Origin of the sequence: Brevundimonas sp. 374 (genome assembly GCF_900102995.1) — a bacterium.
GTDB lineage: Bacteria > Pseudomonadota > Alphaproteobacteria > Caulobacterales > Caulobacteraceae > Brevundimonas > Brevundimonas vesicularis_C.
Genome location: NZ_FNKT01000004.1, coordinates 1 through 54,621, shown reverse-complemented (window position 1 = coordinate 54,621; position 54,621 = coordinate 1). Strand labels below are relative to the sequence as shown.

Below are 54,621 nucleotides of genomic sequence, written 5' to 3'. Positions count from 1 at the left end.
CGGACGAGGACGAATTCTACCTCGCCGACCTCTTGGGCGTTCAGGTTCGCGATATGGGGGGCGCGGTCATGGGCACGGTGAAATCGGTCCAGAACTTCGGCGCCGACGACATGCTGGAGATCGCGCCCGCCGCCGGCGGCCCGACCTGGTATCTGCCGTTCACCAAGGAAGCGACGCCGGAACTGCACCTGGCCGACGGCTGGCTTCTGGCCGTGCCGCCGACCGAGGTGGGCGAGCGCGAGCCGGACTGAAGTCTCGTCACCGCTCCCGTCGGTGTTGCGGATGGGCCGAACGGCGCCGACATAGGCCTATCGCAATAGCCGAGGCCGCACCCATGACCGACTTGTCCGCCTTCCCGATCACGCAACGCTGGCCGGCCCAGCACCCCGATCGCATCCAGCTGTATTCCCTGCCGACGCCCAATGGGGTGAAGGTCTCGATCATGCTGGAGGAGGTCGGCCTGGCCTATGAGCCGCAACTGATCGACATCACCAAGAACGAGACCTGGGGGCCGGAGTTTCTGTCGCTGAACCCCAACGGCAAGATCCCCGCCATCCTCGATCCCAACGGCCCGAACGGACAGCCGCTGGCCCTGTTCGAATCCGGCGCCATCCTGATTTATCTGGCGGAAAAGACCGGCAAACTGCTCTCGGCCGACCCGGCGACCCGCTACGAGACGATCCAGTGGGTCATGTTCCAGATGGGCGCGATCGGCCCGATGTTCGGCCAGCTGGGTTTCTTCCACCGCTTCGCGGGCAAGGAATACGAGGACAAGCGCCCGCGCGACCGCTACGTCGCCGAAAGCCGCCGCCTGCTGGGCGTGCTGGAGACGCGGCTCGCCAACGACGGGGGAGAGCCCCGCGACTGGCTTGTCGGCGACTATTCCATCGCCGATGTCGCCACCCTGGGCTGGGTCCGCAACCTGATCGGCTTCTACGAAGCGGGCGAGATCGTCGGCTTCGCCGACTTCCCGCGCGTCGCCGCCTGGCTGGAGCGCGGCTTGGCCCGCCCCGCCGTCCAGCGCGGGCTCAACATCCCGGCACGCGACTGATCTGAACTTCGCCCCGTCGGTCGCGTTATCTGCTCACAACCAACAGGAGCGCGACCGATGGGCATCTTCTCTTCGATCTGGAACAAGATCACAGGCCACAAGCCGAAGGCGGCCCCCGTTCCACCGCCCGCCTCGACGGCCGGAATTCCTGCGCCCAACGCTGCGCCGGCCCCGACCGCCGCGCCGGCCTTGCCGCCCGTCGATGTCGAGGCGGTGCTCAGCGATCTGGCGGCCTCCAAGGGCGGCGGCGGCAACTGGCGGACCTCGATCGTCGATCTGCTGAAGCTGCTGGACCTGGATTCCAGCCTGGCGGCCCGCAAGGAACTGGCCGAGGAACTGAACGTCCACGCCGGCGAGCATGGATCGGCCGAACAGAACATCGCCCTGTCCAAGGCCGTCTGGAAGAAGCTGGCCGAAAACGGTGGTCAGGTCCCGGCCTCGCTGCGCGACTAGCCCCCTCAGCTGGATCAGGCCGTCGGTCTGATCCAGCGCATCGCGGCCAGCGCCGCAAACCCTACCACGAGGCCCCAGAAGGCCGATCCGACGCCGAACAGGGTCAGGCCCGAAGCCGTCGCCGCAAATGTCAGCACCGCCGCTTCGCGCGATCCGACCTCCGTTATCATTGTCTGGAGTGCGCCCGTCAGCGGCGCGATCAGCGCCAGCCCTGTTACTGCTGCGAGCACGGCTGGCGGCATGGCGATGAACAGCCCGGCCAGCGGCGCGGCGAACAGAGCCACGACCAGATAAAGACCGCCGTAGATCACGCCCACGATCCAGCGCCTGGCGGGGTCGGGATGGGCGTCCGGCCCCGTGCAGATCGCCGCCGTGATCGCCGCCAGATTGACCCCATGCCCGCCGAACGGCGCGATCAGCAGGCTGGCGACGCCGGTCGACAGGATCAGTCGGTTGGCGGGCGGCGGATAACCGGCGCTCTGCAGGACCACCAGCCCGGGCAGGTTCTGCGCCGCCAGCGTCACCAGAAACAACGGAAAGCCCAGGCTGACCGCCGCCTTCCAATCGAAGACGGGCGCGACCGGCTCCAGATGGCCGAACAGGCCGGTGCCGGCGGGCAGGGCCAACTGCCCCCGTATCGCCAGAACTGCAAAGGCCGCCGCCAGCACGGCGGGCAAGGCCCAGGTCGGCCATAGCCGTCTGAAGATCAGGAACACCGCGATCAGCCCGACGAGCAAGGCCGTCTCGTCCGGCACGACCTTGAACAGTCTCAGCACGAACGGCAGCAGCACCCCCGCCAGCATGGCCGAGGCGACGGCCGCCGGTATCCGCGCCGCCAGCCGCCCAAGCGCCGGGATCAGGCCGGTCAGGATCATCAGCAGGGCGGCGAATATGAAGGCGCCGATCGCCGTCGGCCAGGACAGGCCCAAGGTCGAGGCCGCCAGCAGGGCCGCCCCCGGCGTGGACCAGGCCAGAACGACGGGGATTTTCAGCCGCCAGCTCAGCAAGGCGCCCGGCGCCCCGATGCCCAGGCACAGGACCGTCACCATTGACCCGATCTGGCCCGCGTCCGCACCCACGGCCTGGCCGGCCTGAACGACCAAGGCGACCGTCCCGCCAAACCCGATCACCGTCGCCACGGCGGCGGACGAAAAGGCCGAGGCGGGCAGGGCGCGCATGGAAAAGGCCGGAGCAGTCATGCCCCGGCCTTAAACCGTCGTCTTGGATGGCGGAAGGCTGGGATCCAGCCCTCCTTGATCAACCTTCGATGTCTTCCGGCAGGCCCACGGCGTGGAAGCCGGCATCGACGTGGACGACTTCGCCCGTGGTCGAACGCCCCAGGTCCGAACACAGCCACAGGGCCGCGCCCGCGACGCCCTCCATCGAGGTCTCTTCCTTGATCAGCGAGAACTGCGCCGACTTGGAGTGCAGGCCGCGCCCGCCCGAAATGCCGGCCAGCGACAGGGTGCGCATTGCCCCGGCCGAGATGGCGTTGACGCGGATGTTCTTGGGACCCAGGTCGCGCGCGATATAGCGAGTCGCCGCTTCCAGTGCGGCCTTGGCCACGCCCATGGTGTTGTAGTTCGGAATGACCCGCTCGGACCCCAGATAGGTCAGGGTGATCAGGCTGCCGCCGTTCGGCATCAGCTTGGCGGCGCGCTTGGACACGTCCACGAAGCTGAAGGCCGAGATGTTCATGGCCAGCAGGAAGCTGTCGCGCGTGGTGTTGTCCACGAAGCTGCCCTTCAACTCATCCTTGTTGGCGAAGGCCACCGAATGGACGACGAAGTCGATCGTGCCGAAGGTCTTTTCCAGTTCGGCGAAGGCCGCATCCATCGAGGCGTCGTCAGTGACGTCGGCCGGGATCAGCAGCTTGGCGCCGACGCTTTCCGCCAGCGGACGCACGCGGCGCTCCAGGCTCTCGCCCAGATAGGTGAAGGCCAGCTCGGCGCCCTGGGCGGCCAGCTGCGAGGCGATGCCCCAGGCGATGGAGCTGGAGTTGGCCACGCCCATGATCAGGCCCTTCTTGCCCTTCATGAGGTCGCCGGTCGGCATGTTCCAGCCTTCGGAAGTCGCCATGGTTCGTCTCCTGATGATTTGCGCGGAGGGTTAGCAGGGGCGGGCGTAAACCGGAACCCCCGCCGCCTTCCCTTGCGTTACAGCAGGCCCGCGATCGCTTGGCGGGCCGCATCGCCCAGGTCGGGGCGTTTCAGGGCCAGGGCGACATTGGCGCGCAGCAGGCCGATCTTGTCGCCGCAGTCGTGGGTGACGCCTTCGTATTCGACGGCGGTGAAGCCCTGGTCCGCCATCAGTCGCGCCATGGCGTCGGTCAGCTGGATCTCGCCGCCCGCGCCCTTTTCCTGCGTCGCCAGCAGGTCGAAGATTTCCGGTTGTAGGATGTAACGGCCCGAGATCGACAGGTTGGACGGCGCGGTTCCGGCGGCGGGCTTTTCGACCATGCCCTTCATGACGATGCGCGAACCGTCGCGACTAACCGGATCGACGATGCCGTATTTGTGGGTCTGATCTTCCGGGACGGATTCCACGCCGATGATGTTGCCGCCGGTTTCGGCATAGACCTCGGCCAGCTGCTTCAGGGCGCCGGGCTGAGAATCCACGATGACGTCGGGCAGGATGACGGCGAAGGGCTCGTGGCCGATGATGTCGCGCGCGCACCAGACAGCGTGGCCCAAGCCCTTGGGCTGCATCTGGCGGGTGAAGCTCATCTCCCCGGCCGAGGCCAGTTCGGCGTTCATCATCTCCAGGATGTCGGTCTTGCCCTTGGCCTGAAGCTGGGCTTCCAGTTCGATCTGGTGATCGAAATAGTCCTCGATGGCGCCCTTGGAGCGGCCGGTGACGAAGACGATGTGTTCGATCCCGGCTTCGCGCGCCTCTTCGACGATGTAGGACAGGATCGGCCGGTCGACGACGTTCAGCAGTTCCTTGGGGGTCGTCTTGGTGCCGGGCAGGACCCGGGTGCCGAGGCCCGCGACGGGCAGTACGGCCTTGCGCAGACGCGCGGGCGTGGTGGTCATCAAATCATCCTGACAGCTATCCCGCCCCTTCTACCCGGTGCGGACCGGCGAAAGAAGGGGCGGAACGGCGGTCGGGTTCCGCCCTATTTGGCGGGGCGGGCCATCGGGGTCATGGCGGCGATGGTCGCGCGCTGGGCCAGCAATTGGTCTTCCGGCAGCGGGATCAAGCCACGGTCGGCCAGATAGCCGCCCTTGCCGGCGGCGCCTTCCGACAGGAACTCCTGCACGAACTGCTGCAGGCCCGGAATGACGCCGATATGCGCCTTCTTCACATAGATGTAGAGGCTGCGCGACAGCGGGTATTCACCGCTGGCGATGGTGTCGGCGGTCGGGGCCACGCCGTCGATGGTCTCGGCCTTCACCGTGTCCAGGTTCTGCTCCAGGAACGAATAGCCGAACACGCCCAGCGAACCCGGCGTGCGGGTCAGGGTCTGGACGATGGCGTTGTCGTTCTCGCCGGAATCGATCCAAGCGCCGTCCTCGCGCAGGGTGTGGGCGATGGCTTCGAACCGGTCCTTGTCGCCTTCGATCGCCTTGGCCGCCGGCACCAGCTTGGCGCCCGGCGTCATGCCCAGCTCCAGGAAGGCGTCGCGCGTGCCCGAGGTGGGCGGCGGGCCATAGACCTGGATGCGCTGGTTCGGCAGGCCGGCGTTGACCTGGTTCCAGGTCTTGGCCGGATTGGCGACGAACTGACCGTTGGCGCCCGGCACTTCCTTGGCCAAGCCTTCGTACAGGTCGTTTAGTTCGAAGTTGAAGCCGTTGCCGTTACGGGCCGTGGCGATGACGATGCCGTCGAAGCCGATCTTGATCTCGACGATGTCGGTGACGCCGTTCTTGGCGCACAGGTCGAACTCGGACTGCTTCATCTGACGCGAGGCGTTGGCGATGTCCGGGGTGGTCGGGCCGACGCCTTGGCAGAAGGCCTGAATGCCGCCGCCGGTGCCCAGCGATTCGACGCGCGGCGCCGCGCCGCCCGAACCGCGTGCGAAGGTCTCGGCGACCCGCGTGGCGAAGGGGAAGACGGTCGACGAACCGGCCGCCCAGATGCCGGAGCGCGCGCCGGAGGCGGAGCCGCCCCCGCCGTTGTCGCCACAGGCCGCCAGGGCCAGAAGGGCGGCGGCCGAAGCCGCCAGTTTCAGTGTGCGGATCATCCAAGGCTCTCCCTGAGCATCGATTTCGCGATGCTTAGAGCAGAGGATTATGACAGTCCCGCGAAGGGAACCGCCGCCGCTACAGCAGGCGGCGGCGCATTACCTGCGACAGGGTGTCGATCAGGGTCACGGCGACCACGACGACGATCACGATGGCCGAGACGGCGCGGAAATCGAACGCGTTCATGCTGTCGAACAGCACCTGGCCGATGCCGCCCGCGCCGATCAGACCCAGAACGGTCGCGGACCGGCTGTTGGATTCGAAACGGTATAGGGCGAACGAGGTCCACAGCGGCGCGACCTGAGGCAGGACGCCCCAGACGATCTCGTGCAGCTTGCCGGCGCCGGTGGCGCGCACGCCCTCGACCGGACCCTTGTCGATCGACTCGACCGCTTCCGAGAACAGCTTGGCCAGAACCCCGGCCGTGTTCAAGGTGATGGCCAGAACCCCCGCCAGAGGCCCCAGGCCCACGGCGGTGACGAACAACAGGCCGATCACCAGATCCGGCACCGAACGCAGCAGGTTCATGATCCAGCGCACCGGCGTCACGACCCAGACGGGCGCGATGTTGCGCGCCGCCGCCAGACCCAGCGGAATGCCCAGGATCACGGCCAGGAAGGTGCCCCACAGGGCGATCTGCACCGTCTCCCACATCTTGGCGACGAACATCTTCCAGTCGCTGAAGTCGGGACGCAGCAGGTCGTGGACGAACAGCTGGGTGCTGTCGTTGCCGGCGAACAGGCGCGAGATGTTGCCCAGATCGACGGCGTCGATGCTGTACAGCAGGACGGCGGCCACGCCGCCCCAGACTAGGACGTCGGCGACCCAGGCGAGGGCGGACTTCTTGGGCGCCGCCGGAATCGCGACGGCGGGAGACGCGACTGCGGTCAAGGCCGGACCTCACGCAGGCTGCGCAGGCGTTGAAGCTCGCGCTCGGCGGCGGCGGCGGCGGCCGTGTCGCCCTTGGCGCGGGCCTCGCCCAGTTTCTGGTCGGCGATCATTTCGCGGATCGGGTCCAGATAGCTGTCGTCGGCGGCGGTGAAGCGGGAATATTCCAGGTCCGCCAGAACCTTGCGCTGCCGCTCGGCCTCGGCGCCTTCGCCCTGGCCATAGGTCAGGAAGAAGCTGCGGATCTTTTCCTTCAGCGCAGGATCCAGGTCCTCGCGCACGACGATGCCGCTCTCGGGGATCGGCGGCGAGGTCCAGATTTCCTCGATCTGGCCGGCCAGCTGCGGGTTCTCCTTGCGCATGAAGATGGTGTTCACGCTGTTGGAGGTCGCCACGTCGATCACGCCGGTCGCCACGCCGAAGGCGTTGGCCTGGTGGTTCGCCGAGCGCACGGTCTTGAAGCACTGGCTGGGGACCACGCCGCGCGGATTGAACAGGAAGGTCAGCGGGGCCAGGGTGCCCGACGTCGACTGGGCGTCGCCGATGCCGAAGTTGTACTTCTTGCCGCACGCCATGACCTGATCCAGCGTGATGCCCGATCCCTTCTTGACGATCAGGGTCGACTGATAGCTGTCCAGACCCTCGCGGTTGACGGTGCGGGCGATGACTTCGGCCTTGGCGCGATCGATGGCCTCGACCTCAGGCTTGGCCGAGAACCAGCCCACCTGGGTGTGGTTGCCGCGCATGGCCTCGACCAGGACGGTGTAGTTCGAACCGAAATAGGGCTTCACGGGCACGCCGATGGCCTTGGACATGTCGTCCAGCAACGGCTGCCACAGCGGGCCGGCCGAGGCTTGGCCTTCGGCGGACAGGATCGAGAAAGTGATCTCGCTGGGCGCGCCGCCCGCAGCCTTCTTGTCCTCGCCGCCGCCGCAGGCCGCCAGGCCCAGGATCATGACGGCGGCGCCGGCCGCGGCGATTAGACGGCGGGTGGGGGAAATGCGCGACAGGCTCATGCCTTGGTCTCCCAGAACGCGTCCTCGAACTCGGGACCGTAGATTTCGATCAGGCGCTTTTGGTCCAGCGCCGTGGACGGGCCGTCATAGACGATCTTGCCGCCTTGCAGGGCGATGACGCGGTCGCAGTAGCGGATGGCGTAGTCGACCTGGTGCAGAGTGACGATCACCCCCATGCCGTCGCGTTTGTTCAACTCGACCAGCAATTCCATGACCTTACGGGCGGACACCGGGTCCAGCGAGGCGACGGGCTCGTCGGCCAGAATGGCCTTGGCGCCCTGCACGATGGCGCGGGCGATGGCACCGCGCTGCTGTTGGCCGCCGGACAGGGTGTTGGCGCGCTGGGCGGCGTAGTCGCTGACGCCGACGCGGTGCAGGGCCGCCATGGCCTTGTCCTTGTCCGCCTGGGGCCACAGGCCCAGCAGGCCCTTCCATCCAGGCAGACGCCCCAGCGCGCCCAGCATGACGTTGGAGAACAGGCTCAGTCGCCCGACCAGATTGAACTGCTGGAAGATCATGCCCAGCTTGCCGCGCGCCTTGCGCACGGCGCCGGTGACCCGGCCGTCCTTCTGCACGGTCTCGCCGAACACCTGGATGGTGCCGGCGCCGGCGTCGATCGACTGCAGGCCGGTGATGGAGCGGAGCAGGGTGGACTTGCCCGAACCGGACGGACCGATCAGGGCGACCATTTCGCCGGAGGCCACGGAAATCGAGACGCCGTCCAGCGCCTTTCGCGATCCGAAGGTCTTCGACACGTCACGCGCCAGGACAAGCCCAGGGGCGGCGGCGGCTGCGGATGAACTCATGAACTCGCTAGGAGGCTATGGCGAAGGGGCGCCGCAATAAGCTGAAATCGCTCTCGGGCAAGTCCTAATCGCACGTCGGGCGCAATCTCGTCCAGACCCGAGCCGTTCAGGAGCCTTCTGCCGCACCCTTCACCCGGACGTAGTCCGCCGGAATCGGCAAGGCGGCGCGCGATCGCTCAAGCGCCTGATCGGCCATCGTCCGGACTGGTGCGGCCAGACAAGGGATCGAGGCCAGCGCCCTCAAGCCTTTTTGCAGTCTGATGGCGACCGCAACGTCGCCGGCCCCGTAACGGGCGATCGGGCCGAACAGATCGTCGAGCAGATCGTCTTCGGAGACGCCCGGCATCATCAGGCGATCGCGCAGGGCCCGCTTCTCGTCTTCCCCGCCGTGTCGGGCCCAGATGTCCATCAGCCTCACGCCGGTCGACACCACCTGAATGGCCGTTCCGGGATCGTTGATACCAGGCGACAGAGCCTTGGCGGCGATCTCGCCCAGAACGATCAGGCCGAAACGCGGGTCTTGATCATAGGAGCGCGAGTCTCCGATCGCGAAGGCGGAGCAGAAGGCGTCCTGGGCCTCTTTGTCGCAGGCCGGCAGGCTGATCCGGGCGAGGACCTCCCCGCGTCGCACGAAGGCGCCGGGCGCGGCGACCACCTCGACCTGGCAGTCTCGTTTCTCGGCCATGGCCTGCAGGCGATCGGGATCGACGTTCTGGACATAGCCGGTTTCCGGCGCTGTCACGTCCGCCCCGTTTTCGAGGTGGCCCTCTCGCCCGCCCACAAACGGATTGTCGCGCCGCTGTTCCAGCGCCTCGCGGGCCCGGGCCTCGACCAGATCGATCATGTGACCGACCCGCGCCAGGCTAGACAGGCGGTTGATCCAGGCCAGGAGGCGAAACGCCACCAGACCCACCATGGCCAGGCTGATCAGGAACAGGATCGCCCGACCGTTCTGTCCGTAATAATGGGCGTTGATCGCGGTGACGGCGACGATGGCGTAGAGAAAGGCGCCGACGAAAGTCGCCAGCGATTTCTGGGTTTCGTCATCGCTGGTGACCAGGGCCGCGACGCGCGGACTGGCCGCCGACGACACCGACGTATAGGCCGTGACCATGGCGCCGACCGAAAAGGTCGCCACGCCCAGCAGGCTGGAAGCCAGGATCGTCAGGATTGATTCTACAGACTCTCCGCCCAGACGCTCGGCCATCTCCTGCGGCACCCAGGGGGCCAGGGCGGCGGCCAGCAAGGCTGCGGCGACGCCCGCGACGGCATAGGCCGTGGCGCGCACCCACAACTGACGCCGCATCTTGCGCCAAAAGAACAGCCATCGGTTCATGAAACCCTCCGATCATCGCAACGGCGCAGAACGGTCAAGGTTGCCGCTGGATCGTGTCGTGGAGGGCGCAGAGCGGATTTGTGACAGTCAAACCTAAGCCCCGCCACGAAAAAACCTCTTTACATGACAGTCGCGCGTCCCCATATCGCGCTCTCCGGCGGACCCCGTAGGTCCTGTCTGCGCCGCTAACGCCGGTCTGGGTTTAACAATTAGCAGGGGGTTACGTGAATTGCGCACGTATCAGCTTCCCCTGGACCTGGTCCGTGAGCGGTCCCCTGAACGTCCCGTCGCCCTCGTGCGGCCGCGTTCGGTTTCCGTAGCGGCGCGCTGGTTCCAGGATAATCTAAAGGCCGACGTCTTCTACGCTGTGAAGGCCAACCCTTCGCGCTGGGTCGTCGAAACCCTGATCGAGGCCGGCGTTCGCGGCTTCGACGTAGCGTCCATCGCCGAGATCGAGCTGGTTCGCTCGGTCAGCCATGACGTGCGCCTGGCCTTCATGCACCCGGTCAAGAGCCGCGCTGCGATCACCAAGGCCTATTTCGATCACGGCGTGCGCACCTTCTCGCTCGACTGCATCGACGAGCTGAACAAGATCCTCGACGCCACCGGCGGCGCGGACGACCTGAACCTGATCGTGCGCATGGCCGTCTCGGCCGACGGCGCCGCCTACACGCTGTCTGGCAAGTTCGGCGTCTCGTCGGATCAGGCGCCGGCCCTGCTGATGGCGACGCGCCAGGCGGTCAAGGACGGCCTGATGGGCGTTTCCTTCCACGTCGGCAGCCAGTGCATGCGCCCGACCGCCTATCAGGCCGCCATGGCCCAGGTCGGCCGGTCGATCAGCCGTGCGGGCGTGATCGTCGATATCGTCGATGTCGGCGGCGGCTTCCCGTCCGTCTATCCGGGCATGGTCCCGCCGGACATGAGCGAATACGCCGACGCCATCCATCGCGGCTTCAACGAGATGCCGGTGTCGGAAACGACCGAGCTGTGGTGCGAGCCCGGCCGCGCGCTGGTCGCCGAATCCTCGTCGATCCTGGCCCGTGTCGATCTGCGCAAGGGCGACGCCCTTTATCTGAACGACGGCTCCTACGGCTCGCTGTTCGACGCGACCCACTCGCGCTGGCCCTTCCCGACCAAGCTCGTGAGGGACGGTGAAAGCGCCGGCGAGCTGAAGGCCTTCCAGTTCTACGGCCCGACCTGCGATTCCATCGACCATATGCCGGGACCCTTCTGGCTTCCGGCCGATGTGCGCGAAGGCGACTTCATCGAGATCGGCATGCTGGGGGCCTATGGAGTGGCCATGTCGACGGGCTTCAACGGCTATGGCGAACACGACATCGCCGCAGTCGAGGACGCTCCGATGGCCTCGCTGTACGGTCTGGCCCCGCGTTCCATCCCCACCGTGCGCACCACGGCGGAAGAGAACGCCCGCAAGGTCGTGCGCCTGTCACGCCCCAAGGGTAAGGCCGGTCAGCGCAAGTCGCGCCGAAAGTAGGACGCCCGCACCTGTAACCGTCATCCTCGGGCTCGACCCGAGGATCGGCCGCTCTGCGTCTCCCCTGCGAGGAGCGCGTGGCGGAACGTCCGACCCTCGGATCAAGTCCGAGGGTGACGGCTGAAGGTTGGGCGTCTATCGGTCCTGTCGGTCGCTCCGTCCCGGCACGTCTGCTTGTTCGACGGGCGCTCAAATCACAGGGAAACCGCCGAAATGAACGCTCCCGTTCAATCCAACACCAAGGCCCAGCTGTTGCAGAATGTCGTCGAGCACGTCGACATCACCAGCTTCGACGCGCGCCCGATCATCGACTCGATGCGCAAGATGTCCTTCTCGTCGCGCGACACCGCCCGCGCTGCGGACATCTTCTCGATGACCATCGAGGACAAGGACTGCTCGCCCTGGCTGATCCTGGCCGGTTCGACTTCGGCCGGCGGCTGCATGCACGTCTATCGCGACATGGTGAAGTTCGGCATGGTCGACGCCGTGGTCGCCACCGGCGCCTCGATCGTCGACATGGATTTCTTCGAGGCCCTGGGCTTCAAACACTATCAGGCGGCCGGCGAGGTGGACGACAACGTCCTGCGCGACAACTACATCGACCGGATCTACGACACCTACATCGACGAGGAAGAGCTCCAGGCCTGCGACCACACCATCCTGGAGATCGCCAACCGCTTGGAGCCGCGCGGCTATTCCAGCCGCGAATTCATCTGGGAGATGGGCAAGTGGCTGAGCGAGGGCAATGCGAAAAAGCCCGGCTCGCTGATCCAGACCGCCTATGAAGAAGGCGTGCCGATCTTCTGCCCGGCGTTCGTCGACTCGTCCGCCGGCTTTGGTCTGGTGAAACATCAGAAGGAACGCGCCGCCGCCGGCCAGCCCTATCTGATGCTGGACGCCATCGCCGACTTCCGCGAACTGACCGACATCAAGATCGCCGCCGGCGTGACCGGCCTGTTCATGGTTGGCGGCGGCGTGCCCAAGAACTTCGCGCAGGACACGGTCGTCTGCGCCGAAATCCTCGGCGTTGAGGCCGAGATGCACCGCTATGCGGTCCAGATCACCGTCGCCGACGTCCGCGATGGCGCCTGCTCGTCCTCGACGCTGAAAGAGGCGGCCTCGTGGGGTAAGGTCCAGACCACCCACGAACAGATGGTTTTCGCCGAAGCCACCACCGTCGTCCCCCTGATCGGCTCCGACGCCTACCACCGCGGCGCTTGGAAGGCCCGCGACAAGCGCCGCTGGAACAAGTTGTTCGAGAGGGGCTGAACAAAGAAAAAGGCCGGTGGATTGCTCCGCCGGCCTTTCGTCTGTCAGTCCACCTTTGAGATCAAGCGGCGCAGGCCTCGAAGCCTTGGCGCAGTTCGGCTTCGTCCAGATCGCGGCCGATGAAGACCGCGCGGCTCCAGCGGCGTTCGGCGGCGCCCCATTCGCGTTGCAGATCGCCTTCCAGGATCATGTGCACGGCCTGGAAGACCAGGCGGCGGTTCTCGCCCTTGACGTCGATGATGCCCTTGGCGCGCAGGATGTTCTGACCCTGCTCGCCCAGCAGCCGGTCCAGCCAGGCGGTGAACTTGGCCCCGTCCAGCGGCCGATCCATCGACAGGGAGATGCCCTTGATGTCGTCCTGGTGAGCGTGACCGCGCGCGCCATGGCTGTGGCCGTGATCATGGTGGTCGTGATCGTGGTCATGATGCCCATGGTCATGACCGCAGTGCTCGTCATGCACATGGCCGTCCGCGCCATGCGGCGGGTTCACGAAGTCCGGCTTGACCTCGAGAATGCGCTCCAGGTCGAAGGCGCCCAAGCCCAGCACCTGATCGAGCGGCACGTTCGACCGTTCGGCCCGCACGATGGGCGCCAGCGGATTCAGCGCCCGCAGACGCGCCTCGACCACGTTCAGTTCGTCGGCCGTCGCCAGATCGACCTTGTTCAGGATGATCCGGTCGGCGAAGGCCACCTGCTCGCGCGCCTCCTTGGAGTCATCCAGGCGCGCCATCACATGTTTGGCGTCGACCAGGGTCGTGACGCTGTCCAGCTGGGTCTTGGCCTTGACGTCCTCGTCCACGAAGAAGGTCTGGGCCACCGGGCCTGGGTCGGCCAGACCGGTCGTCTCCACGATGATGGCGTCGAAGGCCGGCTTGCCGGGACGCTGGCGCTTCATCAGGCCGGCGACCACGCGGATCAGGTCGCCCCGCACCGTGCAGCAGACGCACCCGTTGTTCATCTCGAACACGTCCTCGTCGGCGCCGACCACCAGGTCGTTGTCGATGCCGATCTCGCCGAATTCGTTGACGATGACCGCGTAGCGCTTGCCGTGATCCTCGGTGAGGATTCGGTTCAGCAGCGTCGTCTTGCCCGCGCCGAGATAACCGGTCAGGACGGTGACGGGGATCTTGCCATTCGTGGCGGCGGTCGAGGTCGGGGCGGCGAGGGTGTCGGTCATAGGCCGGTAGATGGCGGCTGCATCGCTCGAAGGGAAGAGGGTCAGGCCTTCTTCACGAACTCGGTGCGCAGGACCAGGCCGCGCACCTTCTCCACATTGGCCTCGATCTCGTCCGGATCGCCGGTCAGGCGGATGTTCTTGACCAGCGTCCCGCGCTTCAGCGTGACCCCGCCCGATCCCTTGACCTTCAAATCCTTGATCAGGGTCACGCTGTCGCCGTCGGCCAGGAGGTTGCCGTTGGAATCTTTGGTCACATCGTCGGTCATGGCCAAGCTTCTAGCGACTGGTTCGGCGAATATCCACACTCAACCTATGGGAATTCACGCATCGTCTCCTCCCCGCTTTGCGGGGAGGGGGACCGCGAAGCGGTGGAGGGGCTCTTTGAGGTCCCACTAAGGCTTGCGATGCGGACACAGCCCCTCCGTCACGGCGCAAGAGCGCCGCGCCACCTCCCCATAAAATGGGGAGGAGACGGTTCAGTCCGGCACGTTTGCGTCCAGCTCGTCCAGCCACACCCGCGCGTTCCCATCTGACGGCGCACGCCAGTCGCCGCGCGGCGACAGCGATCCGCCGGTGACCACCTTTGGTCCGTTCGGCAGGGCCGAGCGCTTGAACTGGGCGGTCTGGAAGAAGCGGATCAGGAACTTCCTCAGCCAGCCCTTGATCGTCGCCAGATCGTATTCGACCTTCTCGTCGTCCGGCGTATTCGCTGGCCAATGCCCTGCGCCCGCATCGCCCCAGGCCTGGTGCGCCAGGAAGGCGACCTTGGACGGCGCCATCCCGAACCGGCTGATGTAGAACAGGAAGAAGTCGTTCAGCGCATAGGGACCGACGGTGCCTTCCGTCGACTGGATCACCCCATCCTTGGCCGGCACCAGTTCTGGCGAAATCTCGGTGTCCAGAATGGCGTGCAGCGTGTCGCGCGCGCCCGCGCCGATCAGGTCGCCCGCCGCCACCCAGCGGATCAGGTGACGGATCAACGTCTTCGCCACCCCGCCGTTGACGTTGTAATGGCTCATATGGTCGCCGACGCCATAGGTGGCCCAACCCAGCGCCAGTTCCGACAGGTCCCCGGTCCCCAGCACGAAGGCCCTGTGCTGGTTCGCCAGCCGGAACAGATAGTCGGTCCGGAGGCCCGCCTGCACGTTCTCGAAGGTGATGTCGTGCACCGGCTGACCCTCGGCGTAGGGATGGCCGATGTCCTTGAACATCTGTTCGGCGGCGGGGCGGATGTCGATCTCTGCGCCCGTGACGCCCAACGCGGTCATCAGGGCCCAGGCATTGGACTTGGTCCCGTCCGAGGTGGCGAACCCCGGCATGGTGAAGCCCAGGATATTGGTCCGCGGCAGATCCAGCCGGTCGAAGGCGCGGCACGCGACCAGCAGGGCCTGGGTCGAATCCAGCCCGCCGGACACGCCGACCACCAGCGACTTGGCGCCCGTCGCCGTCATCCGGCGCATCAGCCCCTGGACCTGGATGTTGAACGCCTCATAGCAGTCCTGATCCAGCCGCCCGGCGTCGTCCGGCACGAAGGGGAACCGGTCCAGCGGCCGGATCAGCTCGCTGGCCTCATGATCCTCGCGCGCCATGAAGGGCACGACCGTCGCCGGCTCGCCTTCGTTTCTCGCACACTCGGCGAAGGTGCCGTTACGCAACCGGTCCAGTCCGATCCGGTCCACGTCCACATCGGCGATCGTCAGGTGGCTCTCCAGGGCGAACCGCTCGCCCTCGGCCAGTTTCGACCCCAGTTCATGGATCGTCGCCTGGCCGTCCCAGGCCAGGTCGGTGGTGCTCTCGCCCCAGCCCGAGGCGGCGAAGACATAGGCCGACAGCGTCCGGGCCGAATGGCTGGCGCTCAGCATCGCCCGCTCGTCCGCCTTGCCGATGACGATGTTGGACGCCGACAGGTTCAGCAGGATCCGCGCGCCCGCCAATGCGGCCCTCGTCGAGGGCGGCAGCGGCGCCCAATAGTCCTCACAGATCTCGACCGAAAAGACGAAGCCCGGCCGATTGACCGCTTCGAAGAGCAGACCCGGCGCGAAGTCCACCGTCTCGCCGTTCAGCCGGAGCACGTCTTCCGCGCGCGCCGTCGCCGGCGCAAACCAGCGTTTCTCGTAATATTCCCGGTAGTTGGGCAGATAGGTCTTGGGCAGGACGCCCAGCACCTCGCCCGCACCGATCACCACCGCGCAATTATACAGGGCGTCGCCGTTGCGGATCGGTGCCCCGACCACCGCCACGACATCCGCCTCGGCCGTCGCTGCGGCCACTACGGCGATCTGTCGCTCAACCTCATCCAGCAGCGCCGCCTGCATATGCAGATCGTCGATCGCATAGGCCGACAGCGACAGCTCGGGGAACACCATCAGGTCCACGCCCTGCCCCCCCGCCTGACGGATCAGCGCGACGTGCTCTTGGCCGTTCGCCCTGGGGTCGCCCACATGGCTGACCGGCGTCGCCGCCGCCACGCGCACAAAGCCGTGGGTCTTGGGAGAATGGAACAGAGCATCAGCCATCGGATCGTCCGCATCACCCGGCCCGCGCCGGTCGTCGGCCTTCATATAGGCGCGAATGATGAAGGGACGGAAACTCTCCTTCGCGCGCCTATGCGCCCCGCTTCTCGTCCGGCCTCAGGGTCAAGACCTGCACGCCGTCCTTGGTCACCGCCACCGTATGTTCGAACTGGGCCGACAGTTTTCCGTCGGAGGTGACCACGGTCCAGCCGTCGTCCTCGGTCAGGACCGTGCGCACGCCCTGGTTCAGCATCGGTTCGATGGTGAAGGTCATGCCTTCGCGCAGGGTTACGCCGGTCCCGGCCTTGCCGAAATGCAGCACCTGCGGCGCTTCATGCATCTCGCGCCCGATGCCGTGCCCACAATAGTCGCGCACTACCGAATAGCCGGCCTGTTTGGCGTGTTTCTCGATGGCGAAACCGATGTCGCCCAGTTTCGCGCCCGGCCGCACCGCCTGAATGCCCTTCCACATCGCCTCATAGGTGGTGCGCACCAGCCGTCGGGCCTGCGGTCCCACCGAGCCGATGAGATAGGTCTTGGAGGAATCGGCGATGAAGCCGTCCTTCTCCAGCGTGATGTCCAGATTGACGATGTCGCCGCTCTTCAGGATGTCGTCCGCCGAGGGCACGCCATGGCAGACGACTTGGTTGATCGAGCTGTTCAGCACGAAGCCATAGCCGTACTGACCCTTGCTAGCCGGCCGCGCCTTCAGCTCGTCGACGATGAAGGCCTCGACCCGTCGGTCGATTTCCAGCGTGCTCAACCCCTCCAGCGTCATCGCATTCAGATGGGTGAAGACCGAGGCCAGCAGTCGCCCCGCTTCGGCCATCAGCGCAATCTCGGCCGGCGTCTTGATCACGCGGCGGCGCCCGTCGGCACGGAAGCATCGACGCCCGCCGCCCGCAACTCGCGCGCCACCAGTTCCTGGAACGTCACGCCGGGATGCATCTCACACAACATGCCGATCCTGATCCAGAACGCCGCCTGGGCGTTGATCGACCGATAGGACGCCTTCGCAGCGCGCCGCAGCTGCTCGTGCAGTTCGTCCTCGATATTGACGATGCCCATGATACTCTCGCTCTATATGAAACGTATGCGCAGCGCATATTCTTTGTTGATCGGCTCCACAAGCGCAAGCGCCGCTCGATGATCTTCGCCGCTGCCGTCTGCGCCGCCAGAGGCTTGCACAGGATGACGGAAGAAAATGATCGACAGCCATCCAAACTGGCGGCTCCAACCCTCGCGCTTTCAACGGTTTGCCAATTTCTCACGGCCTTCCGCCATCGTCGATTTTGCGCGGGCCTATAATCCTCGCCTTCGCACTCACGCTAACAGGGAGGTCTCGATTTCAGATCAATTAGACGAATTAGACGGTGTTTTTGTCGCCGACCGTCTGAAACGTCGGGGACGACCTTCGCGAATGCGGATGACGTTGGCCTTCGCCCCCGCTAAAGCCACTGCATGAACGATACGCCGAAAAAGGGCTGGTTCCAGCGCCTGTCCGCTGGGCTCTCGCGCTCCTCCAAACAGATGACCGATCAGGTCGTCGCCACCTTCGTCAAGGAGCCTCTGTCCGAGGCGTCGCTGGAGCAGCTGGAAGAGCATCTTCTGGAGAGCGATCTCGGCCCTGCCGCCTCGGCCCGGATCGTCGAACGCTTTCGCGGCCTAAAGTTCGGCAAGGACGCGCCCGAGCGCGAGGTCAAGGAGGCCCTGGCCGAGGCGGTCGCCGCCGAACTGTCGCCGCGCCAGGCGACCTTCGACCCCCTGTCCGGCCCCAAACCCTATGTCGTCCTGTTCGTGGGGGTGAACGGGTCGGGCAAGACCACGACCCTGGGCAAGATCGCCGCCGACCTGACGGGCAAGGGCGCCAAGGTGATGATCGTCGCCGGCGACACCTTCCGCGCCGCCGCGCGCGAACAGCTGAAGGTCTGGGCCGAGCGCGCCGGCGCCGACTTCGAGAGCCGTCGCGACGGCGCCGATGCCGCGGGCCTGGCCTTCGACGCCTATACCAAGGCGCGGGCCGAAGGCTACGACGTCGTCCTGATCGACACCGCCGGCCGGCTTCAGAACAAGTCCGCCCTGATGGACGAACTGCTCAAGATCGTCCGCGTGCTGAAGAAGGTCGATGCCGAGGCGCCGCACGACACCCTGCTGGTGCTGGACGCCACCGTCGGCCGCAACGCCCTGGCTCAGGAACAGATCTTCGGCCGCACCGCCTTCGTGACCGGCGTGGTCATGACCAAGCTGGACGGCACGGCGCGCGGCGGCGTGCTGGTGCCGGTGGCCCAGGCGTCCGACGCCCCCCTAATGCTGATCGGCGTCGGCGAAGGGGTCGAGGACCTGCAACCGTTCGACGCCCGCGCCTTCTCCCGCTCGCTGGTGGGACTGGAAGACTGACATGACCGAGACGCCGAAAAAGGCTTCCAACATCCGCCAGGCCGTCGATTTCGGCGCGCTCGTGGCCTTCATGGTCGCCTATGCGATCAACCGGTTCGCGCGCGGTCTGGACGGGCAGGAAGCCCTGGTTCAGGCGACGTGGGTCCTGGTCGGCGCCTCGCTGATCGCCCTGATCGTCGGCTATGTGGTCGAGCGTCGTCTGGCGCCCCTGCCGCTGCTGACCGGCGGCTTCGCCTTGATCTTCGGCGTGCTGACCATCGTCTTCCACGATCCGAACCTGTTGAAGATCAAGCTGTCGATCCAGAACGGCCTGCTGGCGGTCGTGCTGCTGGGGTCGCTGCCGCTGAACCGCTATCCGTTCAAATATCTGCTGGGCGAGGCGATCCGCATCACCGACGCAGGCTGGCGCGGGTTGACCCTGCGTTACGGCCTGTATTTCGCGGCCGTCTGCATCGTCAACGAGATCGTCTGGCGCACCCAGTCGGATGATGCGTGGGTCGCCTTCCGCGGCGGCCTGTGGATCGCCTCGGCCGTGTTCGGCGTCTGGCAGGTCTTCTTCATCATGAAGCACCTGATCAAGGACGACGAGCCGACGCCCGTCTCGCCCGACACGGGGCTCTAGGCCGCAAGCGGAACTGTCACGGAACCGACGCGCTTTCCCCGTCAAATCGTAAAGCAGAGCTGATACGTGTTCGGACGAAACTTCAGGGGAGCGGCGCGATGGTGAAGGCGGGAAAAGCGGCAAGGAAGGTCGGGCCCCTGGCCACCTCGCCCAGCCACCTGATGCACCGCGCACTGCAGCTGGCGCTCGACATCTATGCCGAGGAGACCGGCGCCGACGGCCTGACCCAGCGCCAGTTCGCGGTGCTGGAGGCGGTGTCGCTCAAGGCCGGCCTGACCCAGACCGAACTGGTACGCATGACCGGCATCGACCGCTCGACCCTGGCCGATCTGGTCACGCGCATGACCAGCAAGGGCCTTCTGGAGCGGGAACGCTCGACCCTGGACGCGCGCGCCAAGGCGGTGCGTTTGTCGGCTGAGGGCGCCGCCCGTCTGGAAGCCGCGCGGCCGCTGGTCGAGGCCGCCGACAAGCGGATCATGGCCCTGCTGCCCAAGGGGCAGCGCGAGACCTTCCTCAATCAACTGGCCGATCTGGCCGCCGCCGCCGACGCCGCTCCCGACGCCGCCAAGGCCGAGGCCAAGGCCGCCAAGAAGGCGCTGAAGGCGGTCGAGAAGGAAGCGCGCAAGGCCGAAAAAGCCGCCAAGAAGGCTGACCGTCCGGCCAAGCCCGCAAAGATCAAGAAGCCAAAGTTGAAGCTGGTGGAGCCGGCCTAGCGCGTCTTGCGCAGCCGTTTGGCATTGGCGGTCGCCGTCTTGTGGATCGGGGCCAGAGCCTCGGTCTGGGCCTTCAGAAGTTCGCCGTTCAGGGTCATGGCCTGGGCCGCCGCCCGACTCCACCAGCCCATGGCATAGCTGAACTGGGCCTCGGCCGCTTTGGCCGGGGTGCGGGCCTGGGTGACGGCCGCCGCCGCTCGCAGGGCATGGGCGCCCTCGTCCATCGCCACACGCCCAAGCCGCTGACCGATGGCCCCGGCGCTGGCGGCCAAGGCGTCGGCGGAGGCGGACACCGCCTCGGTCTTCTCGGAGCTCATCAGTGACAGCTCCTTGAAGTCCTGCCCCTTGGCGCTGGTCAGGCCCTGCGCCATCAGCCCGGTCCGGGCCGCGATCACCTCGGCCGAGGCGGCCAGGATCTCGGCGCCGACGACGGCTGCGCTGGCGGCTGTGGGGGTTTTGCGGGTCAGTGAGGACCTCCAGGTTGGGTCTCTGCGGCGAAGGCCGCGATGTCGCTCAACAGGGCGGGGATCGCCGCGTCGATGATCTGCTGGCCCTTCTCGGGGCTGGCCTGGGCCGGGTCCGACCCGATCCGGCCGTCGGGGAAACGGGCGCGATAGTCCAGGGCGTCGCGGATCGGCCCGTTCGGCGCGATCTGCGGGCTGTAGTCGGCAGTCTTGATCCGCTCGGGATAAGCGGCCTGCGTCACCGCGATCTCGGACGGGGTGGCGTGCATGCCGTGGCCGGTCGGGAACAGGCGGTTGCACAGGCCATTGACGCCGGGCAGGTCCCACCAGTTCTTCAGCTTCAGGATGAACGGCGGCCTGTCCTCGACGAAGCTCCACTCGGCGTAGATTTCCGAGATCGTCGCCTCGATGGTCGCGACGTTGCCGCCGTGGCCGTTCAGGAGGTAGATCCGCTCGAACCCGTGACGGCTCAGGGACGAGACCCAGTCCGTGATCGCGGCCATGAAGGTCGAAGGGCGCAGGCTGATGGTGCCGGCGAAGGCCAGGTGATGTTGGGCCATGCCGATGTTGAAGGTCGGGGCCACGATCAGGTTGGCGTCGGTCTTTTCGGCCGCCTGGGCGATGATCTCAGGGCACAGCCAGTCGGTGCCCAGAAGCCCTGTCGGTCCGTGCTGCTCGTTGGAGCCTATGGGCACGACCACCGTCCTGGACAGCGGACCGCCGTCGTTCAATCGCGCATCGATTTCGGGCCAGGAGGACAGGTGGATCAGCATGAAGGCGGTCTCAAGCGACAGGATGGAACGACTGTAGCGCGCCAGGCTCAGGAAGTCTTGGCGGCCGTGGCGGGCGGATGGGCGGCCATGAAGATGCGCGCGGCCTCTCTGGCGCGGCCTGCGCGTTTGTCGGCCTCCAGCTGCGGCACGTCCAGCATGGCGCGCAGATGGCCGTGGCCCAGCACAAGGCCGGCGAACATCTCGGCCGCCTCTTCCGGATCGGCGACGCTCATCCGGCCCAGCCGCGTCTGTTCCGCCAGCCAGGCGCCCAGTTCACGCAGGCTGCGACGCGGACCGGCCTCATAGATGGCGTGGGCGATGTCAGGCGCCTCGACCGAGACCAGGGCGACCCCGCGCATCGAGCCGACCTTGTCGCCGCTGCACACCCGGTTCAACAAGGTCAGGGCCAAGTTCTCCAGCACCGTCTGCGGATCACCGGCGCCGCGCAGGGGGGCGACGATGTCCTCGACCCGCTTGGACGCCAGGGCCTGGGCGATCTCCAGCTTGGAGGCGAAGCGGTTGTAGACCGTCTGTTTGGAGACGCCGGCCAGTTTGGCGATCTCGTCCATCTTGGCCTGAAGCCCCTTGTCGGCGAACAGGGTCGCGGCGGCGTCCAGGATCGCCTCGCTCTTTCGTTCATCGACCTGCCCGAGACGGCGCGCCATCAGTGGACGTCCGAAGGCGGGGCGCCGGCCTGGGCCTTCACCGGCTGGGCGGCCAGGGTGACGAAGGCCGCGCCCGCGCACAGGATGGCCAGCAGGGCGAAGGCGTCGCCGAACGCCATCGTCGTCGCCTGTTTCTGCAACATCCCATAGATGGCCTTCATCGCCGAGGCGGCCGGATCGATGGAGCCGGCGAACCGCTGGGTCATGCCGGCCATCATGTTGCGCATCGCCTGGTCGCCCTGACCGATGGCGCTGGTCAGTTCGCTCATGTGCAGGGCGGTGTTGGACGTCAGGCTGGTGTTCAGGATCGCCAGGCCGAAGGCGCCGCCGACGTTGCGCGACAGGTTGACCAGCCCCGAGGCGTTCTTGACCATGTGCGGCGGCAGGGTCGCCATCGTCACCTGCTGGGACGCGATCATGGCCAGCATAACGCCGACGCCGCGGAAGGCCTGGACCGAGGCGAAGTTCCAGAAGCCCCAGTCATCGGTGACGACGCGCGCCTCCCACATCCCCCAGGCGCACAGCATGAAGCCGCCGAACATCAGCACCCGCGCATCCAGCTTGCGCACCAGTCGTCCAGCAAAGGGGCCGGTGGCGAACATGGCCAGGCCGGACACGACCATGGTGGTGCCGACCTCTGACGACGAATAGCCGAGCACGCGGCCCAGGAAGAGCGGCAGCAGGAAGGTGCCGCCGAACAGGGCGAACCCGACGATGAAGGTCATGATGAAACCGACCAGGAAGTTGCGATTGCCGAAGGCGCGCAACTCCACGATCGGCTGGCGATAGGTCAGCGACCGCCAGATGAAGATCGGTCCGGCGACCGCCGCCACGATGGTCAACAGCAGGATGTGGGTGTCGTCGAACCAGTCGTTCTTGGCGCCCTCTTCCAGCACGAACTGCATCGACATCAGAAAGGCCGCCATCAGGCCTAGGCCCCACCAGTCGAAGCCCTTGGCCAGCGACGGATCGCCCTTGTCGAAGTTGCCGTAGCGCCCGACCAGAAACAGCACCAGCAGACCCGGCCCGACGTTGATGAAGAACAGCCATCGCCAGCTCAGCCACTCCGTCAGGTGCCCGCCCAGAGTCGGCCCGACGGTCGGCGCCAGGGTGACGATCAGGCCCATGACCACGCTGGCGGTGACGCGCTTGTCGGGTGGGAAGGCGGTGAAGGCGACGGCGAAGACGGTCGGGATCATGGCCCCGCCCACGAAGCCTTGGATGGCCCTAAACAGGATCATCATGTCGATCGACGACGACAGACCTGTGGCGATGCTCATCAGCACGAAGCCAGCGCACGAGACCAGAAACAGCCGCTGCGTCCCCCACAGCCGCGACAGGAAGCCCGACAGAGGGATCATCACCACCTCGGGGATCAGATAGGCGGTCTGGATCCAGCTGATCTCGTCGGCCGAGGCGCCGACCCCCGCCTGAATCTGGGGCAGGGAGGCCGCGACGATCTGGATGTCCAGAATGGCCATGAACTGGCCCACCACCATACCGGCGAAGCCCAGCAGCAGCATGGTCCAGTTGATCTCGGGATGGCCTGCGACGGGGCCCTTTTGAGCGACGGGGGCCCCGCCATCTGCGGCGGGGTTGGCGGCGGTCACTGGCCTGCGGCTCCGGTCGTCGTGGCGGCTTCGGCGAAGCTCTGGCCGCCCTGGCTCTTCAGGTCGATCTTGACGTCCACCGACAGGCCGGGACGCAGGGCCAGGCTGCGGTCTGCCCCGCTGACGACGATGCGGACGGGCACGCGCTGGGTGATCTTGGTGAAGTTGCCCGTGGCGTTCTCGACCGGGATCAGGGCGAACTCGGACCCGGTGGCGGGGGCGAAGCTGTCCACGCGGCCCTCGATTTTGCGGCCGGGGAAGGCGTCGGCGGAAATCTCGACGGTCTGGCCCAGGCGCACCTTGTCCAGCTGCGTCTCCTTGAAGTTGGCGACGATGTAGGTGTTGGTCAGGGGCACGACCGACAGCAGTTGCGTGCCGGCGTTGACGTATTGGCCGGGCCGCACGCTGCGGGCGCCGACGACGCCGGCGACCGGGGCGCGGATGACGGTGCGCTCCAGCGCGATGCGGGCCTGTTCGACCACGGCGCGGGCCTGTTCGACGGCGGCGACGCTCTGCTGACGGGTCGAGCCCAACACGCCGGCGGTGCGTTGTTCGGCGACCAGGGCAGCCTGGGCCTGCTGGACGCTGGCGGCGGCGGTGGCGGCCGAGGCGCGCTCGGTCTGGATGCGCTGTTGCGAGACCCAGCCCTGTTCGGCCAGTTTGCCGTAACGATCGACCTCGGCGCGGGCCAGGCCGGCCTGGGCGTTGGCCTGGGCGACCGAGGCGGCGCGGGCCGCGATGGTCGCCTGTTCCTGCTCGGCCTGGGCGTCCACATGGCCGACGGCGGCGATGGCGGCGGCCAAATTGGCCTCGGCCTGTGCCAGTTGGGCCTTCTGGTCGGAATCGTCCAGCTTGACCAGGATCTGGCCTGCCGCGACCCGCTGGTTGTCACCCACTAGAACCTCGGTGACCCGGCCGGACAGTTGCGGGCTGACCAGGGTTGTGTCCGCTTGGACGAAGGCGTTGTCGGTGCTCTCCCAACGCTGGCCGTTCACCCACCAGATGACGCCGCCCACGATCAGGGCCAAGCCGACAAGGGCGGCCGCGAACAGCGGCAGGCGTTTCTTGAGTTCAGGCGACATGGAATATCCGGGGGGAGGTGCGGCGTTTTGAAGCGGCGCTAAAATGGACCCCGCCGTCCAAAAATCAATAGGCGATCGGGACGGCGCCGATCACGACCAGTTTTCGTGTATGTCCTGACGCCATGAACGCCCGCATCTCCGCCTCCCAGCCGCTGCCGTCACAGGTCGATGTCGTGGTGATCGGCGCAGGCGCCGCCGGCATCGCCGCCGCGCGTCGTCTGATGCGACCCGGCCTGTCGGTTCTGATGCTGGAGGCCCGCGACCGGATCGGCGGGCGCGCCTGGACGGTTCGGGCCGAGGGCGAAGGGTTGGATATGGGCTGCGGCTGGCTGCATTCGGCCGATGACAATGTGCTGGCCGGACGGGTTGAGGCCGAGGGGCTGACGCTGGACCAGACGCCGCCGCCCTGGCGCACCCAGGCCTTCGATCACGAGATGACCCGCGCGGATCAGGCCGAGTTCGGCGAGGCCTTCGCCGCCTTCGACCAGCGGGTGACCGAGGCGGCGTCGCTCGTCCGCGCGGGTGTGGGGGAGGATCGCCCGGCGTCGGACTTCTTCGATCCCGACTGTCGCTGGAACCCTCGCATGGACGCCATCTCCGGCGCCCTGAACGGCGCGCGGTTCGCCGAGGTGTCCAGCCTGGATTACGACGCCTATGGCGACACGGGCGTGAACTGGCGGGTGCGGGAAGGCTATGGCCGCCTGATCGCCCGGCTGGGCGAGGCTGTGTCGCCCATCACGATCACGGACTGCGCCGTCAACCGCATCGACCGTTCCGGACCAGTGTTGCGGCTGGAGACCAATCGCGGCGAGCTGACCGCGCGGATCGTCATCCTGACCGTGCCCAACAGCCTGATCTCCAGCGAGACGATCCGCATCGATCCGCCGGTTCCGGCCCTGCTCGAGGCGACGACGGGCGTGCCGCTGGGCCTGGCGTCCAAAGTGCATATGACCGTGCGCGGCGCCGGCGATTTCCAGCCCGATACCCAGTTGTGGACCCGCACCGATACGGCCGAGACCGGCGGCTATCACCTGCGGCCCTTCGGGCGGCCGATGATCGAGGCCTATTTCGGCGCCGACCTGGCCTGGGGGCTGGAGGCGCAGGGGCCGGCCGCCCTGTTCGACTTCGCCGTGTCCGAACTGGTCGCGGCTCTGGGATCGGACATGCGCCGGCGGCTGGAGGCGGTCGCGGTCAGCGGCTGGGGCGTCGATCACTGGTCGCGCGGCGCCTATTCCCACGCCTTGCCGGGCCATGCGGCGGATCGAGCCAAGCTGCGCACGTCGGTCGAGGACCGAATCTTCCTGGCGGGAGAAGCCACGGCGCCGGTCTATTACGGCACGGCCCACGGCGCCTGGATGGAGGGCGAGCGCGCCGCCGACGCCGCCCTGACCGCCCAAGCGCTCAAGGGCCTGGGTCTTGACCCGCGCCGCCCCGAGGATGACAGCGAGGCATGAAGCCCGCCAAGGCCAGAAAGCCCGCCGCCAAGCCCGCCAAACGCCCGGCCGTGATGACCGGGGCGGCCATCCCCGTGCTGCGTTGGCCGCCCGATGAGGACCGTGTCGAGGCGATCTTCGAACGCCTGTCCGGCGTCATGCCGGAGCCCAAGACCGAGCTGGATTTCTCCAATCCTTTCACCCTCGTCGTCGCCGTCGCCCTGTCGGCCCAGGCGACGGACATCTCGGTCAACAAGGCGACCGAGCGGCTGTTCAAGGTCGCGGACACGCCGGAGAAGATGCTGGCCTTGGGCGAGGAGGGGCTGATCCCCTACATCGCCTCCATCGGCCTTTATCGCGGCAAGGCGCGGAACGTCATCGCGCTGAGCCGCATCGTGCTGGAGCAGCATGGCGGCGAGGTCCCACTCAACCGCGCCGATCTTCAGGCCCTGCCCGGCGTGGGTCGCAAGACGGCCTCGGTGGTGCTGAACGAGCTGGGGATCGAGGCGGCCATCGCCGTGGACACCCACGTCTTTCGCGTCTCGCACCGGCTGGGCTTGGCCAATGCCGGGACGCCGGACAAGGTCGAGGCCCAGCTGTTCAAGGTCGTGCCGGAGGACTGGCTGCCCAAGGCGCACCACTGGCTGATCCTGCACGGCCGCTACACCTGCACGGCGCGCAAACCCAAATGCCTGTCCTGCATCATCGCCGACCTGTGCCCGTCGCGGGCGGGCCTGATGGCGCTGGGCGAGGCGGCGGGCTAGATCCCCGGAGCGGCGTCGGGGCCGTGGGTCAGCTTCTCGGCTAAGGCCTTCAGGACGCGAAGTGCGGCAGCCATATCCTCGTCCGAAACGCCTTCAAACATTCGTTCGCGCATGGCCGCGGCATGGATCTCGAACGCCTCGATTTCGGCGCGCCCGGCTGGCTCCATCTGGATCAGCCATGACCGGCCATCTCCAATCATCCGACGCCGGCTGACCATGCCGTCTTTCTCGAGTCTTTGCACCAGACGGGTGAGCGACGCGCCGGACAGTTCCATCCTGTTCGCCAACTCGGAAAGCGTCAGGCCCTTGGGCTCGTCCGCCAGGAAATAAAGCACTACGGTCGGCGCGCCCGTGTGTCCGGACTCTCGGAACAGATCGGCGACACGTAACTTCCATCGCTTGGCCGTCACCATCAGCGTCATGGCGACGTCGAGCTGAAGGGCGCTGCGCTGATCTGACGACAGCAGGTGCGGGCGTTGCGACAAATATGACCTCATGGAACCAGCGGGCGGCGTTGCGGCTTTAAGGCGGCTAAAGCTAGACCGCAGAGGAATATTCTCCCCCAGGTTGAGCCTTTAGCGCGCTAACCATGCTGACACCTGATTTAAAGTGTTGATGTGGCATTAACGTTCATCTCAGCACGAAAGATTTTTGCATTGCGCCTTTTTGCCAAAAACAGAGATGACAAGACGCTCAACGAGCTGCGCAACATGATGGCTGCCGTCAGTCGCTCTCAAGCAGTCATCCAGTTCGATCTGGATGGCGTCATTCTGGAGGCCAATCAGAACTTCCTATCAGTGGTGGGATACGAATTGTCCGAAATCGTCGGACGTCACCACAAGATCTTCGTCGATCCGACTGAGGCGCAGACGCCGGCCTATGCGGAGTTGTGGCGAAAGCTGAACGCAGGTGAGTTCGTGGCGGACAAGTTTGTGCGCTACGGCCGAGGCGGCAAGCGCGTGGTGATTGAGGCCAGCTACAATCCGATCCTGGACAGCGACGGGCGCCCCTACAAGGTGGTCAAGTTCGCCACGGACGTAACCGCCGTCGAGGAAGAGCGCGAACGCCGGGCCGAGGCGGACCGTCAGGCCGCGCAAGTTCAGGCCGCTGTCGTCGAAGGCACGGCCAAGGGTCTGTCGGCCATGGCGGCCGGCGACCTGTCCTATCGCATCCAGGACGACTTCCCCGGCGAATACGCCGTGCTGCGCGACAACTTCAATCAGGCCATGGCGGCGCTGGACGAGGCCGTCGGCGTGATCGGCGTCAACGCCGGATCGATGCAGTCGGGCGCGCAGGAGATCAGCAGCGCCGCCGAGGATCTGTCGCGCCGCACCGAACAACAGGCCGCCAGTCTGGAAGAGACGGCCGCCGCCCTGGATCAGATCACCGCCACCGTGCGCAAAACGGCCGAAAACGCCCAGGCCGCCGACACTGTCGTGACCCAAGGCCGGACCCAGGCCGAGACCGGCGGCGTGGTCGTGCAGAAGGCTGTTGCGGCCATGGGCGAGATCGAACGTTCCTCCAACGAGATCAGCCAGATCATCGGCGTGATCGACGAGATCGCCTTCCAGACCAATCTCCTGGCGCTGAACGCCGGCGTTGAGGCCGCCCGTGCGGGCGAAGCCGGCCGTGGCTTCGCCGTCGTCGCCTCTGAAGTGCGCGCCCTGGCTCAACGGTCGGCGGAATCGGCCAAGGAGATCAAGACCCTGATCTCGGCCAGTTCCAGCCAGGTCAAGGACGGGGTGGTTCTGGTGCGTCAGTCGGGCGAGGCCCTGGCGGGCATCGCCGGCCGCATCGAGGAGATCACGACCTTGATGAGCGAAATCCGCGCCTCGACTCAGGAGCAGGCGGTGGGTCTGGCCGAGGTCAACACCGCCGTGAACCAGATGGATCAGGTCACTCAACAGAACGCGGCCATGGTCGAGCAGTCGACCGCCGCGAGCCTGAGCCTGAGCCGCGAGGCCGCCGAACTGGCCGAACTGGTCGGACGCTTCGAGACCAGCCAGGTCGCGGCGGCTCCGTCGCCGATCCACAAGGCTCCCATCCAGCAGATGAAAGCGCGGGTCGAAAGTTTCGCCCGCGCCCACGCCGCCCCTGCGCGCGCCCGCATGGCGGCCGGCGGCGGGCGGGCCGCTGTGGCCACCGTTCAGTCGGACTGGGAAGAGTTCTGAGCTCCAGGCTCGGTTGGGCGCGATTCAGCGCCAGGCGGCCTAGGCCTCCAGCCGCGCCTTGACGGCCTCGGCGAAGCCGGCGCCGTTCGCAGGGTCGTGGTCCAGATAGAAGTCCGGTTCGATCAGTTCGGCCTCCATCAGCACCCATCGGCCGGCGTCGTCGCGGGCCATGTCGATGCGGGCATAGAGTAGTGGTTCGTCGATGGCGGCCAGCACCTGCTCAGCCAAGGCCATCGCCGCCGCATCCGGCGTCACGGCCGTATACAGGCCGCCGAACTGGACCTGGATGCGGAAGTCGCCGGCTGCCGGCCGTTTGTTGACCGCATGGCTGAACCGGCCGCCGAAGAACAGCAGCGAGGTCTCGCCCTCGGTCTCGATCGACTTCAGATAGGGCTGGATCATCGCCGCGCCTTCGGGCGCATCGCTCAACACCTCTCCGGGCGTCAGGCGCAGGGTGCGAAACGCCCCGGCCGACACCGTCGGTTTGACGATCAGCACCGGTGCGCCCGTCTCGGCGAAGGCGGCGTCCACCTGTTCCTGGGTCACGCGGTCGGTCCATCGCGTCGGCGGGATCGGCACGCCCCTGTCCGCCAGACGCGCCAGATAGGCCTTGTCAGAGTTCCAGCGCAGCACCTCGGCCGGATTAGCGATCGCCAGGCCGGCCGCGTTCCACATCACGCACGCCTTCAGCCAGCGCCCATGATCGCGGTGATAGCCCCAGGCGATGACCGGCAGGATCAGGTCATAGGCGGCAAGGCCCGACGCGTCCCCGACATGATCGGTCCAAGGCGTTGCCGTGACCGTCGCGCCCGTGCTCTCCAGCGTCGCCTTCAACCGTTCCAGCACCTCGGGCCAGCGCCCGACATAGGTCTTGTCGGCGGGATCGGGGGTCAGGACGGCGATCTGGGTCATGCAGTCCTCATACCGAAGCGACGCGGAGCATATAAGGGCTTCCTTATATGATTTCGGGTGACGTGTGGGCGTTGACCGGCTAAGGCGCGACCATGACCCAGAACACCGCCCAATATGATGTCTGCGCCGTCGGCAACGCCATCGTCGATGTCCTCAGCCCCTGCGACGCCGCCTTCCTGACGGCCCAGGACCTGGCGCCCAACTCCATGCAGTTGGTCGACGCCGAACGCAGCGCCGCCCTGTACGCCGCCATGGCGCCGGGCGTGGAGGCTTCGGGCGGGTCGGCCGGCAACACCGTGGCGGGCGTCGGTTCGTTCGGCGGTCGCGCGGCCTATATCGGCAAGGTCGCGGACGACACCCTCGGCCAGGTCTTCACCCACGACATCCGCGCCGCCGGCGTTCACTTCGACACGCCTGTCCTGACGGGCGGGGCGGATCAGGGCTTCGGCACCGGCCGCTGCCTGATCAACGTCCTGTCGGACGGCGCGCGCACCATGGCGACCTTCCTGGGGGCCGCGAACCAGTTGTATGCCGACGACATCGACGAGGCCCTGATCGGCGCCAGCGAGATCGTCTATCTGGAAGGCTATCTGTTCGATCCGGCGCCCGCCCGCGCCGCCTTCGAGCGCGCCGCCGCCGCCGCGCACAAGGCCGGTCGCAAGGTCGCTATCACCCTGTCGGACACCTTCGTCGTCGCCCGCTGGCGCGCCGAACTGCTCGACTTCATCATCCAGTCCGCCGACATCGTCCTGGCCAACGAAGCCGAGCTGGGCGCTCTATTCGAAACGGATGATTTCGACGCCGCCGCCGCGAAACTGGCCGCCATCGTGGAGATCGCCGCCGTCACGCGCGGCGAGCACGGCTCGGTCGTGATCAAGGGCGACGAGCGCGTCGTCGTCGCCGCCTATCCGGTCGCCAAGGTGATCGACACCACCGGCGCCGGCGACCAGTACGCCGCCGGCTTCCTGCTGGGCCTTGCGCGCGGCCTGACGCTGGAAGAGGCCGGCAAGCGGGGTTCGCTGGCGGCGTCCGAAGTCATCGCCCACTGGGGCCCGCGCCCGATGGTGAACCTGGTCGACCTGGCTAAGGAGAACGGGCTGAAGCTCTAACGATACAGTCTCCTCCCCGTCTTGATGGGGAGAAGACGTTCGTCTTCAGCTCTTCCACCTCAGCGTCGTCGGCTGGATCGGGTTCACAAAGGCTCGGTCCTCAGCGCGGCTCTTGGCCCATTCGCGCTTCAGCTGCTGATACCATTTGGCCTGCTTGTCGGCGTCGTCGACCCAGATCAGAGCAGGGTCGTAACGCAGGCCCTCGTTCTGCAGGTTCACCATGCCGCCGTCCTGTTTCAGGAAGGCGACGACCCCCATACGCAGGAAGGGCTTGGCCAGGCCAAACACCCAGTGGTCGGACCAGAAGATCTGCGTGATGCGCGTTTTGGTATCGGTGATCGGCGTCAGGCAGGTCAGGGCCAGGACCTGTTTCTCGCCGACCTGAATGTGCTCCCACCGGAAGCCCGGCAGGCGGAAGGTGATCTCGGTCGCGGGCGCGCCGCCCAGGATTTTGTAGAGGCGGCTGTTGGACGATGGGGCATGGCGCACCATGGCCCAGCCGAACGCGGTCGGGGCGAAGGCCTTGGACTTTTCGTGCATCGAATGTTCGGACCGCCACCACCATTGCTGGTGGACGTAGGGGCCGTGGGCGGGGTCCATCAGGCCGACGACGGCGTGGTCGATATGGCTGTCGAAATCCATCGCCTCGACCAGCTTGGCCTCGCCGCCGACGACGCCGGGGAAGATCGGCGGTTCGTGGTCCGGCTCCATCGGATTGCGGGCGTCCGACGCCATCCAGACGAAGACGATCCCTTGGCTCTCGCGCACCGGATAGGACCGCACGCGGATGCGGTTCGCCTCGAACGCCTGATCCTCGACCAGTGAAGGAATGGCGGCGCAGACGCCGTCGGGCCGGAAGCGCCAGCCGTGATATGGGCATTCGACCGTCTCGCCCTCGCCAGGCTTTTCGACCAGTTTCCCCGCCGACAGGGGCGCGGCGCGGTGGGGACAGATGTCGCGCATCGCATAGACCTGGCCCGCGCGGGTGCGGCCGACTAGGACCGGCTCGCCCATGATCTCGTAGCGTTTCAGGCTGGCGGGCACGACGTCGCGGCCCAAGGCGAGGAAATACCAGGCGTCGGTAACGAACCCCTTGCCGAACGGCTGCGCGCCGGCTTTTGAAGGGGCGGGTTCGACCTGGGGAGACTGGACGGGAGCGGCGTCGGCGGGCTTCATGCCGACTGTCTAACAGAGCCGCGCGGCGCCTGTCTCATGTCACCTGACAGAGAACTTTACATATCAAAGTCAGCGCGGCATAAGCGGGCGTCAAAGGGGAGTTTGATCATGACCATCGCATCCATTCTGAACCGCACCGTCGGCGCCGCAGTAGCCGCCGCCTTGATCGCTGTGGCGCCAGCGGCCTTCGCGCAGGACGGGCACGGCGCCCATGCCGAAGGCGGCCATGCCCACGGCCATCAGCATGCGGATTTCCAATCCGACCGCATCCATGTCCGCGTCGATGGCGACGCCGGCGGGCGCGACATCATCTTGATCCCCGGACTCAGCTCGTCGCCGGAGGTCTGGCAGGGCACGGTGGATCATCTGGGCGCCGGCTGGCGCATACACCGCATCCACGTCCAGGGCTTCGCCGGCGCGCCGGCCGAGGGCAATGCGCAAGGCTCGACCCCGTCGCCCGTCGCTGCGCCGGTGGCGGAAGAGATCGCCCGCTACATCCGTGAAAAGGGCCTGACCAAGCCGGTCGTGGTCGGCCATTCGATGGGCGGCACCATCGGCATGATGCTGGCCGCGCGTCATCCTGATGCGGTCGGCAAGCTGATGGTCGTAGACATGATCCCCTTCATGGGCGCGATGTTCGCCGCGCCCGGCGCCTCGGCCGAAAGCGTGACCCCGGTTGCGGACCAGATCTGGGCCGCCCAGGCCAACAGCCCGCGCGAGGCCTATGTCGCCCAGGCGACCGCCAGCATCAACGGCATGATCAACACCGAAAGCCGCCGCGCCGAGGCGTTGGAAGACATGCGCGAAAGCAACCAGAAGGTCTCGGCCGCCGCCTTCCGCGAACTGATCACGACAGACCTGCGTCCCGAACTGTCCAGGATCACCGCCCCGACCGAGGTGGTGTACGCCAAGTTCAACGATCCGCGCATGACGCCCCAGATCACCGACAGCATCTATCAGATGTCCTATGCCGGCCTGCCGGGCGTGACGCTGAAACGGATCGACGACAGCGCCCACTTCATCATGTTCGACCAGCCCCAGGCCTTCTACGCCGACCTGGACGCCTTCGTGGCGAAATAGGCGCCATGACCCACCCGTCCGCGAAACGGATCGTCGGCCTTTATCGGAATAAGGCCGACGACTGGGTGCGGGATCGGGGCGCGACCCTGTATTCCGGCGACGGAGGGGTGGACGAAGCGGTCTGGCTAGACCGCTTCGTTGCGGACTTGCCTGCAGGCGCATCTATTCTGGACGTCGGCTGCGGTTCGGGCTGGCCGATTGGGGCCGCCCTGCTGGAGCGGGGACATCCGGTGACGGGCATGGATGCGTCGCCGGGCCTGATCGCCCATGCTCAGGCGACGCTGTCGACAGGCGTGTGGTCGGTCGCGGATATGCGCGATGCGTTTCCGCCGGGTCCGTTCGACGGCGTTCTGGCCTGGCACAGTCTGTTTCATCTCAGCCCAGATGATCAGAGCAGGGTGCTGCCGGCGCTGGCCGCGTGCGTCGCCGAGGGCGGGCGGCTGATGTTCACCTCTGGTCAGGCGCACGGCGAGACCATCGGACAGTGGCGGGGCGAGCCGCTCTATCACGCCAGTCTGGACCCGGAGGCCTATCGCGCCCTGCTGGCCGACGCCGGATTGCGCGTGGAACACGATGGGGCGGAAACCGGCGTGTGGCTGGCCCGGCGCGCCTTTCTTTCGGCGAAATAGCTGCTCACGATCCCGTGAAGTCGGCGGGACCGTTTCGGTGGGCGTTCATACGCGATACACAGCCGATGAACGAGAACTCGCCCAAGGCGGCATCTGAAGGACGGACATGGCGGGACCGGTGAATGCGGGCGGACCACAGGCGCAGGGCAAGCCCCGCCGGTCGGCCCTGGGACGGTTGTTCTATTGGAGCGCCGTGCTGGCGGTCTGGGGGCTGATCTTCCTGGTCGTCTTCTTCGCCGTCTTCGCGCGCGGCCTGCCGGACACCTCCAGCCTGTATCAGGTCGATCGTCAGCCCTCGATCACCTATCTGGATCGCAATGGGGCGCTGATCGCGACGCGGGGTACCCAGATGGCGCCGCCCGCCGATCTAGACGCCCTGCCGGACTATGTGCCGGCCGCCTTCATCGCGATCGAGGACCGGCGCTTCTATCACCACCCCGGCTTCGACCCCATCGGCATGATGCGGGCGATGGCGACCAACGTCCGCGCCGGGCGGGTGGTGCAGGGCGGTTCGACCCTGACGCAGCAACTGGCCAAAAACCTGTTCCTGACGCCCGACCAGAACATGCGCCGCAAGGTGCAGGAGCTGATGCTGGCCGTCTGGCTGGAGATGAAATTCTCCAAGAAGGAGATCCTGGCCCTGTATCTGAACCGGGTCTATTTCGGCGCCGGCGCCTATGGGATCGAGGCGGCGTCGCAGCGCTATTTCGACAAGTCGGCCAAGAATCTGACGGTCGGAGAGGCCGCGCTGCTGGCCGGCCTGCTGAAGGCGCCCTCGCGCTATTCGCCGGTGTCCGAGAGCGACCGCGCCGCCGCCCGCGCCACCGTCGTGCTGAACGAGATGGAAGAGGCCGGCGTCATCACCGCCGCCCAGCGCGAACAGGCCGTGACCCAGCCGGTCATCGTCTCGCGGACGCTCGCGACCCAGCACGCCCAGTATTTCATCGACTGGCTGGACAAGTCGATCCGCAGCCTGGTCGGCGAACCGACCGAGGACATGGTGGTCGAGACCACCCTGGACCTGACGCTGCAGACGGCGGCCGAGCGGTCGGTGCGCCGCATCCTGGATCGTGACGCTGGCAAGGGCGTGCAGCAGGCGGCCCTGGTCGCCCTGGACGGCGACGGCCGGGTGCGGGCCATGATCGGCGGCTCCTCCTATGCCGACAGCCAGTTCAACCGCGCCGTCGACGCCAAGCGCCAGGCGGGTTCGGCCTTCAAACCCTTCGTCTATCTGGCGGCGGTCGAGGCCGGCTATACGCCCCAGACCCCGGTGGTCGATCAGCCGATCACCATCGGCAACTGGTCGCCCCGCAACTATTCCGGCACCTTCAGCGGAAACATGACCCTGGCCCAGGCCGTGGCCCAGTCGACCAATACGGTCGCGGCCTATGTCGCCGATCAGGTCGGGCGCGACAGCGTGGCCCGCGCCGCCAGACGCCTGGGCATCGAAAGCCGCATCGGTCTGGAGCCGGCGATGGCGCTGGGCGCGGTCGAGGTCTCGCCGATCGAGATGGCCACCGCCTATGACGCCTTCGCCAATGGCGGGCGCCGTGTCGACGCCTATGGTATCAGCCGCATCCGCACGCCCCAGGGCCGCGTCATCTATCAACGCCAGTCGGGCCAGAGCGGCCAGGCGATCAACAATCCGTCGCTGTACTACATGAACCAGATGTTGCGCGGCGTCGTGACCAGCGGCTCGGGCCGGTCGGCGGCGATCTCGGGCCGCGACCTGGCGGGCAAGACCGGCACGACCTCGGATTACAAGGACGCCTGGTTCGTCGGCTATACCGGCGGCTTCGTCACCGCCGTCTGGGTAGGCAAGGACGACAACACCGCGATGCGCGGCGTGACCGGCGGCTCGTCGCCCGCCGCCATCTGGAAAGGCTTCATGGAGGCGGCCTTGCCGCGCCTGGACGCCCCCGCCATCCCCAATGGTCCGCCCATGCCTGAAGGCTGGGTCGCGCCCGATCCGGTCGGTGACCTGATGAGCGGCCTGGATCAGAACGGCCTGCCCATCGAACCCGTCGACCCCCTGGCGGGCGAGCCCTATGTCCCGGACGACCAGGCGCCGATGCAGCCGCCGTCGCCGCAGCCGTCCAGTCCCGCGTCGCCCAAGGGCGGCTATCGCGATGCGCCGAACCCGCAGCAGCCGGAGGGCCGCCCGGCGCAGGAGCGAAAGGGTGACGCCCTGTTCTTCTGATCGCGACGCTAACAGCGCGTAAAAAGGGGAGGCGACCCGGCGGTCGCCTCCCTCTGCATTTCAGGCCTGGGTCAGCGGGGGCAGGACAGGTCGCCTTCCTGACATTGGCTGAGGGTCCGCAACTGGCGTGTCCGCTCTGTCGTCAGACGCGCGAGGCAGGTTGAATGCACCATGGGATAGGCGGAACCGCCCTGAACGCCGGAGGCTTCGAAGCGGCATTGCTGATCGCGGAAGCTGATCCAGGTGCGTTGGGCGGTGCGCAGCAGGGTGCGGCTTGCGGGCGACAGCCGTCCCATCGTCGTCGTGTACTGGCTGTTCAGCGCCCGATCGGCACGCTGCAGTTCCTGTGCGGCGTTGGCGTTCATTGTGGCCTGCGACTGGGCGCTGGCGGACGAGACGGCGGTGACGGCGAGGCCGAGCGCGATCGACAGGGTGATCATCGTTTTCATGGGGCGTTCCTGAGTGGACGGGCCATGCTGAAACGCGCCCGGCCGCCGGGGTTTCCGCCTACCGCCCGACTGCGTGAAGGGCGGCGCCGTAATCCTTCAGCCATTTGCGCCAAGGCTTGTGATCCCCGACCAGCCGTTCGACGACGGACCAATAGGCCGGGCTGTGGTCGGCGTGGACCAGATGGGCGACCTCGTGGGCGGCGAGGTAGTCGATGACCGGGGGCGGGGCCATGATGACGCGCCAGGAGTAGCGGATGGTGCGGTTGTGCGGGCTGCATGAGCCCCATCGCGACCGGGTGTCGGCGATCCCCATCTTGACCGGGCCCTGGCCTAGCGCGCGCAAGTGGTGGTCGGTGCGTTCCAGCAAGGTGTCTCGCGCCTCGCGCTTCAGCAGGTTTTCGACGCGGCGGGCGTAGGCCTCGCCCTCGCCGCCCGAGCGGATGATCGTCCCGTCCTCGACCAGACGCGCGGCGCCCGCGCCGGGCACGGCCTCTAGCCGCACAGGCCTGCCGCGCAGGGAAATGACCTGGCCCGGTTTCAGCGGGCGGCTCTTGGGGCGGACGGCCAAGCGTTCGCTGATCCAGACGGCCTTGGATCGGGCGAAGGCGACGGCCTGGCTCAGGCCGCGCTCGGTTGGGGCGATGACCACGGCCTCGCCGGCGCGCGCGTCGATCCGCACCGACAGACGTCGCGCACGTGGATTGACCGACAGTCTCAGGGTCGGGCCGGAACCTTCGCTCCCGCCAGCCCCGCTTTCGTCAAGCGGCAGCCGCTGACCGTTGCGATACGCCACCGGCGGCCTCGTTCTGGGCGATGAAATCGCGCACGCGGGGATAGATCTCGTCACGGAAGCGACGGCCGTTGAACACGCCGTAATGGCCGACGCCCGGCTGGACGTAGAGGACGCGGCGATCCTCGGGGATATTGGGGCACAGGCCGTGCGCGGCCTGGGTCTGGCCGACGCCCGAGATGTCGTCCTTCTCGCCCTCGACGGTCATCAGGCCGATGTCGGTGATCCTGGAGAGATCGACCTTGCGCCCGCGATGCTCCAACAGGCCCCGCGCCAGCAGATGCTGCTGGAAGACGATGTCGATGGTCTGGAGGTAGAATTCTTCCGTCAAGTCCAGCACCGACAGATATTCGTCGTAGAATTCTTCGTGCTTCTCGACCTCGTCGCCATCGCCGGCGATCAGGCTGGTGAAATAGTTCCAGTGGGCGTCGCGGTGGCGATCCTCGTTCATCGACATGAAGCTGTAGAGCTGGACGAAGCCCGGATAGACGCGCCGCCCGAAGCCCGCATAGGGCAGGGGCACCGTGTGGATCATGTTCGACTTGAACCAGGTGAAGGGCTTTTCCTCGGCCAACTGGTTCGTCACGGTCGGCGACAGGCGCGCGTCGATGGGCGAGCCCATAAAGGTCATCGACAGGGGACGGTTTTCGTCCTCGTCCTCGGCCATCACCGCGCCGGCGGCCAGAACGGGCGGGCCGGGCTGGCACACGCCGACGACGTGGGCGCGGCCGCCGATCTCGGCCAGCATCAGCCGGACGTGGTCGATGTAGTCGAAGAAATCGAACCGCCCCTCCAGCATCGGCACCTGGCGGGCGTTGACCCAGTCGGTGACATAGACGTCGTGGTCCTGAAGGAAAGCCTCGACCGTACCGCGCAGCAGGGTGGCGTAGTGGCCCGAAAGCGGGGCCACGATCAGGACGGCCGGGCCGGAAGCGGGCTTCTTGGCGCGCTTCAGGTCGCCGATGTTGCGGGCGAAGCGGACCAGGCGGCACCACGGGCTCTGCCAGATCACCTGTTCGGTGGTGCGCACCGGCTTGCCGCCGATGTCGATGGTTTCCAGCTTCCAGGCCGGCTTGCCGTAGCGCCGCGTCACGCTCTCGAACAGTTCTGCCGAGGCGTAGGCGGTGCGGCCGATGGCGGTGTCGGCCGCCGGGTTGAAAGGCGAGGTCCAAAAGCTGCGGGCCAGTTGCGCGCCGACCCGGAACGGCAGGGCCGACTGATAGGCGAGTTCATGAAAGGCGTAGAGCATGACGATCCGATACGGCCGAGCGCCGTTTGTGCAGGGCAACATATAATGCATCACCCTGCAAAAGGATTATGGCGTCGCTGCTAACCCCGTGCCATCGCCTGTTCGATGATCCTGGTCGTCTTGTCCGGTCCCATTCCATAGGCGACGGCCGTGCGGAACTTGCCGTCCGGGCCCATTAGATAGACGGTCAGGGAGTGGTTCATCGTATAGCCCTCGCCCTCGCCGACCTTCTGATAGAAGGCGCGGTAGGCCGTGGCGGCGGTCGCCACCTGTTCGGGCGTGCCCGTCAGGCCGATGGTCTCCTTGGGAAAGCCGTCGGACGACAGATAGTCCTTTAGCACCTGGGGCGTGTCGCGTTCGGGATCGACGCTGACGAAGACGATCTGCAGATTGTCCGCCTTGTCGCCCAGCCGCTGCTGCACCGCGCCCAGCTCGGCCAGGGTGGTCGGGCAGAACTCGGGGCAGTAGGTGAAGCCGAAGAAGACCAGGCTCCATTTGCCGTTCAGCATCGTCTGATCGACAGGGCGCCCATCCTGATTGACCAGTTTGAAGTCGCCGCCGACCAGGGGCTGGCCGGTCGACGTCACCTCGGCGCCGTCCGACGTGGGCGCACGACCGCTGACCACCACGACGGTGATAATGGCCAGCGCCACGGCGATGGCGATGCAGGCGCCCGCGAACAGCAGGATGGAACGACGCGGCATGACGGCCTCTCACGAAACGGATGTGATCGGTCTATAGAAGGCGTGTGACCTCGACAGAAGCCCGCATGGCGCCGCACGGCGCATCGTCTTCGGAGCCGTTGAACGGCTGGAGCGATGCGCCGCGTCGCGGTCGGGGGTTTTCGCTGCGGACCCTGATCGTGCTGCGCTGGCTGACCATCATCGGCCAGAGCGCGGCGATCCTGACGGCGCATCAGGGGCTGCATTTTCCGCTGCCGCTCTGGCCGTGCCTGATCGTCATCGCCATCAGCGCGGCGGTGAATGTGGGGGCCATGGCGCGGGTGCGCCGGCTGGAGGCCAGCCTGCCGGACGGGCGCACGACGGCGATCCACCTGGGCTTCGACATCTTCCAGCTGGGCGTGCTGCTGGGTCTGACCGGCGGGCTGGAGAACCCGTTCTGTCTGCTGCTGGTGGCGCCCGTCACCATCGCGGCGGCGGCCCTGCCGGCGCGTCAGGCCCTGATGCTGGGCGTGCTGGCCCTGATCGCGGTCGGGGTGCTGTTCTTCTGGTCCGAACCCCTGCCGTGGCGACCGCACGAGAACTTCCACCTGCCGACGCTTTATCGCCTCGGCATGGCCATGGCCCTGGTGACCGGCGTGGTCTTCACCGCCGGCTACGCCTGGCGGGTGGCGGCTGATGCGGAGAAGCTGGAACTGGCCCTGGCGACCACCCAGGACGTGCTGCAACGCGAACAGAGGCTGGCGGCGCTAGGCGGCCTGGCGGCGGCGGCGGCGCATGAGCTTGGCACGCCGCTGGCGACCATTCAGGTGGTGGCGAAGGAGCTTCAACGCGCCTCGGCCCCCGACAGCGACGCGGCCGAGGACGCGGCCCTGATCCTGCAACAGGCCGAACGGTGCCGGGGCATACTGACCCAGCTGTCGCAACAGCCCGAGGGCGACGACGCCCTGTATGCCGACGTCTCGCTGAAGGCCCTGCTGGAAGAGGTGGTGGAGCCGCACCGGGGCTTCGACCTGGCCTTTGATGTGCTGGTCAAGACGCCGCCGGGTCAGCCCGCGCCGCGCGTGCGCCGGATGCCCGAGGTGATCCACGGCCTGTCCACCCTGGTCGAGAACGCCGCCGATTTCGCCAAAACGACGGTGCGGGTCCAGGCGGTGGTGGACGCCGGCTGGATCGAGATCGAGATTCTGGACGATGGGCCGGGCTTCGCTGGCGACATCCTGCCCCGGCTGGGCGAGCCCTATGTGACCAGTCGGCCGCAGGGCAAGGCGCGCCAGGCCTTGGCCGCCCAGATCGCCGCCGCCGCCCGCCCGTCCAAGCCCCGCACAACGGTCGAGCCGCCCATCGCCCCTAGTCAGGGCGGCATGGGGCTGGGCTTCTTCATCGCCCGCACCCTGCTGGAGCGGACCGGCGGGTCGGTCAGCGTGGGCCAGGGCCTGCCGCAATCGGAGGCCAAGGCGGCGCCCCGCGGCGCGCGCGTGGCGGTGCGCTGGGCGCGGCCGGCGCTGGAGGTCGCGGCATGAGGCGATTGGGTCGAAGCGTCGCAGGCGGAACCTTGGCCTTGACCCGCGCGCTACCCGTCCCGACTTGAAGCGGCAGGAGAGAAACGCATGTCAGAACTCGAAGCCCGCATCGCCGCCCTGCCCGACAAGTCCCTGCTGCTGCTGGATGACGACCAGGCCCTGCGCACCCGGATGGGGCGGGCGCTGGAGGCGCGCGGCTTTCAGGTGACGACCGCTGAATCCGTCGCCGAGGCGATGCAGCTGTTGCGCGACAAGGCGCCCGCCTTCGCCGTGCTGGACATGCGGCTTGAGGACGGCAACGGCCTGAAGATCGTCGAAGCGGTGCGCGAAAAGCGCGAGGACGCCCGCATCGTCATGGTGACCGGCTACGGCGCCATCGCCACGGCGGTCGCGGCGGTCAAGGCCGGCGCCGTCGACTATCTGTCCAAGCCCGCCGACGCCGACGACGTGGTCAAGGCCCTGCTCGCCACCGGCGATTCGCCCGAACCGCCTGAAAATCCCATGAGCGCCGACCGCGTCCGCTGGGAGCATATCCAGCGCGTCTATGAGCTGTGCGACCACAATGTCTCCGAGACGGCGCGCCGCCTGGGCATGCATCGCCGCACTCTGCAACGCATCCTGGCCAAGCGCGCGCCGCGGTAGACCTTAAGCTTGCGCGATAGAAACGCGCACCGTCTCGGAATTTTGACAATTCTCATCCAGGCGGACAGTCACATCGCGCCCTTTGATTGATTGCGTCCATACCGACGCACCTTTTGTCATTACGCCATCGTAGCACATTGTGACGTCATGATTTGATGTCCAGGTCACCTTTGAGGTCGAGAGGTGGGAGAGTTCGGCGACGGGAAAATCGTCGTGGTCTGCGGTCAAACTGACTTCATTGATCACGAAGCCAGCTGCGCCTCCAAAATTCCGAAGAGTGACGGTCATGGCTAATGTGCCGTCAGGGCTGGGCGTTGAGTAGCTCTTGGTGTGTTCCCCGGCATCCCCGCAAGCGAGTAAAGCCGAACTCGCCGCAACGATTATCAGCGTCTCTGGCCTAATCCTCATCGTCGTCCTCGACCACGTCGGGGATTTCTGGGGTGACCACGGTCGGGGCGATGGTCTTGATCTCGCCCAGCTTGGCGCCGGGGAAGGCCTGGAGCACCGCCTGGACGAAGGGGTTGGCCTCAACCTCGGCCCGTTCGGCGGCGCGCGCCTTTTTCTGGATCTCGATGACCGTCTCGGCCCCGCCCTGGCCGTTGGCGGCGATCAGCCAGGTGCGGCCGGTCCATTCGCGCAGGCGGGCCGACAGCTTGCGCGCCAGTTCGATGGGCGCGCCCTGGACGCTTTCATAGACGATGGCGCCGGGCTTGAACGAGACCGGCTTCACATACCGCTCCACATCCATCTGAAGTCCGACCTCGCGCTTCTCGCCGATCAGGGCGACGACCTGTTCGAAGGTCTGCGGATCGGGCAGGGCAGGCGCCATGACCGGCCGCGCGGCCAGCTGCGCCGAAGTTCCGCCGCCGCTTCCACCACCGCCACCGCCACCACGCGGGGCGGAGCCGCCCCCCATCGGTTCACCGGACTGCAGCCGCTTCAGCGCCTCCTCCGGTCCCGGCAGGTCGGCGGCGTAGGCCAGGCGCACGATGGCCATTTCCACCGCATCGGCCGGATTGGGCGCGCGCCGCACCTCGTCCAGCGCCTTCAGCAGCATCTGCCAGGTGCGCGACAGGGTCGCCGCCGGAATGGCCGCGCCCAAGGCCGCCAGCTTCTGCGCCTGATCATTGGGCAGTCGGGTCGCGTTCGGACCCAGCATCTTGGCGACCGAGGCGGCGTGGCAATGTTCCAACAGGTCGTTGGTCACCTGCACCGGATCGGCGCCGAAGCCATAAAGAGTGCGGAAACTCTCCAGCGCCTCGGGCGTGCGGCCGGCCATGACGCTTTCGAACAGGGCGATGGTCTGGGTCCGGTCGGCCAGGCCCAGCATGTCGCGCACGGTCTCGGTCTTGACCGTCTCGCCCCGCTCGGCCTGGACCAGGGCCTGGTCCAGCAGCGACAGGCCGTCGCGCACCGACCCCTCGGCCGCGCGCGAGATCAGAGCCAGGGCGTCGGTCTCGATCTTCATGCCTTCTCGGTCGGCGATCCGGCCCAGATGCTCGACCAGGATTTCCGGCTCGACCCGACGCAGGTCGAAGCGCTGGCAGCGGCTCAGGATCGTCACCGGCACCTTGCGGATCTCGGTGGTTGCGAAGATAAATTTGGCGTGGGGCGGCGGCTCTTCCAGCGTCTTCAGCAGGGCGTTGAACGCCTGCGTCGACAGCATGTGGACCTCGTCCAGCACATAGACCTTGTAGCGCGCCTCGACGGGCGCATAGCGGACGCTTTCCAGAATGTCGCGGATGTCGTTGACGCCGGTGTGCGACGCCGCGTCCATCTCCATCACGTCCATATGCTGGCCGGCCATGATGGCGGCGTCGTGCCGGCCGTGGGCGGTCAGGGTCAGCGACGGCTTGTCGATGACGTCGGTTTCGTTGTTCAGGGCGCGGGCCAGAAGACGGGCGGTCGTCGTCTTGCCGACGCCGCGCACGCCCGTCAGCATGAAGGCGTGGGCGATCCGGCCCGTGGCGAAGGCGTTGGTCAGGGTGCGCACCATCGCCTCCTGCCCGATCAGGTCCTCGAAGGTGCGCGGCCGATATTTGCGCGCCAGCACCTGATAGGCGGCGCCGTCATCGACGTGAGCCGCGAGTTCGGCAGGGGCGGGCTTGGCGACGGGGGCGGCGGCTGGCGCAGCGACCGGCTCGGGCGCTGCAGCGGGCGCGCCGAACATGTCGTCGGTGTTTTCGTCGCGCGGGGCGACGTCGTCCTCTTCCCAGGGCGGGCCGTCGAGATTCGTGTCGCTGTCCGTCATGGAAAGACGTCTTACAGCGGCTGAGGGGCGGGAAGAAGCGATTCTCACCGAGTCGCCTCCCTGCTTTGCGGGGAGTGGCGCGGCGCGTCGTCGCGTCGTGACGGAGGGGTTTTTACCGCATTCCGGCGTCTGTGGGATTCCAAGAGCCCCTCCACCGCTTCGCGGTCCCCCTCCCCACAGGTGGGGAGGAGACGTGACGCACCAACGCGCTCAAGCAGCGCGCCGCCGTGCGGCGAGCGGTAGCGCAAAAAAGAGGAAGTAGAGACCGCGACCCGAAGGGGAATTCGTTGTGGCTGCTGCCTTCCGGCCCTGACCAAATTGGCGAAACCTTCGCCCGCGATCTCCAAGCGGAGATATGACGGGTGCGGCGGTTGGAATCAAGAGCTACAAACCCGCATGGCCCATCAGAACACCTTCGCCGGCAATCCGCTCGATCGGGCCGGGGACCTGAGGAATGATCCCGACTGGCTGGCCGAGCAGGCCGCCAAACCCTACGCCCAGGCCCTGGTGCTCTGGGAAGGACGGCCGCTGATCGAGGAGACGGGCGAGGGGCCGAGGCTGGCGTGGCTGCAGATGCGTCATGCGCGCACCCTCGTGCGGGATCGCGAGGCGTTTCTGGGCCTGTGGAACGACGAGCCCGTCTTCGCCATCGAGTTCGAAGGCTCCATCGATCCGACCGAAGGGCCGCTGGCCGGGCTGGGCGCCTTTCAGGAGATGCGTGCGGCGGCGGCGATCCTGCCGGCGGCGGATGCGGCCATGGCCGGCGGGGCCAAGAGCCTGTTCGACTGGCGCCGCAAACACGGCTTTTGCGCCAACTGCGGCACGCTGAGCGAGACGGCGTCGGGCGGCTGGAAGCGGATTTGCCCGGCCTGCGGGACCGAACATTTCCCACGCGTCGATCCGGTCACCATCATGCTGCCGGTCTATAAAGGCGGGGCCGAGCCCATCTGCCTGCTTGGCCGGCAGGCGGCTTGGCCTGCCGGACGAATGTCGGCCCTGGCCGGGTTCCTGGAACCCGGCGAATCCATCGAGGAGGCCTGCGCCCGGGAGGTGAAGGAAGAGGCCGGCCTGACCGTGATCGCCACAGCCTATCACTCCAGCCAGCCCTGGCCCTTCCCGTCGCAACTGATGATCGGCCTAATCGCAGAGGTGTCGGACGATCAGGCGCAACCGGACCAGACCGAGCTGGAAGCCGTCGCCTGGCTGACGCGGGCCGAGGCGCGCGCCGTGCTGGCGGGCGAGCACGCCAGCGTTCAGGCCCCGCCGCCCTTCGCCATCGCCCACAGCCTGATCCAGGCCTGGGTCGAGGAGGCCTGACGACTGCCTCACCCTTCCCGCAACGGAGAGGCAGGGCATTCAATGACTTTCCATCGTAACCCAGAGAAAGAATCGGCGTCGTTTCAGGGGTTTACGGCTTCGCATCGACCGTTCGCCATACAGGGTCCCGGCCCGGCCTATGATGCCGACGGGTCTTTGACATCGTCGCGCGACCAGCGTCGCAGACGAAACTGCACAGGTGCTATTCGGCGCAAACTATTCCTGAATGAAAACAGTTCTATCCGCCGAAATTGCACGCCATTGCACCGTTTTCGCCGGGTGCAATTCCGGCGTCAGACCAGCGCCCGCGCCGCCTCCAGGTCCGCCGGATTGTCGACGGACAGGGGGGCTTCGTCGATGACGGCGGCCCAGATCTGCAGGCCCATCTCCAGGGCGCGCAGCTGTTCCAGCTTCTCGCGTTTTTCCAGCGGCGACGGCGGTGCGGCGCAGAAGCGGTTCAGCGCCTCGCGGCGATAGCCATAGACGCCGATATGGCGCCAGACGGGGGCGTCGCCGTACAGGGTCGAGCGCGTGAAATAGAGGGCGCGCGCCTGGCGTTCGCCTTCGCCCAGGGCCAGCACCGCCTTGACCACGTCGGGATTGGTCCGGTCCGACCCGTCGGCCTCGGCGGCGACCAGGGTGGCGATGTCGCAGGTCGGCTCGCCGTGCAGAATGGCGGCGCAGGCGACGGCCAGACCGGGGCTGGCGAAGGGCATGTCGCCCTGAACGTTGATGACGGCGTCGAAATCGCCCTCGGGGTCGATGGCGTCCACGGCGGCGCGAATGCGGTCCGAGCCCGACGGAAGGGCCGGGTCGGTCAGGACGGCGCGGCCGCCTGCGGCTTCCACCGCCTCGACGATCTCGGGATCGCCGGCGGCGACCACGACCGGCAGGCCCGAGGCCTCGGCCTGGCGATAGGCGCGTACGATCATCGGCGTGTCGCCGATCAGGGCCAACGGCTTGTTCGGCAGACGGGTCGCGGCCATGCGAGCCGGTATCATTATCAACGGATTCATCGACTTCCCTGACGCCTGTCTGGCCCGTCGCGCGTTGGGCCGGTTGCGAAGGCGGCGCTACCGTGCCAGAGACGCCAAAGCAAGATTATGTCCGGGGCGTGTTTTCGAGGGGCCCGGCCGGCAGAGGGAAACGACCAGGCGTATGAGCGGCGATCTTAAGTGGAACAAGATTTTCGGCGCGGCTCTGGGGACGGCGTTCGTCATCCTGGTCGTCCAGCAGGCCTCGGGCCTCGTCTATCATTCGGAAGCCCCCGAAAAGATGGGCTATTTCGTCGATGCGCCCGAAGAGGCCGCCGGCGGTGAAGCCGCCGAACTGGCGCCCGACTGGGGCACGGTGCTGCCGACCGCCGATCTGGCTGCCGGCGAGGCCGCCTTTGCACGTTGCCAGGCCTGCCATGACGCGCACCAGGGCGGCGCCGACAAGATCGGTCCGAACCTGTGGGGCGTGGTCGGCGGACCGGTCATGCACCGTCCGGGCTTCGCCTATTCCGACGCCATGGCCAAGCACAAGGCCGAGGCGCCGACCTGGGGCTATGACCAGATCAACAGCTTCATCACGGCCCCGGCCAAATATGTGCCCGGCACCAAGATGTCCTTCGCCGGCATCCGCGACACCCAGACGCGCATTAATCTGATCGCCTGGCTGCGCACGCAGGGCTCGGGCGGCTTCGCCATCCCGGCGCCGGATCCCACCCGTCAGCCTGGCGCGGCTGCGCCGGCCGCCGGCGCGCCTGCGACGGGCGAGGCTCCGGTGACCGAAGGCGCCGCCGCGACCGAAGCGACCGGAACCACCCCGTCCGCCGGCGCGCCCGCCGCGTCTCAGGCGACCCCGGCGGCCCCGCCCGCCGCGACGGCGTCTGCGCCGCCCAACACCTGATCGTTCCGGCGATGAACGACAAAAGGGCGGCCCGACGGGCCGCCCTTCTTCGTTTCGGGCTGAGCGCTCGGCTCAGAGGATCTGCGCGGCCTCGTCGAACGACAGGCGCGGCGAGCGCGCAAACAGGTTCTCGTCCGAGCCATAGCCGAGGTTGAGGATATAGTTCGGCTCGACATTGCTGTCGGGGAAGAACTCGGCCTTCACGCCGGCGGCGTCGAAACCGGACATCGGCCCGACATCCAAGCCCAGGGCGCGGGCGGCGATGGTCAGATAGCCGCCCTGCAGCGAGGCGTTGCGGAAGGCGGTCTCGCGCCGGCCGGCCTCGTCTGTGAACCAGGCCTTGGCGCCCGGCGCGTGGGGGAACAGGGCGTCGAGATGGTCGTGGAAGTCCATGTCTTGACCGACGATCACCGTCACCGGGGCCTGCTGCGTCTTGTCGCGATTGCCTTCGCTCATCAGCGGGATCAGGCGGGCCTTGGCCTCGGGTGAGGTGATGAAGACGAAGCGGGCGGGCGATCCGTTGACCGCCGTGGGCCCGAACTTGGTCAGGTCATACAGCTTGCGCAGCAGTTCCGGCGCGACGGGGCGGTCGGTCCAGCCGTTGCGCGTGCGCGCCTCGGTGAACAGTTGCGACAGGGCGGCGTCCGAAATCGGGACGTCGCGTTCATGAGTAGCGTCATAGGCCATGAGATGCGTTCCTGACTTAAATAGCAACGATTACGGGTGCTAATTAGGGTGTTTTGCAACAGCCGCAAGCGCCAATCCCAAAAGACAGGGTTTCGATATCACGCACCGAGCACAACCCCTCTGTCGCCCGGGCTTTGTTCGCCCTATCTAGAGGGCATGAAAGATCTGACCCAACTGATGCAGCAGGCCCAGGCGATGCAGCAAAAGCTGCAGGACGCCCAGGCCAGGATGGCCGAAACGATCGCTGAGGGTTCTTCCGGCGGCGGCCTCGTGTCGGTGTCCCTCAAGGGCCCTGGCGAGATTACGGCCATCAAGATCGACGACAGTCTGCTGAGCCCGGGCGAGGGCGAGATCCTGGCCGATCTGATCGTCGCCGCCCATGCCGACGCCAAGCGCAAGCTGGATGAGCAGAACAACGCCCTGATGCGCGAGGCCGCAGGCCCCATGGCCGGGATGAACATTCCCGGAATGCCGAAACTGTTCTGATGGCCGCCTCCGCCGGGCCGGAGATCGAACGGCTGATCTCCCTTCTCGCCAAACTGCCGGGTCTGGGCCCGCGCTCGGCGCGGCGTGCGGCGCTGGCTCTATTGAAGCGGCGCGAGCAGTTGCTAGTCCCGTTGGCGGCGTCGCTGGCCGAGACGGCGGAAAAGGTCGTGTCGTGCTCGGTTTGCGGCGCGCCAGATACGCGCGACCCCTGCGCCATCTGTTCGGACGGATCGCGTGACAATGGCCTGATCTGCGTGGTCGAGGAGGCCGGCGCCCTGTGGGCGATGGAGCGATCCGGCGCCTTTCGCGGAAAATATCATGTGCTGGGCGGACTGCTGTCCGCTCTGGACGGCGTCGGACCCGAGCATCTGCGGGTCACCGAACTGGTTGGGCGCGTCAGGGGCGGGGGCGTGCGCGAGGTCGTGCTGGCCCTGCCGGCCACGGTCGATGGCCAGACGACCGCCCACTATGTCGCTGAGCGGATCGCCGGGCCGGATGTGGAGATCACCTCGCTGGCGCGCGGTGTGCCGGTCGGCGGCGAACTGGACTGGCTGGACGACGGCACCATCGTCCAGGCCCTTCGCGCCCGCCGCCCGGCCTGACAGAGTTAGTTCGAAGGAACCGTCGGGGCGTTGACGTTCGGCGCTTCGCCAGTCGGTGTGGCGACGGCGCGGCCCGTCGAATCCGTTGGCGCGTCGGCGGCGGGCGGCGTCTGGCTGTCGCCCGCGAAAGCCTGGGTCTCGGCGGCGGCGGCTTGCGGCCCCGTCTCAGCGTTCTTGGCGTTGAAAGCGCCGTTGGTCACGAACCACAGTCCCAACAGCAGCACCGCAGCGGCGAGGGTCGAAACCGCCAGGATGACGGCGATGCGCGGGTTCTTACGGCCGCTGCGCACCAGTTCGGCGTCGACCGGCCGGCCGTCGTGCACCGCATCGGCGGCGGTGTCGTGTCGGTGGGGCTTTTCCGGGGTCATGGGCGGGTCCTTCGTGCAAATGGCTGAGACACCAACGTCATCGCAACGGCGACGTTCCGGACAAGCGGCGCCGGAAGGGCCCCGCTTCTCATCGAAGGCGACTCCCGTTAGGAACGGAGCATGAACATGCTTGTGCCGATCCTCGCTGTCCTGGCCGCCGCCTTCGGGGGTGGTTTTCTATGGGCCTATATGGGCTGGCAAAGGACGAGCGGCGCGCTTGCGGCGGCCGAGGCCCGCATCGATCTGGTCGAGGAAAGCCGTGTGACCATGGGCGAACTGCTCAAGGCCCAGGCGGCGCAGTCGGCCCAGGTCGTGGCGGATCAGATGGTCAGTCGCGCGACCGAGACCTTCCGCGCCCAGGACCAGCTGGCGCGCGAGCGGATGGCCGCCCAGCTGAAACCCGTCGCCGACACCCTGACCAAATTCCAGGAGCATGTCGCCGCGCTTGAGAAGACGCGCTCCGAGGAGACCGGGGGACTGCGTGAACAGCTGGCCCAGCTGATGACGGCCTCGTCCGCCACGCGCGACGAGGCGCGCAAGCTGACCGAGGCCCTGCGCGGCAATACGGGCCGTCGCGGCCGCTGGGGCGAGCAGACCTGTCGCAACGTTCTGGAGGCCGCCGGCATGGCGGGGCGGTTCGACTTCACCGAACAGACCTCCAGCGCCGACGACGAGGGCCGCCAGAACCGACCCGACTTTATTGTCCGCCTGCCCGGCGGCGGCATGTTCGTGATCGACGCCAAGGTCCCGCTGGCCTTCGACGACGGCGAGGGCGATGAGGAGGCGCGCGCCCGCTCGGTCGGCCTGCGCACCGCCGCCAGCCTGAAGACCCATGTCCGCCAACTGTCGTCCAAGGCCTATCAGGACCAGTTCAAGCCCAGCCCCGATTTCGTCGTCCTGTTCGTGCCCGGCGATGCGTTCCTGGTCACGGCTCTGGACCATGAACCGGACCTGATGACCCAGGCGATGGCCTCGCGCGTCGTCATCGTCACCCCTTCGACTCTGTTCGCCCTGTGCAAGGCCGTCGCCTATGGCTGGCGCGCGGAAGAGCAGGCGGCCAATGCCGACAAGGTCGCCGCCCTGGGCCGCGAACTCTACAAGCGGCTATCGGTCATGGGCGGCCATGCCTCAGCCGTCGGACGGGCTCTGGATACGGCCGTCGGCAAGTACAATCAGTTCGTCGGCTCGCTCGAGAGCCAGGTCATGGTCTCCGCGCGCCGGTTCGAGGATCTGCAGGTCGATCACGAGGGCAAGGCCTTGCCGGATCTGACGCCGGTCGAAACCGCGCCCCGCGCCATCGCCCGTCCCGAACTGATCGCCGCCGCCAAGGTCGAATAAAAAGTCTCGGTGTGGAAAGGGCGCTTGACAGCGCCCGAGCGGGAATGTCAATGTAGCTTGTCAATAGGACAAGGGGTGTTGACTGATGCGCAAGTGGCGGCCGGTAATCAAGGCGACGGTGATCACGTTCGGCGGCGGCCTGCTGTTCGCCTTCCTCGGCGGCATCGCGGTCGGCTACGCCTCCAGTTCGGGATGGATCGCGCCCGAGATGGGCGAACTGATCGTGACCGCTGTCTTCGCCGCCGCCATCATGGCCGGCGCCCTGTGGATCGGGGCCGAATGGATGCGCGTGATCGACGAGGCCGCGAAGGAGGCGCACAAGGCGGCCTGGTACTGGGGCGGCACGGCGGGCATGTGCGTCAGCGGCGTCGGCCTGATCCTGTCCTCGGCCGGGCCGTGGCGCGACATCATCGCGCGTGAGATCGGCTCGGGCGGTGCGCCCATCGACTATGTGTCCGCCGGCGCCGCCTTGATGATCGCTCCCATGCTGATCGGCTACACCGTCGTCTGGGTTTGGTGGTGGCTGGCGCGGATGCGGGGCTGAGCCATGAACAATCGTCTCAAGGTCCTGCGCGCCGAGCGCGACTGGAGCCAGGCGCAGCTGGCCGAACATCTGGGCGTGTCGCGCCAGACCGTGAACGCGCTGGAGACCGGCCGTTACGACCCCTCCCTGCCGCTGGCCTTCAAGATCGCCGGCGTCTTCGGCCAACCCATCGAATCCATCTTCTCGGACGATCAGGAGCCGACGAAATGAAGCCCTCCACCCTCTCTCCCGCATCCTGGCCGCGCTGGGTTCGCGCCTTTGTTTTCGGCGCCGTCTTCGGGGTGATCGGTTACGGCGTCGGCGCTTGGCTGGCCAGGACCGCACCGGGCGGATTCGGGCCGAGCGACATGGACTTGCGTTGGTCGGATGGCCTGGCGATGCTGGTCGGTCTGGCCCTGGTCGCGGGATCGCTGTGGGCGCTGCATGTCAGCCTGAACGCCGACCGCCTCGGCCGGATGTATAATCTGGACGGTCCCGCCTCGCCGGATGAGACGGCTCTGGCCCGGTTTCAGGCGCTGGTCATGGGCTTTTCCGGCGTCATCCTGACCCTGCCGGTCGTCTTCAGCCTGGCGGGCGTAAATCCTGTGCTCGGCCTAGGCGCCATCGGCCTTCTGCTGGTGCTTCACGCGGTGATGAATGTGCGCGTCTATCGCCAGGCCGACGAGCTGTTGCGTCGGGCGGTGATCGAGGCGGCGGCCGTCACCTTGTTCGCGGGTCAGCTGGTCCTGTTCCTTTGGGCCGCCGCCGAACGTCTGGGCGCTGCACCCGCCATCACGGCGTGGGACATCTACGTCGTCCTGATGGCGCTCTATCTGGGCTGCTCCGTGTGGATCAGCCTGCGTCGCGGCCTGGCCTGATCCGTCCTTTTTCTCCTTCCCTTTGAATAACAACGAGACCTCTCATGACCTTCACCGATCGCCTTCTGTCGTCCGTTTCCAGCCTGGCGCGCGGCGCCGTGGGCGTCGCCGGCGGCCTGGCCCTGTTCGTCGCCATCGCGGGCGTTCCAGCCGACGCCTTGGCCCAGACCGCCGCGCCGGCCGCCCCTGCGCCGATCCAGGGCGAAGGTCCCGCCCTGTGGGTGGTCAAGGATGCGGACTCGACGCTGTATCTGTTCGGCTCGGTCCACGTGCTGCGCCCCACGACCGGCTGGGCCAGCCCCCGCGTCGAGGCCGCCTTCGACAGCGCCTCGGACATCTGGTTCGAGATCAGCAATCCGGATGACCAGGCCGCCATCATGCCGCTGATCCAGCAGCACGGTCTGTCGCCCGAGACGCCCCTGTCCAGCCGCCTGACGCCGGAAGAAAACGCCGAACTGGATGCGGCCGCCCAGGCCATGGGCGCCTCCGCCGCCCAGCTTCAGCCGATGAAACCCTGGCTGGCGGCGCTCAGCCTGTCGGTCGCGCCGCTGATCAAGGCCGGCTACGATCCCAAGTCCGGCGTCGAACTGGTGCTGAAGGCGCGCGCCGAGGCGGCGGGCAAGCCGATCCACGGCTTTGAGACCATCGACAAGCAGGTCGGCATCCTGGCCGGCCTGCCCGATGACGTGCAGCTGGTCTTCCTGCGCGAGACGCTGAAGGACTACGAGAACGCCGCCACAAAACTGGATGAAATGGTCGAGGCCTGGGCCCGGGGCGACGTCGCAACGCTGGACCGCGTCACGATCACGGAAATGAAGGAGGCCTCGCCGGCGCTGTATCAGGCCGTTCTGGTCGATCGGAATACCGACTGGGCCAACCAGATCCAGACCCTGCTCGAAGGCTCCGGCACCGCCTTCATCGCCGTCGGCGCCGCCCACCTGACCGGCGACGACAGCGTCCAGGCCATCCTGCAAAAGCGCGGGGTCACCGTCGAAGCGGCGCAATAACCTCTGCCTTGAGCGCGGCCGCTGCGGCGGCTAAGACAATCAACGCCGGAGCGCGCTGACGCCGCTTCGGCGTTTTTCTGTGCGGGTGTAGTTCAGAGGTAGAACGTCAGCTTCCCAAGCTGAATGTCAGGGGTTCGATTCCCCTCACCCGCTCCAGTCCCGATCCTTGACGCGTTGCCGCGTGGGCCACGAAGCGGCGCCATCGCCCGCGGCCACTCTATTTGGTGTGCCATTGTGACACAGTGCGCTAGCAGTGGTTGTCCCACGATAGGACGCTAGGGACGCGCGTGATCATCGCCGAAACACCCTGCTTGGCATCGTCGCCCGAGCCGCGCTGAACACGATGACGAAGTTCGCCGAACGCCACGCGCTTGCGGCGGCCTGACGCACAACGCCGTTCAGCAAACGCATTGCATACCGCTGCTCTTAGGCGTAAAGCGGCCACCGTTAACTGATTGTTAACCAAAGCCTGCCCGTCGCCGAACGTCTCGATTCGGAGTGGCACGGCTTTTGGAAGGGGTGGGGCGAACCGTCGGGGTGACGGGCCGTCCTGGGGACGGAAACGGGATTGGGGCAATGCAAAATTCGTCAAGGCCGTTGCGTGCGTCGGTCCGTCGCTTAAGCGTCGCCGTTGCGCTGATCGTCACCGCCATTGCGTCGCCTGCGCTGGCGAAGCCTGTCACCGACAACCTCGGCGTGGGCAAGACGCTGAATGTCACCGTCACCGGCCGCATCGTCCCGCGCTGCGAGATCCAGGGCGGGGGCGACATCGACTTCGGCGAGCTGACGGGGGGCGAGCGCGCCACCGCGCTCTTCGGTCTGAACTGCAACGTGCCATTCGATCTGGGCGTGACCTCGGCGCGGGGTGGTCTGGCCCACGTCAGCAAGCCGCAGGGCGAAGGACCCTTCGCGGGCGTGCTGCCCTATGATGTCACCTTGACCGTTCCGACGCTTCGGCCCGAACCGCGCACGTTGCAGGCTAGCTTTAGCAGCGCCGACCATATGGGAATGCTGAGCAGCGGGGACGGCATCGCCGCCGGCGGCGGCAAGATCGAGTTCCGCACGAGGCAACCGGCCGGAGCAGGTCTTCTGGCAGGTCAATATACTGAAACCCTGACGGTGACGGTAACGCCTCGCGTCTGAACGATTAAGTTCAAGTTAATAGCACATACGGAATAGACTCGGCGCTTGCTTCAAGAAGAAGCAGGCGAATTTGTGCTTTTCTTGAGCAAAACGAAGATTTCGCGCGCCACGCGAATACACTGAAAATCGTAGCTAACGGCGTTTTTTATTGTTGACCGTTTGTTAATGGAAGATTAACTGGACGAGATCGGACGGGGAGGGACTGCCGCCTCGATCGACTATTTTTCGCGAAATCATTCGCTTGGAGAGACTGAAATGAAGAAGTTCGCTTCCCTGATGGCCGGCGCCGCCGCGCTGGCTCTGACCGCCGCTCCCGCCATGGCCGGCACCGTCTACCAGGGCTCCGTTACGGGCACCGTTCAGATTACGCCCCCGATCTCGACGCCGTTCGGCACCATTCCTGGCGTTTCATTCACGGGCACCAGCAACAACACGACCATCGTGGGTATCGCCGATGCGCTGAACCCTAGCGTCAACAGCAATGTGTCGCTGATCACCATCTCGGGCAGCTCGGCTGCGAACAATGGCACGGCGTCGAACAACGACGGCGCGACCTTCACCCTGAAGGGCGCTGTGTCGACGGACTGCGCCTACTATACCGGCAACGCCTCGACCACGATCGACTTCGGCACCATCGGCATCTACGCCTCGGACGACACCGGTCCGGCCAATGCCTTTGACATGACCGCTCCGGCCAACGTCACCATCGACACCAACCTGGCCGGCTGCAACACCTCGAACACCGTCACCGTGTCCAAGAACGACATCCGCGGCCTGGTGAACAACTCGGGCGCCGGTTACGAC

At 66.9% G+C, this 54,621-nt stretch carries 58 protein-coding genes, 1 tRNA gene and 1 other RNA gene (1 of these 60 only partly in view); 29 read left to right on the top strand and 31 right to left on the bottom strand.

Going from position 1 to position 54,621, the window contains the following annotated elements:
• The 3 genes from rimM to BLR19_RS11560 form a co-directional block, all read left to right on the top strand.
• Positions 1-251: the end of a ribosome maturation factor RimM gene (gene rimM / locus BLR19_RS11570; RefSeq protein ID WP_055754550.1), read on the top strand. 277 nt of this gene lie to the left of the window's left edge; 251 of the gene's 528 nt are visible here — the last part of the coding sequence; its start codon lies off the left edge, out of view; the stop codon is at positions 249-251.
• An 83-nt stretch (positions 252-334) separates the two neighbouring features.
• Positions 335-1,051 (top strand): glutathione S-transferase N-terminal domain-containing protein, encoded by a 717-nt coding sequence (locus tag BLR19_RS11565; protein WP_091751116.1) that lies wholly within the window; start codon positions 335-337, stop codon positions 1,049-1,051.
• A gap of 57 nt (positions 1,052-1,108) precedes the next feature.
• Positions 1,109-1,504 (top strand): DUF3597 family protein, encoded by a 396-nt coding sequence (locus tag BLR19_RS11560; RefSeq protein WP_039245841.1) that lies wholly within the window; start codon positions 1,109-1,111, stop codon positions 1,502-1,504.
• 14 nt (positions 1,505-1,518) lie between these two features.
• Here BLR19_RS11560 and BLR19_RS11555 read toward each other — a convergent pair whose 3' ends face one another.
• The 8 genes from BLR19_RS11555 to BLR19_RS11520 all read right to left on the bottom strand — a co-directional run bounded on the left by BLR19_RS11555 (position 1,519) and on the right by BLR19_RS11520 (position 9,737).
• A complete protein-coding gene (locus tag BLR19_RS11555) occupies positions 1,519-2,703 on the bottom strand; it encodes a benzoate/H(+) symporter BenE family transporter (RefSeq protein WP_255366620.1) in 1,185 nt (394 codons plus the stop codon).
• 58 nt (positions 2,704-2,761) lie between these two features.
• Positions 2,762-3,559, bottom strand: a complete 798-nt coding sequence (locus BLR19_RS11550; RefSeq protein ID WP_169802112.1) for an enoyl-ACP reductase FabI — start codon at positions 3,557-3,559, stop codon at positions 2,762-2,764.
• A gap of 101 nt (positions 3,560-3,660) precedes the next feature.
• Complete coding sequence (gene galU / locus BLR19_RS11545) at positions 3,661-4,539, bottom strand: UTP--glucose-1-phosphate uridylyltransferase GalU (protein ID WP_091751108.1); 879 nt, start codon at positions 4,537-4,539, stop codon at positions 3,661-3,663.
• An 83-nt stretch (positions 4,540-4,622) separates the two neighbouring features.
• Positions 4,623-5,690 carry a substrate-binding domain-containing protein gene (locus BLR19_RS11540; RefSeq protein ID WP_091751105.1) on the bottom strand — a complete coding sequence of 356 codons (1,068 nt, stop codon included), beginning with the start codon at positions 5,688-5,690 and terminating at the stop codon, positions 4,623-4,625.
• 79 nt (positions 5,691-5,769) lie between these two features.
• Positions 5,770-6,582 (bottom strand): phosphonate ABC transporter, permease protein PhnE, encoded by an 813-nt coding sequence (gene phnE, locus BLR19_RS11535; protein ID WP_045809538.1) that lies wholly within the window; start codon positions 6,580-6,582, stop codon positions 5,770-5,772.
• A complete protein-coding gene (gene phnD, locus BLR19_RS11530; RefSeq protein WP_055754543.1) occupies positions 6,579-7,595 on the bottom strand; it encodes a phosphate/phosphite/phosphonate ABC transporter substrate-binding protein in 1,017 nt (338 codons plus the stop codon). The genes phnE and phnD overlap by 4 nt, the downstream gene beginning before the upstream one ends.
• Entirely contained in the window at positions 7,592-8,401 is an 810-nt protein-coding gene (phnC, locus tag BLR19_RS11525) for a phosphonate ABC transporter ATP-binding protein (protein WP_055808912.1), read from the bottom strand. Before phnC ends, phnD begins: the two co-directional genes overlap by 4 nt.
• Positions 8,402-8,507: 106 nt before the next feature.
• Positions 8,508-9,737 carry a DUF2254 domain-containing protein gene (locus BLR19_RS11520; RefSeq protein WP_091751102.1) on the bottom strand — a complete coding sequence of 410 codons (1,230 nt, stop codon included), beginning with the start codon at positions 9,735-9,737 and terminating at the stop codon, positions 8,508-8,510.
• A gap of 229 nt (positions 9,738-9,966) precedes the next feature.
• Here BLR19_RS11520 and BLR19_RS11515 point away from each other — a divergent pair, with 229 nt between their 5' ends.
• Positions 9,967-11,232 carry a type III PLP-dependent enzyme gene (locus BLR19_RS11515; protein ID WP_091751099.1) on the top strand — a complete coding sequence of 422 codons (1,266 nt, stop codon included), beginning with the start codon at positions 9,967-9,969 and terminating at the stop codon, positions 11,230-11,232.
• 213 nt (positions 11,233-11,445) lie between these two features.
• Positions 11,446-12,501 (top strand): 1,9-bis(guanidino)-5-aza-nonane synthase, encoded by a 1,056-nt coding sequence (locus BLR19_RS11510; RefSeq protein ID WP_091751096.1) that lies wholly within the window; start codon positions 11,446-11,448, stop codon positions 12,499-12,501.
• A 61-nt stretch (positions 12,502-12,562) separates the two neighbouring features.
• Here BLR19_RS11510 and BLR19_RS11505 read toward each other — a convergent pair whose 3' ends face one another.
• The 5 genes from BLR19_RS11505 to BLR19_RS11485 form a co-directional block, all read right to left on the bottom strand.
• Positions 12,563-13,678 carry a CobW family GTP-binding protein gene (locus BLR19_RS11505; RefSeq protein ID WP_091751093.1) on the bottom strand — a complete coding sequence of 372 codons (1,116 nt, stop codon included), beginning with the start codon at positions 13,676-13,678 and terminating at the stop codon, positions 12,563-12,565.
• A 41-nt stretch (positions 13,679-13,719) separates the two neighbouring features.
• On the bottom strand, positions 13,720-13,944 hold the full coding sequence (locus BLR19_RS11500) for an alkylphosphonate utilization protein (RefSeq protein WP_039245979.1): 225 nt from the start codon (positions 13,942-13,944) through the stop codon (positions 13,720-13,722).
• Between the two features lie 210 nt (positions 13,945-14,154).
• A complete protein-coding gene (locus BLR19_RS11495) occupies positions 14,155-16,194 on the bottom strand; it encodes an NAD(+) synthase (RefSeq protein ID WP_091751364.1) in 2,040 nt (679 codons plus the stop codon).
• Positions 16,195-16,282: 88 nt separating this feature from the next.
• The gene (gene map / locus BLR19_RS11490) at positions 16,283-17,050 is read right to left on the bottom strand and encodes a type I methionyl aminopeptidase (RefSeq protein WP_091751090.1); all 768 of its coding nucleotides are present in this window, start codon (positions 17,048-17,050) and stop codon (positions 16,283-16,285) included.
• Complete coding sequence (locus BLR19_RS11485) at positions 17,047-17,259, bottom strand: ParD-like family protein (protein WP_091751087.1); 213 nt, start codon at positions 17,257-17,259, stop codon at positions 17,047-17,049. Before BLR19_RS11485 ends, map begins: the two co-directional genes overlap by 4 nt.
• A 393-nt stretch (positions 17,260-17,652) precedes the next feature.
• Between BLR19_RS11485 and ftsY the strand changes: the two genes are divergently transcribed.
• From ftsY to BLR19_RS11470, 3 genes are all read left to right on the top strand, one after another.
• Complete coding sequence (ftsY, locus tag BLR19_RS11480; RefSeq protein ID WP_091751084.1) at positions 17,653-18,588, top strand: signal recognition particle-docking protein FtsY; 936 nt, start codon at positions 17,653-17,655, stop codon at positions 18,586-18,588.
• Position 18,589: 1 nt separating this feature from the next.
• Positions 18,590-19,210 (top strand): inner membrane-spanning protein YciB, encoded by a 621-nt coding sequence (locus tag BLR19_RS11475; protein WP_091751081.1) that lies wholly within the window; start codon positions 18,590-18,592, stop codon positions 19,208-19,210.
• Positions 19,211-19,308: 98 nt separating this feature from the next.
• Positions 19,309-19,923 (top strand): MarR family winged helix-turn-helix transcriptional regulator, encoded by a 615-nt coding sequence (locus BLR19_RS11470; protein ID WP_091751077.1) that lies wholly within the window; start codon positions 19,309-19,311, stop codon positions 19,921-19,923.
• On the opposite strand, the gene BLR19_RS11465 is transcribed toward BLR19_RS11470, so the two are convergent.
• From BLR19_RS11465 to BLR19_RS11445, 5 genes are all read right to left on the bottom strand, one after another.
• The gene (locus BLR19_RS11465; RefSeq protein WP_255366616.1) at positions 19,920-20,294 is read right to left on the bottom strand and encodes a phasin family protein; all 375 of its coding nucleotides are present in this window, start codon (positions 20,292-20,294) and stop codon (positions 19,920-19,922) included. The genes BLR19_RS11470 and BLR19_RS11465 overlap by 4 nt on opposite strands.
• 92 nt (positions 20,295-20,386) lie before the next feature.
• Complete coding sequence (locus BLR19_RS11460; RefSeq protein ID WP_091751071.1) at positions 20,387-21,160, bottom strand: creatininase family protein; 774 nt, start codon at positions 21,158-21,160, stop codon at positions 20,387-20,389.
• Positions 21,161-21,207: 47 nt separating this feature from the next.
• Positions 21,208-21,825, bottom strand: coding sequence for a TetR/AcrR family transcriptional regulator (locus BLR19_RS11455; RefSeq protein WP_091751068.1), 618 nt, complete (start codon positions 21,823-21,825; stop codon positions 21,208-21,210).
• The gene (locus BLR19_RS11450) at positions 21,825-23,435 is read right to left on the bottom strand and encodes a DHA2 family efflux MFS transporter permease subunit (RefSeq protein ID WP_091751066.1); all 1,611 of its coding nucleotides are present in this window, start codon (positions 23,433-23,435) and stop codon (positions 21,825-21,827) included. Before BLR19_RS11450 ends, BLR19_RS11455 begins: the two co-directional genes overlap by 1 nt.
• Positions 23,432-24,517, bottom strand: a complete 1,086-nt coding sequence (locus tag BLR19_RS11445) for an HlyD family secretion protein (RefSeq protein ID WP_091751064.1) — start codon at positions 24,515-24,517, stop codon at positions 23,432-23,434. The genes BLR19_RS11450 and BLR19_RS11445 overlap by 4 nt, the downstream gene beginning before the upstream one ends.
• A gap of 122 nt (positions 24,518-24,639) precedes the next feature.
• Between BLR19_RS11445 and BLR19_RS11440 the strand changes: the two genes are divergently transcribed.
• Positions 24,640-25,971 (top strand): flavin monoamine oxidase family protein, encoded by a 1,332-nt coding sequence (locus BLR19_RS11440; protein ID WP_091751061.1) that lies wholly within the window; start codon positions 24,640-24,642, stop codon positions 25,969-25,971.
• Entirely contained in the window at positions 25,968-26,714 is a 747-nt protein-coding gene (gene nth / locus BLR19_RS11435) for an endonuclease III (RefSeq protein WP_091751058.1), read from the top strand. The genes BLR19_RS11440 and nth overlap by 4 nt, the downstream gene beginning before the upstream one ends.
• Here the strand turns inward: nth and BLR19_RS11430 are convergent.
• A complete protein-coding gene (locus BLR19_RS11430; protein WP_052247700.1) occupies positions 26,711-27,199 on the bottom strand; it encodes a MarR family winged helix-turn-helix transcriptional regulator in 489 nt (162 codons plus the stop codon). The genes nth and BLR19_RS11430 overlap by 4 nt on opposite strands.
• A 225-nt stretch (positions 27,200-27,424) precedes the next feature.
• Between BLR19_RS11430 and BLR19_RS11425 the strand changes: the two genes are divergently transcribed.
• Positions 27,425-28,885, top strand: coding sequence for a methyl-accepting chemotaxis protein (locus BLR19_RS11425; RefSeq protein WP_218119409.1), 1,461 nt, complete (start codon positions 27,425-27,427; stop codon positions 28,883-28,885).
• Between the two features lie 39 nt (positions 28,886-28,924).
• Here BLR19_RS11425 and BLR19_RS11420 read toward each other — a convergent pair whose 3' ends face one another.
• A complete protein-coding gene (locus tag BLR19_RS11420; RefSeq protein ID WP_091751052.1) occupies positions 28,925-29,797 on the bottom strand; it encodes an ATP-grasp domain-containing protein in 873 nt (290 codons plus the stop codon).
• Between the two features lie 92 nt (positions 29,798-29,889).
• Here BLR19_RS11420 and BLR19_RS11415 point away from each other — a divergent pair, with 92 nt between their 5' ends.
• Complete coding sequence (locus tag BLR19_RS11415) at positions 29,890-30,906, top strand: adenosine kinase (RefSeq protein ID WP_091751049.1); 1,017 nt, start codon at positions 29,890-29,892, stop codon at positions 30,904-30,906.
• A 45-nt stretch (positions 30,907-30,951) separates the two neighbouring features.
• Here BLR19_RS11415 and BLR19_RS11410 read toward each other — a convergent pair whose 3' ends face one another.
• Complete coding sequence (locus tag BLR19_RS11410; RefSeq protein ID WP_091751047.1) at positions 30,952-32,082, bottom strand: aromatic ring-hydroxylating oxygenase subunit alpha; 1,131 nt, start codon at positions 32,080-32,082, stop codon at positions 30,952-30,954.
• 108 nt (positions 32,083-32,190) lie between these two features.
• On the opposite strand from BLR19_RS11410, the gene BLR19_RS11405 reads away from it, so the two are divergent.
• The 3 genes from BLR19_RS11405 to BLR19_RS11395 all read left to right on the top strand — a co-directional run bounded on the left by BLR19_RS11405 (position 32,191) and on the right by BLR19_RS11395 (position 35,991).
• The gene (locus BLR19_RS11405) at positions 32,191-33,162 is read left to right on the top strand and encodes an alpha/beta fold hydrolase (protein ID WP_091751043.1); all 972 of its coding nucleotides are present in this window, start codon (positions 32,191-32,193) and stop codon (positions 33,160-33,162) included.
• 5 nt (positions 33,163-33,167) lie between these two features.
• Positions 33,168-33,791 carry a class I SAM-dependent methyltransferase gene (locus BLR19_RS11400; RefSeq protein WP_091751040.1) on the top strand — a complete coding sequence of 208 codons (624 nt, stop codon included), beginning with the start codon at positions 33,168-33,170 and terminating at the stop codon, positions 33,789-33,791.
• A gap of 106 nt (positions 33,792-33,897) precedes the next feature.
• Complete coding sequence (locus tag BLR19_RS11395) at positions 33,898-35,991, top strand: transglycosylase domain-containing protein (RefSeq protein ID WP_091751037.1); 2,094 nt, start codon at positions 33,898-33,900, stop codon at positions 35,989-35,991.
• Between the two features lie 71 nt (positions 35,992-36,062).
• Here BLR19_RS11395 and BLR19_RS11390 read toward each other — a convergent pair whose 3' ends face one another.
• The 4 genes from BLR19_RS11390 to BLR19_RS11375 form a co-directional block, all read right to left on the bottom strand.
• Positions 36,063-36,440, bottom strand: coding sequence for a lysozyme inhibitor LprI family protein (locus BLR19_RS11390; protein WP_091751034.1), 378 nt, complete (start codon positions 36,438-36,440; stop codon positions 36,063-36,065).
• 58 nt (positions 36,441-36,498) lie between these two features.
• Positions 36,499-37,233: a M48 family metallopeptidase gene (locus BLR19_RS11385; RefSeq protein ID WP_091751031.1), complete on the bottom strand. Its 735-nt coding sequence runs from the start codon at positions 37,231-37,233 to the stop codon at positions 36,499-36,501.
• Positions 37,199-38,479, bottom strand: coding sequence for a polyhydroxyalkanoate depolymerase (locus tag BLR19_RS11380; protein WP_055808966.1), 1,281 nt, complete (start codon positions 38,477-38,479; stop codon positions 37,199-37,201). The genes BLR19_RS11385 and BLR19_RS11380 overlap by 35 nt, the downstream gene beginning before the upstream one ends.
• A gap of 80 nt (positions 38,480-38,559) precedes the next feature.
• Positions 38,560-39,183 carry an SCO family protein gene (locus tag BLR19_RS11375; RefSeq protein ID WP_091751028.1) on the bottom strand — a complete coding sequence of 208 codons (624 nt, stop codon included), beginning with the start codon at positions 39,181-39,183 and terminating at the stop codon, positions 38,560-38,562.
• 44 nt (positions 39,184-39,227) lie between these two features.
• On the opposite strand from BLR19_RS11375, the gene BLR19_RS11370 reads away from it, so the two are divergent.
• Positions 39,228-40,682, top strand: a complete 1,455-nt coding sequence (locus tag BLR19_RS11370; RefSeq protein ID WP_255366615.1) for an ActS/PrrB/RegB family redox-sensitive histidine kinase — start codon at positions 39,228-39,230, stop codon at positions 40,680-40,682.
• An 87-nt stretch (positions 40,683-40,769) separates the two neighbouring features.
• Positions 40,770-41,324, top strand: coding sequence for an ActR/PrrA/RegA family redox response regulator transcription factor (locus BLR19_RS11365; RefSeq protein WP_055754444.1), 555 nt, complete (start codon positions 40,770-40,772; stop codon positions 41,322-41,324).
• A gap of 3 nt (positions 41,325-41,327) precedes the next feature.
• On the opposite strand, the gene BLR19_RS14700 is transcribed toward BLR19_RS11365, so the two are convergent.
• From BLR19_RS14700 to ffs, 3 genes are all read right to left on the bottom strand, one after another.
• Positions 41,328-41,612, bottom strand: a complete 285-nt coding sequence (locus tag BLR19_RS14700) for a hypothetical protein (RefSeq protein ID WP_143007372.1) — start codon at positions 41,610-41,612, stop codon at positions 41,328-41,330.
• Positions 41,613-41,721: 109 nt separating this feature from the next.
• Complete coding sequence (locus BLR19_RS11360) at positions 41,722-43,575, bottom strand: DNA polymerase III subunit gamma/tau (RefSeq protein ID WP_091751025.1); 1,854 nt, start codon at positions 43,573-43,575, stop codon at positions 41,722-41,724.
• Between the two features lie 253 nt (positions 43,576-43,828).
• Positions 43,829-43,924: signal recognition particle sRNA small type (ffs, locus tag BLR19_RS11355), an RNA gene on the bottom strand.
• A gap of 47 nt (positions 43,925-43,971) precedes the next feature.
• On the opposite strand from ffs, the gene nudC reads away from it, so the two are divergent.
• Positions 43,972-44,892, top strand: coding sequence for an NAD(+) diphosphatase (gene nudC, locus BLR19_RS11350; protein ID WP_091751022.1), 921 nt, complete (start codon positions 43,972-43,974; stop codon positions 44,890-44,892).
• A 293-nt stretch (positions 44,893-45,185) separates the two neighbouring features.
• Here the strand turns inward: nudC and BLR19_RS11345 are convergent, their stop codons facing one another.
• Positions 45,186-45,908: a 3-deoxy-manno-octulosonate cytidylyltransferase gene (locus BLR19_RS11345; protein ID WP_091751019.1), complete on the bottom strand. Its 723-nt coding sequence runs from the start codon at positions 45,906-45,908 to the stop codon at positions 45,186-45,188.
• Between the two features lie 142 nt (positions 45,909-46,050).
• Here BLR19_RS11345 and BLR19_RS11340 point away from each other — a divergent pair, with 142 nt between their 5' ends.
• Positions 46,051-46,785 carry a c-type cytochrome gene (locus BLR19_RS11340; protein WP_091751016.1) on the top strand — a complete coding sequence of 245 codons (735 nt, stop codon included), beginning with the start codon at positions 46,051-46,053 and terminating at the stop codon, positions 46,783-46,785.
• Positions 46,786-46,857: 72 nt separating this feature from the next.
• Here the strand turns inward: BLR19_RS11340 and BLR19_RS11335 are convergent, their stop codons facing one another.
• Entirely contained in the window at positions 46,858-47,472 is a 615-nt protein-coding gene (locus tag BLR19_RS11335) for a malonic semialdehyde reductase (protein ID WP_091751013.1), read from the bottom strand.
• A 156-nt stretch (positions 47,473-47,628) separates the two neighbouring features.
• On the opposite strand from BLR19_RS11335, the gene BLR19_RS11330 reads away from it, so the two are divergent.
• The gene (locus BLR19_RS11330; protein WP_045809572.1) at positions 47,629-47,958 is read left to right on the top strand and encodes a YbaB/EbfC family nucleoid-associated protein; all 330 of its coding nucleotides are present in this window, start codon (positions 47,629-47,631) and stop codon (positions 47,956-47,958) included.
• Positions 47,958-48,560 carry a recombination mediator RecR gene (gene recR, locus BLR19_RS11325; RefSeq protein ID WP_091751010.1) on the top strand — a complete coding sequence of 201 codons (603 nt, stop codon included), beginning with the start codon at positions 47,958-47,960 and terminating at the stop codon, positions 48,558-48,560. The genes BLR19_RS11330 and recR overlap by 1 nt, the downstream gene beginning before the upstream one ends.
• Positions 48,561-48,565: 5 nt before the next feature.
• On the opposite strand, the gene BLR19_RS11320 is transcribed toward recR, so the two are convergent.
• Positions 48,566-48,928, bottom strand: coding sequence for a hypothetical protein (locus BLR19_RS11320; RefSeq protein ID WP_091751007.1), 363 nt, complete (start codon positions 48,926-48,928; stop codon positions 48,566-48,568).
• A 120-nt stretch (positions 48,929-49,048) separates the two neighbouring features.
• Here BLR19_RS11320 and BLR19_RS11315 point away from each other — a divergent pair, with 120 nt between their 5' ends.
• From BLR19_RS11315 to BLR19_RS11280, 8 genes are all read left to right on the top strand, one after another.
• On the top strand, positions 49,049-50,266 hold the full coding sequence (locus tag BLR19_RS11315) for a DNA recombination protein RmuC (protein ID WP_091751004.1): 1,218 nt from the start codon (positions 49,049-49,051) through the stop codon (positions 50,264-50,266).
• A gap of 85 nt (positions 50,267-50,351) precedes the next feature.
• The gene (locus BLR19_RS11310) at positions 50,352-50,810 is read left to right on the top strand and encodes a hypothetical protein (protein ID WP_091751001.1); all 459 of its coding nucleotides are present in this window, start codon (positions 50,352-50,354) and stop codon (positions 50,808-50,810) included.
• A gap of 3 nt (positions 50,811-50,813) precedes the next feature.
• Positions 50,814-51,020 (top strand): helix-turn-helix transcriptional regulator, encoded by a 207-nt coding sequence (locus BLR19_RS11305; RefSeq protein ID WP_091750998.1) that lies wholly within the window; start codon positions 50,814-50,816, stop codon positions 51,018-51,020.
• On the top strand, positions 51,017-51,667 hold the full coding sequence (locus BLR19_RS11300) for a hypothetical protein (protein WP_091750995.1): 651 nt from the start codon (positions 51,017-51,019) through the stop codon (positions 51,665-51,667). Before BLR19_RS11305 ends, BLR19_RS11300 begins: the two co-directional genes overlap by 4 nt.
• Positions 51,668-51,711: 44 nt before the next feature.
• A complete protein-coding gene (locus BLR19_RS11295; protein ID WP_091750992.1) occupies positions 51,712-52,674 on the top strand; it encodes a TraB/GumN family protein in 963 nt (320 codons plus the stop codon).
• A gap of 81 nt (positions 52,675-52,755) precedes the next feature.
• Positions 52,756-52,830 (top strand) — tRNA-Gly (locus BLR19_RS11290).
• 420 nt (positions 52,831-53,250) lie between these two features.
• On the top strand, positions 53,251-53,817 hold the full coding sequence (locus BLR19_RS11285) for a hypothetical protein (RefSeq protein WP_143007371.1): 567 nt from the start codon (positions 53,251-53,253) through the stop codon (positions 53,815-53,817).
• A gap of 255 nt (positions 53,818-54,072) precedes the next feature.
• The coding region (locus tag BLR19_RS11280) for a hypothetical protein (protein ID WP_091750986.1) at positions 54,073-54,621 on the top strand (549 nt) is incomplete at its 3' end.

Bases quoted from the DNA above. Each gene is read 5' to 3' on its own strand.
- BLR19_RS11405 (WP_091751043.1), top strand. From the start codon at position 32,191: ATGACCATCGCATCCATTCTGAACCGCACCGTCGGCGCCGCAGTAGCC.
- BLR19_RS11550 (WP_169802112.1), bottom strand. From the start codon at position 3,559: ATGCCGACCGGCGACCTCATGAAGGGCAAGAAGGGCCTGATCATGGGC.
- BLR19_RS11485 (WP_091751087.1), bottom strand. From the start codon at position 17,259: ATGGGCATCGTCAATATCGAGGACGAACTGCACGAGCAGCTGCGGCGC.
- nth (WP_091751058.1), top strand. From the start codon at position 25,968: ATGAAGCCCGCCAAGGCCAGAAAGCCCGCCGCCAAGCCCGCCAAACGC.
- BLR19_RS11305 (WP_091750998.1), top strand. From the start codon at position 50,814: ATGAACAATCGTCTCAAGGTCCTGCGCGCCGAGCGCGACTGGAGCCAG.
- BLR19_RS11495 (WP_091751364.1), bottom strand. From the start codon at position 16,194: ATGGCTGATGCTCTGTTCCATTCTCCCAAGACCCACGGCTTTGTGCGC.
- BLR19_RS11440 (WP_091751061.1), top strand. From the start codon at position 24,640: ATGAACGCCCGCATCTCCGCCTCCCAGCCGCTGCCGTCACAGGTCGAT.
- BLR19_RS11460 (WP_091751071.1), bottom strand. From the start codon at position 21,160: ATGCTGATCCACCTGTCCTCCTGGCCCGAAATCGATGCGCGATTGAAC.
- BLR19_RS11540 (WP_091751105.1), bottom strand. From the start codon at position 5,690: ATGATCCGCACACTGAAACTGGCGGCTTCGGCCGCCGCCCTTCTGGCC.
- BLR19_RS11340 (WP_091751016.1), top strand. From the start codon at position 46,051: ATGAGCGGCGATCTTAAGTGGAACAAGATTTTCGGCGCGGCTCTGGGG.
- phnC (WP_055808912.1), bottom strand. From the start codon at position 8,401: ATGAGTTCATCCGCAGCCGCCGCCGCCCCTGGGCTTGTCCTGGCGCGT.
- BLR19_RS11315 (WP_091751004.1), top strand. From the start codon at position 49,049: ATGAACATGCTTGTGCCGATCCTCGCTGTCCTGGCCGCCGCCTTCGGG.
- phnD (WP_055754543.1), bottom strand. From the start codon at position 7,595: ATGAGCCTGTCGCGCATTTCCCCCACCCGCCGTCTAATCGCCGCGGCC.
- BLR19_RS11380 (WP_055808966.1), bottom strand. From the start codon at position 38,479: ATGCTCTACGCCTTTCATGAACTCGCCTATCAGTCGGCCCTGCCGTTC.
- nudC (WP_091751022.1), top strand. From the start codon at position 43,972: ATGGCCCATCAGAACACCTTCGCCGGCAATCCGCTCGATCGGGCCGGG.
- BLR19_RS11425 (WP_218119409.1), top strand. From the start codon at position 27,425: ATGATGGCTGCCGTCAGTCGCTCTCAAGCAGTCATCCAGTTCGATCTG.
- BLR19_RS11465 (WP_255366616.1), bottom strand. From the start codon at position 20,294: ATGGCGCAGGGCCTGACCAGCGCCAAGGGGCAGGACTTCAAGGAGCTG.
- BLR19_RS11505 (WP_091751093.1), bottom strand. From the start codon at position 13,678: ATGACCGACACCCTCGCCGCCCCGACCTCGACCGCCGCCACGAATGGC.
- BLR19_RS11395 (WP_091751037.1), top strand. From the start codon at position 33,898: ATGGCGGGACCGGTGAATGCGGGCGGACCACAGGCGCAGGGCAAGCCC.
- BLR19_RS11500 (WP_039245979.1), bottom strand. From the start codon at position 13,944: ATGACCGACGATGTGACCAAAGATTCCAACGGCAACCTCCTGGCCGAC.
- BLR19_RS11320 (WP_091751007.1), bottom strand. From the start codon at position 48,928: ATGACCCCGGAAAAGCCCCACCGACACGACACCGCCGCCGATGCGGTG.
- BLR19_RS14700 (WP_143007372.1), bottom strand. From the start codon at position 41,612: ATGACCGTCACTCTTCGGAATTTTGGAGGCGCAGCTGGCTTCGTGATC.
- BLR19_RS11475 (WP_091751081.1), top strand. From the start codon at position 18,590: ATGACCGAGACGCCGAAAAAGGCTTCCAACATCCGCCAGGCCGTCGAT.
- ftsY (WP_091751084.1), top strand. From the start codon at position 17,653: ATGAACGATACGCCGAAAAAGGGCTGGTTCCAGCGCCTGTCCGCTGGG.
- BLR19_RS11410 (WP_091751047.1), bottom strand. From the start codon at position 32,082: ATGAAGCCCGCCGACGCCGCTCCCGTCCAGTCTCCCCAGGTCGAACCC.
- BLR19_RS11445 (WP_091751064.1), bottom strand. From the start codon at position 24,517: ATGTCGCCTGAACTCAAGAAACGCCTGCCGCTGTTCGCGGCCGCCCTT.
- BLR19_RS11300 (WP_091750995.1), top strand. From the start codon at position 51,017: ATGAAGCCCTCCACCCTCTCTCCCGCATCCTGGCCGCGCTGGGTTCGC.
- BLR19_RS11365 (WP_055754444.1), top strand. From the start codon at position 40,770: ATGTCAGAACTCGAAGCCCGCATCGCCGCCCTGCCCGACAAGTCCCTG.
- BLR19_RS11420 (WP_091751052.1), bottom strand. From the start codon at position 29,797: ATGACCCAGATCGCCGTCCTGACCCCCGATCCCGCCGACAAGACCTAT.
- BLR19_RS11415 (WP_091751049.1), top strand. From the start codon at position 29,890: ATGACCCAGAACACCGCCCAATATGATGTCTGCGCCGTCGGCAACGCC.
- BLR19_RS11555 (WP_255366620.1), bottom strand. From the start codon at position 2,703: ATGACTGCTCCGGCCTTTTCCATGCGCGCCCTGCCCGCCTCGGCCTTT.
- BLR19_RS11375 (WP_091751028.1), bottom strand. From the start codon at position 39,183: ATGCCGCGTCGTTCCATCCTGCTGTTCGCGGGCGCCTGCATCGCCATC.
- BLR19_RS11390 (WP_091751034.1), bottom strand. From the start codon at position 36,440: ATGAAAACGATGATCACCCTGTCGATCGCGCTCGGCCTCGCCGTCACC.
- BLR19_RS11285 (WP_143007371.1), top strand. From the start codon at position 53,251: ATGCAAAATTCGTCAAGGCCGTTGCGTGCGTCGGTCCGTCGCTTAAGC.
- BLR19_RS11330 (WP_045809572.1), top strand. From the start codon at position 47,629: ATGAAAGATCTGACCCAACTGATGCAGCAGGCCCAGGCGATGCAGCAA.
- galU (WP_091751108.1), bottom strand. From the start codon at position 4,539: ATGACCACCACGCCCGCGCGTCTGCGCAAGGCCGTACTGCCCGTCGCG.
- BLR19_RS11520 (WP_091751102.1), bottom strand. From the start codon at position 9,737: ATGAACCGATGGCTGTTCTTTTGGCGCAAGATGCGGCGTCAGTTGTGG.
- BLR19_RS11565 (WP_091751116.1), top strand. From the start codon at position 335: ATGACCGACTTGTCCGCCTTCCCGATCACGCAACGCTGGCCGGCCCAG.
- BLR19_RS11345 (WP_091751019.1), bottom strand. From the start codon at position 45,908: ATGAATCCGTTGATAATGATACCGGCTCGCATGGCCGCGACCCGTCTG.
- recR (WP_091751010.1), top strand. From the start codon at position 47,958: ATGGCCGCCTCCGCCGGGCCGGAGATCGAACGGCTGATCTCCCTTCTC.
- BLR19_RS11455 (WP_091751068.1), bottom strand. From the start codon at position 21,825: ATGGCGCGCCGTCTCGGGCAGGTCGATGAACGAAAGAGCGAGGCGATC.
- BLR19_RS11400 (WP_091751040.1), top strand. From the start codon at position 33,168: ATGACCCACCCGTCCGCGAAACGGATCGTCGGCCTTTATCGGAATAAG.
- BLR19_RS11360 (WP_091751025.1), bottom strand. From the start codon at position 43,575: ATGACGGACAGCGACACGAATCTCGACGGCCCGCCCTGGGAAGAGGAC.
- BLR19_RS11310 (WP_091751001.1), top strand. From the start codon at position 50,352: ATGCGCAAGTGGCGGCCGGTAATCAAGGCGACGGTGATCACGTTCGGC.
- BLR19_RS11295 (WP_091750992.1), top strand. From the start codon at position 51,712: ATGACCTTCACCGATCGCCTTCTGTCGTCCGTTTCCAGCCTGGCGCGC.
- BLR19_RS11335 (WP_091751013.1), bottom strand. From the start codon at position 47,472: ATGGCCTATGACGCTACTCATGAACGCGACGTCCCGATTTCGGACGCC.
- BLR19_RS11560 (WP_039245841.1), top strand. From the start codon at position 1,109: ATGGGCATCTTCTCTTCGATCTGGAACAAGATCACAGGCCACAAGCCG.
- BLR19_RS11470 (WP_091751077.1), top strand. From the start codon at position 19,309: ATGGTGAAGGCGGGAAAAGCGGCAAGGAAGGTCGGGCCCCTGGCCACC.
- BLR19_RS11510 (WP_091751096.1), top strand. From the start codon at position 11,446: ATGAACGCTCCCGTTCAATCCAACACCAAGGCCCAGCTGTTGCAGAAT.